We start from the raw sequence: 57,671 nt of genomic DNA, 5'->3' as shown, positions 1-57,671 counted from the left end.
AAGCTTAGTGAAAGAAGTGCAGCTTATAAGGAACAGGGGCTAGACGTCCCTGCGCTCAGCCGCGAGAGCCCTAGGTAAAGCTTCCTGCTCGCATGATGTCGAAACGGAAACGCTTTCTGGCGAAATAAGCAGAAATATCGATAAAAAAACTGGATTTTCTGCGCTAAACAAGCTACTATTTAGGAGGAAGCATTAGACGACAACAAGCTTTGTTGCTTGGATACGTTGATGAGTTAAAGTGTGCAAGATTGTAAGCCGAAATCTTTGAGAAAACTGGTCATACGTGGTAAAATAGTCGTGTAAGCGCTTGACAAAAAATACATTTCACACCCAGTGAAACAATAGCCTGTAGGAGGTTTCTATCACATGTCCAGCAAGGAGCACAGCCCGGAAAAACCTTGGCAGGGATTTTATGGCCCTAACCTCGGTGCCGTCATAGAGCTGTACGATCAATTTGTGGAAGACCCAAATTCAGTTGATGAAGAGACGCGTGAGCACTTTAGGAAATGGGGACCACCGGTCGCTTCCACGAACCTAGAGGAAACTAGCTCGACGTACTCTAGAACAGAGGGAACTGTTGGGGCGGACATGATGAATTCGGTCGTAGGGGCGGTGAAGCTGGCTGAGTATATTCGAGCCAAAGGTCATCTAGCCTCAGATCTTCATCCAATTGCAAAACAACAAAACGATTCACTGCTTGACCTTAGTCGCTTCGATATTACGGAGGAGGAGTTGAAAAAAGTTCCAGTAAAACTCCTCTGCAAAGATGCGCCTGAAAGTGTAAAAAATGGGCTAGAGGCGATCAATCATCTGAAAGCTGTCTACACAAAGACTGTTGCCTTTGAGTTTGGACATGTTCAAGATGAAGAAGAACGAAATTGGTTACGTGAACAAGTAGAGTCAGAAAATCATGCAGAACCCTTATCGGAAAAAAGACAGAAAAGCTTACTTGATCGGCTCACATCGATTGAGGGATTTGAGAAATTTGTCCATCGTACGTTTGTTGGGCAAAAACGGTTTTCGATTGAAGGACTCGATGCGCTTGTGCCAATGCTAGATGAAGCGATTGCCAGATCCACTGCTGGCGGTGCAGAGCAGGTCATGATTGGAATGGCTCACCGCGGACGATTAAATGTTCTGGCTCATAATTTAGGAAAACCTTACAAAATGATTTTCTCAGAATTTCTGCAAGCGCCCAACAAAAATCTCGCCCCCTCAGAAGGATCCGGAGAAATGTACACGGGCTGGACGGGCGACGTGAAGTATCACCTTGGAGCCGATCGGCATATTGAGAATGATAAAGTAGAAATTGCGACGGTTTCGCTTGCCAATAACCCGAGCCACTTGGAATTTGTTTCACCGATTGTTGAAGGTTATGCTCGTGCCTCCCAAGAAAATCGCACACAAAAAGGAGTGCCCACGCAAGACACGTCCAAGGCCTATTCTATTTTGATTCACGGGGATGCTGCTTTTCCGGGGCAGGGTGTTGTAACGGAAACGTTAAACCTTAGCCGTCTGAGAGGGTATCAAGTTGGTGGTTCCTTACATATCATCTCAAACAACAATATTGGCTACACAACCGAAACCTATGATTCCCGTTCCACAACGTACGCAAGTGATCCCGCCAAAGGGTTTGAGATTCCAATTTTGCACGTCAATGCCGATGACCCAGAAGCGTGCGTAAAAGCGGTTGAATTTGCAGTTAAATACCGTCAGAAATTCCAGAAGGACTTCTTGATAGATTTGATCGGCTACCGTCGTTTCGGTCATAATGAAGGGGATGAGCCTGCGGTGACACAACCGGATCTTTACGAGAAGATCCGTAAGCACCCGACGGTTCGAGCAATCTATGCGGAGCAGCTAGCCGAGCAAAACGTCGTGAGCCAAGAGGAAGCGAAAAAACTTGATGATGCGATGTATGATCACTTGCTGGAAGAATACAATCAAGTTTCTGGCAATAAGTCCGAGAATGACTATGAGCTTTCTCCACCTGATTTTATCGTTGATGGATTGCCTAAAGTCAAAACGAATGTTGAACGTGAAAATCTTGAGTCTATCAATGCACAGCTTCTCGACTGGCCTGAATCATTTAAGCCGAACCAGAAGCTAGAGCGAATCCTTAAACGCCGGGAGAAGGCTTTCGATGGAGAGGGAGCCCTTGATTGGGGGCTTGGCGAAATTCTTGCCTTTGCCACGATCATCCAGGATGGAACACCGATTCGTTTAACGGGCCAGGACACTGAGCGTGGAACGTTTGCGCACCGTCATTTTGTGCTTCACGATCGCGAAACCAACGAGATGCATGTCCCGCTTGAATCGTTTGAGGACGCAAATGCTTCGTTTTCTGTGTATAACAGTCCGCTTACAGAGCAAGCCGCTGTTGGTTTTGAATATGGCTATAACGTTTTTGCTCCTGAGACACTTGTCCTCTGGGAAGCGCAGTTCGGTGATTTTGTCAATGGCGCACAGGTGGTGATTGATCAGTGGGTCTCTGCCGGTCGAGCGAAGTGGGGCCAGAAGTCAGGTCTTGTTATGTTGCTCCCACATGGCTATGAGGGCGCCGGACCGGAACATTCAAGTGGCCGAGTGGAGCGTTTCTTAAACTCTGCCGCTGAGAACAACTGGACGATTGCCAACTGTACGTCAGCAGCTCAGTACTTCCACATCCTCCGCAGACAAGCGAAGATTTTGCAAAAAAATACCGTTCGCCCGCTTATTATTATGACACCTAAGAGCTTGCTCAGAAACCAGGCGATCGCGTCAAAAACCGAAGTCTTTACGGATGGAAAATTCAATTCCATTCTGGAAGAACCGCTTCTTGGCCAAGACCGGGATAAGGTGAAACGCATTCTTCTTTGTAGCGGAAAACTTGCGATTGATCTGCAAGATTACGTGAAAAAAAATGAAGAAGACTGGAGCTGGGTTCACATTATCCGCATCGAGGAGCTCTATCCGTTCCCACGTCGTGCCATTCGTGAATTGTTCAAAGAATTCCCGAACCTCGAAGAAGTGAAATGGGTGCAAGAAGAGCCGAAAAACATGGGTGCATGGAGCTTTATGGAACCGCGCATTCTTGAAATTTTGCCTGAAGGGGTCCCGCTCAGCTATATTGGGCGCACGTACCGTTCGAGCCCAGCAGAAGGCGTTTCAAATGCTCATAAATTGGAACAAAAACGGATTGTCAATGAGTCGTTGACTCGCAAAAACTAAGGAGGCCGTGTTCGTGATTGAAATTAAAGTACCCGAGCTTGGAGAGTCGATTACAGAAGGAACTATCTCTCAGTGGTTAAAGGAAGTCGGTGATCATGTTGAGCAAGGGGAGTACATTGCTGAACTGGAAACGGATAAGGTTAACGCTGAAATCACGGCGGAGCACGCAGGCGTGATTAAGGAATTTAAGCGGGAGCCAGGGGACAACGTCGAAGTAGGCGAGGTCATTGCCCTTATTGATGAGAACGCTTCTGCTGGCGGTGACGACTCGGGTAGCTCAAGTGATAACAGCAAGAGCGAGGAGCCAAAAGCAAAAGAAGAAGGCGTTGTAAAAGAGGAGAAGAAAGAAGAACCGGCGGCAAAAGAAGAGTCTTCAAGCGAGTCTGAAAACCGCCCACTTGCCTCTCCATCGGCGCGTAAACTAGCAAGGGAAAAAGGAATTCCAATAGACTCGATCACACCAACTGATCCAACGGGTCGTATTCGTCGACAAGATGTTGAAGCGCATCAAGAAAAGCCAAAGAAAAGGGAAGAGCCGAAGCAGCCGAAGGCCTCTGCTTCCCCTGAAGGCGAAGCGGGCAAACCGGTGGAGCGCGAGAAAATGTCTCGTCGTCGTCAGACCATTGCCAAACGGCTAGTGGAAGTGCAACAAACATCCGCCATGCTTACCACTTTCAATGAAGTCGACATGACCGCGGTGATGGATTTGCGTAAACGACGCAAAGACGCGTTTGTTGATAAGCACGGCGTTAAGCTTGGTTTCATGTCCTTCTTTACAAAAGCAGTCGTTGGTGCTTTGAAAGAATTCCCGCTCCTCAACGCGGAAATTCAAGGCGATGAGCTGTTGATTAAAAAGTATTATGATATTGGAATTGCTGTATCTACGGACAGCGGATTAGTTGTGCCGGTGCTTCGGGATGCTGATCGTCTTGGGTTCGCAGGCATTGAGAGTGGGATCGGCGAACTTGGCAAAAAAGCCAAAGACAATAAGCTTCAGCTTGGTGACATGCAAGGGGGCACGTTTACGATCACGAACGGCGGTGTCTTCGGATCCCTTTGGTCCACGCCGATCTTGAACGCCCCTCAGGTCGGAATCCTTGGGATGCACAAAATCCAAATGCGCCCCGTAGCCATCGACAACGAACACTTTGAAAATCGGCCAATGATGTATCTTGCGCTTTCTTACGATCATCGCATTGTCGACGGAAAAGAAGCGGTTAGCTTCCTCGTGAAAGTCAAGGAGCTTATCGAAGATCCAGAGCAACTGCTTCTTGAAGGATAAAAAAGGAAAGAGACTGGTGTGCCAGTCTCTTTTCTTGTAAAATGGAGACGTAGGGAGGAATGAAAGTGATTCACGAACACTGGACTGAGAGTCCGACGATTCGCACGCTGACATGTGTGCATACGAATGCGAAGAAGTATATGGTGGACCGCGTCTTAACCCCAGGAAAAGAGTACCCGCTAAAAAATGAAACGAACGAGTTTTACTTTGTGATTGATAACACGGGGAAAATAGGCGGATACTATAAAGAGTATTTTGAAGGATAATGCCAGGACTCTCCTTTCTGAAAAGGGGGTCTCTTATTATTTAGCTCCGGCGGGAAGAAGCTTGAAATTTTTCAGTCCTACACCGAAATCCAAAATTAGGATTTCTAGTATAAGCCTTCCGAATCACAGGACGTGGCGGTTTGGACGACCAAAATTCTCGCTCCTGATCGACCCGTCTGCGCTTTTCGGATTAGGAGGAAGATTCATGGAGCTTGTGTGCGGAAAGGACTTGGAGTTGACGTTGTTGTCCGCATTTTTGGCAAAAGTGAATAAGCAGAGCGAGCATCATATTGGCTATTGCGGCGATGAAGAGGGAGAAATTCTGCAAACGCTTGAGGAAGACTTCGCGAAGGGTGAGAACTTCGTTGTCGCTACGAAAAACGGAACAATTATCGCTGGCCTCGGTTTTGATATGAATACAGAAGGAGGACAAATAGAAGTCTGGGGCCCCTTTGTCGATGACCCGAACTGGGAGGGAGTTGCTCTTTCTTTGTGGGAACAGCTAGTAAGTCGACAGCCGATCAGTGGCTACGTGGTTCACGGTTTTTGCAACAAAGAGAATGAAAAAGCCCAGCGTTTTCTCTTGAATCGGGGAGCCAAGAAAGAGGGGGAACATCACGTACTTGAGAAAAATCAAGAGGGCGTTTCTTTTTTAGCGATGAACAAGAAGATCGCGGAGCCCGACGCAGTAGATGTGAAAGCATTTGCCGCGCTTCACGACTTCGAGTTTCCGGATACATACTACGGCAGTGATGAAATTTTGAAAAGATGTGGCGAGGACCGTAGGCTGTTTGTCTCAGCAGAAGAGGGAGAAGTCACGGGCTACATTTACGTCGAAGCTCAACCCGCATTCAAGGAAGGAAGCATTGAGTACGTGGCTGTTGCTCCCCACCACAGGGGCAAAGGCGTAGGGCGAGCGCTTCTTGCCTATGCGCTCCGCTTTCTATTTGAAGAGAAGAATATAGCGGCCACCTCAATCACCGTCAGCGAAAAAGACGTGGCTGCATATCGGCTATATAGCAGCTGCGGGTTCTCGCTAAAGCACAAGCTGGTAAGTTATCGGATTGGGTAACGTAACGGAAGGCGTGTTGCTTTAAGATTCATGCCCGGAGAAGGCCAGCAATCAGCGGATGCTTATAACTTTAAAAAGCACTTGAGACACCTCGTCTCAAGTGCTTTTTGTCTTACTTCGTTGCTACGGCAAGATATTCATCATACGTATCTTTGTCAATGATCCCGTTGTTCGTCAGCTCAATGATGCGGGTAGAGACTGTACGAATGAACTGCTGGTCATGGGAACTGAAAATCATGGATCCTTTAAAATTAATCAGGCCGTTGTTGAGGGCTGTGATGGATTCAAGGTCTAAGTGATTCGTCGGTTCATCAAGAAGGAGCACGTTCGCGCCGCTAAGCATCATTTTCGAAAGCATGCAGCGAACTTTCTCACCTCCTGAGAGGACGCTCGCTTCTTTTAAGACTTCTTCGCCTGAGAAGAGCATGCGGCCAAGGAAGCCTCGAAGGAAGGTTTCGCTATCATCCTCAGGGGAGAACTGACGAAGCCAGTCAACGAGGTTCAGGTCACACCCTTCAAAGTACTGCGCATTGTCTTTCGGGAAGTACGATTGAGATGTCGTGATACCCCATTTATAGGTTCCAGCATCAGGTTCTAGTTCGCCCATTAAGATCTTAAAAAGCGTGGTTTTCGCGATTTCATTTGCACCCACAAGAGCAATTTTATCGTCTTTTTCCATCGTAAAGGAGACGTTGTTGAGCACTTGAACGCCGTCCACCGTCTTCGACAAATTTTCTACACGCAAGAGGTCGTTTCCGATTTCCCGCTCAGGCGTGAAATGAATGTAAGGGTACTTACGGGAAGATGGCTTAATGTCCTCGAGCGTAATTTTCTCGAGCTGCTTTTTACGCGATGTCGCCTGCTTGGATTTTGAGGCATTGGCGCTAAAGCGAGCCACAAAGCTCTCAAGCTCCTTGATTTGCTCTTCCTTCTTTTTGTTCTGGTCCTGAGCAAGTTTCAAGGCAAGCTGGCTGGACTCATACCAGAAATCATAGTTCCCAACGTAGATCTGGATTTTCCCGAAATCGAGGTCGGCGATATGCGTGCAGACGTTGTTCAAAAAGTGGCGGTCATGGGATACAACAATGACGGTGTTTTCAAAGTTGATCAGGAAGTCCTCAAGCCATTGAATGGCTTTAATGTCCAAACCGTTTGTCGGCTCATCAAGAAGGAGGACATCGGGCTGACCAAATAGAGCTTGCGCGAGAAGTACTTTTACCTTTTCTCCTTCTGTTAATTCGGAGAGCGTCTTCTCATGATGGTCTTCGCCAATGCCAAGCCCCCTTAGAAGAAGGGCAGCATCCGACTCGGCCTCCCAGCCGTTTAACTCTGCGAATTCCCCCTCAAGCTCAGCTGCTTTCATTCCATCTTCGTCAGAGAAATCCTCCTTCATATAAATGGCGTCTTTTTCTTTCATGACTTCAAAAAGGCGAGCATGGCCCATAATCACCGTTTGAAGCACTTGTTCCTGTTCATATTCGTAGTGGTTCTGTTTTAAAACAGCCATTCGTTCACCGGGCTTCATAGAGACATGGCCCGCTTGCGATTCAATTTCACCGGATAGAATTTTAAGAAAGGTAGATTTGCCAGCGCCGTTTGCGCCAATTAAGCCGTAGCAGTTGCCCGGCGTAAATTTAATATTCACGTCTTCAAACAGTTTGCGTCCTCCAAACTGCAAACCAACGTTCGATACCGTAATCATAAAAAAAGCCTCCCATGCTGTGTTCTCTGGGATGACGCGTGATCCCTGCGATTTTTCATCCACTTAGTAGTTTACCGTCTCAAATGTCCAGTGTAAACGGAAAAGGTTGATTTTATACGAAAAAGCTGCAAAGAAAAGCTGAGAGTCAAAAATAAAACCCACGACGTTTGAATGCGAATTAATTTAAAAATTTGTAAAGAACTATTGCCATTGGCGATTGGATACGATATACTATCTAACAAGATAGGAGAATGGATATGGAGAATTTTCAATTAGAGAATAAAGATTCAATTCAAATAAAGGCGAGCAATGCGATTCGCAAGGCAATTCTCAGGGGAGATTTCGCTCCTGGATCGAAGCTAGTGCAGGACCAGTTAGCGAAACAGTTGGGAATCAGCCGAATGCCCATTCGCGAAGCGTTAAAACAATTAGAAATTGAAGGACTCGTTCGAATTGAACCATACCGAGGAGCCTTTGTAAGTGAAATAGATATGGGGGCAATCGAAGAAAATTATGTACTTCGTTCAGAGTTAGAAAAGCTTGCCCTCACAAAGTCGTATCCTTCTATGACTAAAGAAGATATAGCAGCGTTAGAGACACTTGTTCAAGAAATGGACAGTACGAGGGACACTGAAAAGTTTGTCCAACATAACGTCCAGTTCCACAAAGAACTGATGAAACATTGCGAATGGAAACGGCTTGCCACATTCATTCAAGTACTGTGGAATGGGTACTCGCAGCAAACGCCTGATTTTTTACAGGGACAAATGGAAAAATCAAATGACGATCATCGAAAAATCGTACAGGCATTAAAAGCAGATGATCCAGATGGAGCAGCCATCTTACTCTGTGATCATATTGCAGAAACAGGAAAACGTTTGATCTTGTATATCAAATCCAACAGCAATTCCAAATAGGAGGTGGGGGAGCTCTTGTTTTTTGTAGTGAGTGACTGACAAAAGTCGGAAATTCACAATATTTTTTAACAGAGAATTGAAAGGGCTTACAAAAGAATGACTAAGGTAAACATGCCTGGTTAGGCAGAACCAGAAAGGAAAAGGTTGGTTAAATCAGAGAAAGGCGGTGACTACCTTGAGCAACAGCAACGAACATCAAAGTGATCACAAGATAAATACTACCGTTGAGGAAGATACGACCGAAGCGAGTTCATCCACTCGTCATTTAACAGGATGGACACGGTACTTATTTGCGACTATCGCCGTTTTTGGTGCATTGTTTCATATCTATATTCTAAATTTTAATCCGATCGATCCGTGGGTTTTTAGGACGACACACGTCGTCTTTGGGATTGTGCTTGGGCTCATGCTTTATCCAGGTTGGAGGACGAAGAAAAACAGTATTCCAATAATTGACTGGATTTTAATGATTGCCGCTATTTTCATAGGTTGGTATATTTATGCGAACCTTGACCAATTAATTTTCCGCTTTGGGGTAAGTCCAACGGGGCTTGATTTTATCGTTTCACTTATCGGGTTATTACTCGTGTTCGAATTAACACGTCGGACAAGCGGATGGACGTTGCCATTATTGGCGTTGGTATTTGTATTTTACGTTTTTGCAGGTCCTTATCTTCCGGGGATTCTCAATCATGGCGGCTACTCACTAGAGCGCTTTGTTACATATGTGTTTAGTTTAGACGGTGTGTTCGGTCTCACCACAGATGTTTCGTCTCGCTACATTATCCTGTTCATTATATTTGGTGCTTTCTTGCAAAGGTCTGGTGTTGGCCAGTACTTTATGGATGTAGCCTTCGCCGCGGCGGGTAGTCGACGTGGCGGGCCGGCGAAAGTCTCTATCTTTGGTTCTGCGCTTATGGGTACGATTAACGGAACTTCAGCTGGGAATGTTGTTGCAACAGGGTCGTTGACCATCCCGCTCATGAAAAGGACTGGATACCATCCGCGCTTTTCAGCGGCGGTAGAAGCCACCGCTTCCTCTGGAGGTCAAATTCTACCTCCGATTATGGGTGCAGGCGCCTTTCTAATGGCAGAGATTACGGGGATCCCCTACGCAGAAATCATTGTCGCAGCGATTATTCCTGCTGTCCTCTATTTTGTAAGCGTTTATTTTATGGTTGACTTTGAAGCGAGTAAACAGGGGTTAAGCGGAGTGCCCCGCAAACAATTGCCTAGTATAAAGGAACTTGCGAAAAAAGCCTACCTCTTTCTACCTGTTGTCATCCTCATTTACTTGTTGATGAGCGGTTTCTCCATTATTCGAGCTGGGACAATTGGGATTGTGACTTGCTTCCTTATCAGTCTCTTCTTAAAAGAAACGCGGATGGGCCTGAAGCATGTGATTCAAGCGTTGGAGCTTGGGATGAAAAATGCGATTCAATTAATCGCAATCGTTGCGAGTGCAGGAATCATCGTTGGCGTTATCGCCTTAACCGGTGTTGGCCAGCGTTTCAGTTCAATGCTTCTTTCCGTTGCGGACAGCAATATTATGATCGCCTTATTCTTCGCGATGGGGATCTCTATATTACTAGGCATGGGGATGCCGACAACGGCCGCTTATGCGGTCGCCGCTTCAGTCATTGCGCCGGGGCTTGTCAATCTAGGGATTGAACCACTAGTCGCTCATATGTTTGTGTTCTATTACGCAGTGATGTCCGCCATTACGCCGCCGGTCGCACTCGCTGCCTTTGCGGCGGCTGGGGTAGCTGGCACCAATCCGATGAAAACAGGCGTCACTGCCTTCAAACTAGGGTTGGCGGCTTATATCGTTCCTTTCATGTTTTTCATCAGTCCGGAGTTGTTATTGTTAGAAGGAACAACAGGAACGGTCACAATAGCGATTGTTAGTGCGATCATTGGCGTTTATTTTCTGGCAGCCGCTGTCGAAGGATGGTTCTTTAAACACCAAGCAGCCTGGTATACAAGGATGATTTTGTTCATTTCAGCCTTATTGTTCATGCTTTCCGGTTGGCAGACAGATTTTGCAGCGGTGGGGCTAGTGGTCATTTGCATCTTGATTCAGAAATCGAAAAACAGAACACCGAGTCAGCCGTTGCCACATAACGACTACAGTCAATAGATGGAGAACTTTGAAGAGAGGAGAATGTTTAGATGAAACCTTTAGAAGGAGTGACTGTCCTCTCCGTCGAGCAGGCAGTGGCGGTGCCCTTTACAACACGTCAATTAGCCGACCTAGGTGCGCGAGTCATCAAAGTGGAGCGTCCGAAGACCGGGGACTTTGCTAGGCATTATGATAGTACCGTCAATGGAATGTCGAGTCATTTTGTCTGGGCGAACCGTTCGAAAGAGTCGTTGACGCTTGATTTGAAATCAGAAAAAGTAAAACCGGTTTTCGAACAGCTATTAGCTGAGGCGGATGTCTTTATTCAAAATTTAGCACCAGGAGCGATGGAACGGTTAGGTTATGGATCAGAGGTGTTGAGAGAACGTTATCCTGAATTAATCGTTTGTAACTTAACCGGGTACGGAGACACGGGTCCATATAAAGATAAGAAAGCCTACGATCTGCTCGTACAGTGTGAAGCCGGGCTCGTTTCCATCACCGGCAGTGAAGAGACACCTTCAAAGGCTGGAATATCGATTGCTGACATTGCGGCCGGAATGTATATGTATTCAGGTATCTTGACAGCACTTCTCGTTCGCTCGCGTACGGGTGAAGGCCAGGTGGTGAATGTATCGATGCTGGAGGCATTAGGAGAATGGATGGGGTACCCAGCCTACTATGCAGCCTACGGGGGAAGAGAACCGCAACGGAAAGGAGCGAGCCATTCCACCATTTACCCGTACGGGCCGTTTCGGTGTGGGGATGAAAAAACGGTTTTTGTCGGTCTTCAAAATGAACGGGAGTGGCTCAGGTTTTGCAAGTTGGTGCTCAAGCGTCTTGAAGTCGCCGAGGACCAGCGATTTAATAGCAATGCGAAACGCTCGGAAAACCGTGAGTCATTAACCAATCTAATCGAAGAAATCTTCTCAGGGTTAGAGGCGGAGACTGTGATTGAACGCTTGGAAAAGGCGCAAATTGCCAATGCAAGATTAAATACGATGAACGAATTTTTTGAGCATCCGCAGTTGCGAGCACGGGAGCGATGGCGGGAAGTCGATACGCCTGTGGGCTCGATTCAAGCCTTGATCCCGCCCGTGTCGATCAGTGGGGTGGAAAGTGTCATGGGCGCTGTACCTGATATTGGCGAGCACACAAATGTGATCTTAGAACAGTGTGGGTTAGGAGAAAGTGAAATCCAGGCATTGAAAAAAACCGGTGTCATTTAAAAAAAGGGGGAAGTCGTATGACTAGAAAAGAAGGATGGAATGGGCGCTTTTACGAAGATTTTGAAGTAGGGGATGTCTACCCACATCCACTTGGTCGAACGGTCACGAAGACGGATAACAGCTGGTTTACGATGCTTACTCAAAATACAAATCCTGTTCATTTCGATGATCATTACGCCAAGGAAACGGAATTTGGACGCACAATTGTTAATTCAACCTTTACACTTGCGCTTGTCACCGGGCAGTCGGTGAGCGATTTGTCGCAAAATGTGATGGCGAATCTTGGATGGACAGATATTCGCCTGCCCCATCCTGTGTTCGAAGGGGACACGATTTATTCCTACTCCGAAGTGCTCGATAAAAGAGAATCAAAATCTCGAGATAATGTAGGCATCGTCACCGTAAAGACATATGGCTATAACCAAGAAGGCCAAATCGTGATTGATTACAAGCGGACCGTTATGGTCTATAAAGAAGAACATGCACCTACAGCGAAAGCAGATGTATTTGAAAAAGTTCGATCAAAGCAAGAGCAAACTCAATAATTTCAGGAGGTTTTTCATATGCCGCAAACTGCATTAGACCACGATATGATTCGAAAGAGTGTCCAAGCGCTATGTACTCGTCGTTTTCCAGAAGAGTATTGGAGAGAGATAGACGAAAAGCAGGCGTATCCCGAGGAATTCATCCAGGCGCTAACCGACGAAGGCTGGCTGTCCGTTTTAATTCCGGAAGAATATGGCGGAGCAGGATTAGGGATGAAAGAGGCTTGCATTATTTTGGAAGAAATTAATCGATCAGGGGGGAACGCTGGGGCCGGCCACGCGCAAATGTATACAATGGGTGCATTACTCCGTCATGGATCGGAAGAGCAAAAAAAACGGTTGCTTCCACCCATTGCCTCCGGTGCGTCGCGATTACAAGCGTTCGGAATAACAGAGCCTACGGCAGGGAGCGACACGACAAGCATTTCGACAACTGCAGAGAGACAAGGAGACCATTACGTTGTTCACGGACAAAAAATCTGGACCTCACGCGCTGAATATTCGGACTTGATGCTTCTGCTTGCAAGGACGACGCCGAAAGATCAAGTGAAGAAAAAGACAGATGGGCTGAGCTTATTTGTATTGAATATGAAAGAGCAAGCCGAACATTTGGATATTCGCCCGATTGATACGATGATCAATCATGCCACGACCGAAGTATTCATCGAAGGGGCGAAAATCCCTGTGGAAAATCTAATTGGTGAAGAAGGAAAAGGCTTTAAGTATGTCCTTGGAGGCATGAACGCGGAGCGTATTCTCATCGCTTCAGAGAGTGTCGGAGACGGGCTCTATTTCATTGATAAAGCTGTAAACTACGCCAATGAACGCGTCGTATTTAACCGTCCCATTGGTCAAAATCAAGGCGTACAGTTTCCACTTGCTGAGGACTATATGAATATTCAAGCAGCGGCACTGATGCGAGATAAAGCAGCGGAGCTATTTGATCAGGAAGAGAACTGTGGGGAAGAAGCGAATATGGCGAAATACCTTGCTTCAGAGGCCACCTGGAAAGCGGCAAATAGTGCAATGAACACGTATGGCGGCTACGGTTTCGCGGCTGAATACCATATTGAGCGTAAGTTTAGGGAAGCTCGTCTCTTTATCGTCGCTCCCATCACGAATAATTTAATCCGCAGTTATGTCGGCCAGCATGTGCTAGGCATGCCACGATCATTTTAAGCAAGGGAGTCTCTGTGGGGAATCTATTTCTAATTACCGACAGTGCATCTTATATTAAGGGAAAAAAGGGGAGGATGAAAATGAAAAAGGGATTGGTTAGGAAGGACGTTGCAGCAACCATGTTGGTGTCTTTGACGATTCTCGCTGCTTGTGGGGATGATGCAGCGAGTGGTAATGGGAACGGAGATAGTGAGAACGGTGGAGACTTCGAAGAGCTCGATTATCCATCGACAGTGACGATCGGCACCGCTTCACAAGGAGGAACGTATTATATATGGGGGGGAGCTCTCTCGAATCTGTTAGAAGAGCATCTGGATGTTACCTCTAATGTGGAAGTAACTGGCGGACCTGTGCATAACATCCAATTACTTGGAGCCGGTGACGCCCATTTAGGAATGACAACGGAAGGACCATTGTTCGAGGGATATTATGGGGAAGGAGATTGGGCGGATGACCCCTATGAAGATATCCGGGTGATTTTCCCGATGTATACCACGCCCTTCCACTGGTGGTCTCTAGAAAATACAGGTGTAACTAGCATTGCTGAACATGAGGGAGAGCGAGTTGGTGTAGGTCCAGCAGGTGGAACACCAGGGGAGTATAACCCTCAGATCTACGAGGCACTTGGCATTGAAACGGCGGATCAAGTACAGGCTGGTGCCAATGATATGACATCGCAAATGCTCGACGGTCAATTGGACCACATCGGATTTTCAGCCGGAATCCCAATCGCGGCCGTGACTGAAATCGAGGCGCAAGCATCCATTAACATTTATGGAATCGATGGTGAAGAGCGAGAACAAGTAAAGGAAACGTTGCCGTACTTTAATGATTTTGTGATCCCGGAGGATACGTACGATCAATTAGAGGGAGATCTGGAGACGATCGGGATGTACAACTTTGGAGTGGTCCAGAAGGAAACAAACGAGGAGTTCGTTTATGACCTCGTCAAAGCATACCATGAGAATATCGATCAAATGATTTCTGCGCATGTTTCAGCTGAGGAAGCAGAAGATCCAGAAGCAATATTGTTAAATAAGGAATACCCGATGCACGCGGGGGCTATTCGCTATTATGAAGAAATAGGGGTCGATCTTCCGGAAGAACTCTATCCAGAAGAATATGAAAGGGAGTAAGGTCAAGTGAAACGCAGCCATGCTGGATCAGACAAACGGAACCTCATGTTTCACGGGTAAAGCGAACGTTTTGTCGGCGCTTACACCGGGAATGAATACCGAAGCAAACGGTTCTAGATGTTCTTTTTCTAGAACCGCTATGCTTTTATCCGTTTCAGCGTATTTGGGAAACGAAGGTGTGTAATTGGATCCAATATACAACTCATAGTCATCTCGCCCAAAATACAACGAAACAAGTGAGTAGAAATTTACTTAATAAAAAAGTGAGACTTTGATATGGAACCTGAAGCTCGTCCTCGTAAACAAGAAAAGCGGCGCGTCCTTCCTGCACGTATCGTTTTTTCTTTCGGCGTCGCTACACTTTTTTTCATTGGGTTGTTATTGCTAATGCCAGAAGGAATCCCTTGGGCAGCAAGGGCGACGATTTCGGTGATGGTCTTTGGTGTTATTCTCTGGGCGCTCGAGCCAATTCCTTTAGGGATGACTTCTGTCTTAACCTTAGTGATCCTTCTCTTATCAAATGCAGTGCCCATTGATATTGTATTAAGTGGGTTTGCTTCTCCGGCTGTTTTCCTTATTATTGCCGGAATGATGATGGCTCAAGGTATCAGTCATACGCCGCTAATGAACCGAGTCACCTATGCTTTGTTAGCGAGGTGGGGCAACTCTGCGAAGGGAACATTTCTGGGACTATTTTTTCTCATGCAAATGCAAGCCTTTTTCATCCCAGCCACCGCTGTGCGTGTGACGTTAGTCATGCCGATTGTGCTTGCAGTGATAGCGGCTGTTCAAGCCAAAAAAGAAAGCAACTTCAGTAAGCTTATGTTAATTGGAACCGCTTTTGCAGGAAATATTAGCGGGACAGCGATTTTAACGGCTGCAATCGGCAATATTTTAGCGATCGAGATTTTGCAACTATATGTTGGGGAGACACTTTCTTACTTTGACTGGTTTTTGTATGCATTCCCAATATGGTTCTTACTGATGATTGTCACTCCGTTTATTCTCTGGCGCTGCTTCCCACCTGAAAACTATTCGTTTGAAACGTTCCGACAGCAAATGGAAGCAAAGAACGCTGATCTTGGGGCGTTCAGTCGTTCAGAAAAGAAATGTGTGGGGATTTTAAGCCTGACGGTGCTGTTATGGGTTACTCAACCGCTACACGGTTATCATCCAACCCTGCCGGCATTGCTTGCCGTCGTGTTGATGGCTTTTCCAGGCGTAGGTTTTGTCGATTGGAAGAAACTTGTCAAGGTAAACTTCGATTTGGTCTTGCTAGTAGGCGCTACATTATCACTGGGGTACGCATTAATTGAATCGGGAGCGATTGATCTTTTAGCGGTTCTATTCTCTCATGAGTGGGTTCTCCAAGCGTTTCGTGAACCATGGCTCGCCATTTTACTTGTCATTCTTATCTCCCAAATCTATCACTTAGGTGTAACGAACGTATCGACTGCCGTTGTAACGTTGTTGCCCGTTCTGATTGGTCTATCCACAGAGGTCGGCTTGGATCCTGTTGTTATCTCGTATGCTGCGGCGGTAACGCTTTTGTTTGGCAACATCTTAGTTGTCGAGACGATGCCGAACGTGATCGCTCACGGAACGGGTTTGATTGAGCAAAAGGAATTCTATCGCCCGGGGATATGGGCAACGGCGGCGACAACCATCATTACATTGCTCGTTGCGTATACGTGGTGGAAATGGTTAGGGTTTTGGCCTTAGATGGCTTTTGAAAAGGCGAAGGCAGAAAGGGGACGTAATGTTGAAAAAACATCGAACATGGCTTTTTGCTCCAGGCAGTAATGCGCGCGTCATGGAGAAGGCTACCAAATTAGACGCGGATGTCATTATTTATGATCTAGAGGATGCCGTACGCTTGGAGGAAAAAGAACAGGCTCGTGAACGTGTTGAGCAACATTTACAACAGAACCATGGAAACGAATCTCCTTATAAAGTACTTAGGGTGAATGAAAGCAACTCTCCTTTTTTTTTAGAAGATGTGAAGGCAGGTGTCCGAGCTGGCGTCGATGGATTGATACTGCCAAAATCAGAGAATCACAGTGATATGAAAATAGTAGACGAACGGATCGCATCAATTGAACAGGAAGAAGGGCTAGAAACTGGAAGTGTTGACTTGTATCCCTTAATCGAAACCGCGCGTGGCGTACATAACAGTTACGAGCTCGCCAGCGCTTGCTCAAGAATTAAGAGGCTCTTTTTTGGAGCAGTGGATTATACCGTGGATATTCAAACAACCTTCAGCGAGCATGGCCTTGAATTGCGATATGCGCAGTCACAGCTGGTGAATAGTAGCTATGCGGCCGGGATCGAAGGACCCATTGATACCGTGTATACCGATATTCAAAACGAACGGGGGTTGAAGAAAGGAACGGAAATAGGTCAGCAACTGGGCTTTAAAGGAAAGATGGTGATTCACCCTAAGCAGATTGAAATCGTCAATTACATCTACACCCCGTCTGAGTACGAAGTGCAGGAAGCTACAGAAATTGTCAATGCCTATGAGCACGCAAAAGAACAGGGAAAGGGGGCGATTCAACTGCATGGAAAAATGATTGATCTTCCTGTGGTCGAAAGCGCGGAGCGAACACTGGCGTTAATAAAAATGCTGAAAAAAACTAAAATGTGAGGCGGAGCCATACGTTTCCGCTTGCGAGAGAAAAAAGATGTACCTGTCATGAAAAAATCGGCTAGAAAGGTGGAGATTGAATGTTATCAGAAAAACTCGCTCGTTTTATTGTCGACACGCACTACGAGGCTATCCCCGAAGACGTGATTGCTTTTACAAAAGGTTGTTTCTTAGACTGGCTTGGTTCTTGCGTAGCTGGGGCTAGTCAACCACCGGTGCAAATGTTGAAAGAGTTTGTGGAAGAGATGGGGGGGAACCCGCAGGCAAGCACAGTCACTGGTGGGAAAACGTCAGTGTATCAGGCTGCTTTTTTAAATGGAGCCAGCTCTCATATCGTTGAATTGGATGACATTCACCGCGGGTCGATCGTTCATGCAGCAACGGTCGTCATCCCAGCAGCATTAGCAGCAGCTGAGTATAAAGGAAAATCAGGAACAGATCTACTAACAGCGATCATCGTTGGCTATGATGTCGCTTTTCGCATTGGGGAAGCTGTCAGTCCATCTCATTATCGTCACTGGCACAACACCGCAACATGCGGGACGTTTGGGGCGGCTGCGGCTGCTGCCAAATTACTAGATTTAACCGTCGATCAAACGGTCCATGCATTAGGAAGCGCAGGTACACAGGCAGCCGGGTTATGGGAGTTTATTGAAGACGGCGCGATGAGCAAGCAGCTTCACCCTGCGAAAGCAGGAATGGATGGTCTGATAGCTGCGCTCACCGCCAAAAAGGGGTTCACGGCAGCGATACAGATTTTAGAAGGAGGCCGTGGGTTTTTCGAGGCGATGAGTGATGAGGCAGACGCAACGAAAATCACGGCAGGACTTGGAGACGAGTTCAAGATTACGGAAAACTCTTTTAAGATCCATGCTTCTTGTCGGCATACGCATCAGCCAGTGGATCTCTCGTTACAGTTCGTTAAGTCAGCGCACTTGAATGTGAAGGATATTAAGCAATTGACGGTAAAAACCTATCAGTCGGCCAAGGAAATCGCTGGTTACACAGCACCAAAGACGATCTATGCAGCCAAGTTCAGCATCGCTTTTTGCACGGCACTTGCTTTGACGAAGGGGAAAGCAGGGTTGGAAGACTTTAACGAAGCAAACCTTTGGGATGAAGAAATCCGTTCGCTTATGAACAAAATCAACGTTATCGTTGACCCCGAAATTGAAGGGGCCTATCCAGAGCAGTGGGGCACCGAAATCGAACTCACACTTGCAGGTGGGCAAGTAAAAAAGGCAAATGTCCATTTTCCGAAGGGAGATCCAGAGAATCCCGTCTCTTTACGAGATTTGAAAGAAAAATTTGCTGGATTGGCTGGCTATGCAGGCATGGACGAAAAACTCATCAACGATTGGAGTCAGCAGGTTTTACGATTCGAAGAGACTGAGAGGATAACGGACTGGTTTGCACCTATCCAAGCGAATGCCTCGAGTCCGGTATCTCCCACTTAGGAGAAGGACTGTCCCAGAGATCGTGTCATGTCAAAACGAGTGGTCTAGTTTATTGGAAATGTCCTAGATGGTGAGGTCGTCAACAAATACCCATTGTGCAGAGAGTTCACGAGGAGGAGATAAGGTGGCAATCAAACAAGGTTGGACAGGAAGATTCTATGAAGATATGGAAGTCGAGGATGTGTATCCGCATACGCTCGGTCGTACGGTTACTCAAACGGACAACATTTGGCTAACGCTATTAACGCAAAACACCAACCCCATTCATTTCGATGAGGTGTATGCGTCGCAAACGGCATTCAAGAAGCCACTGGTCGATTCAACCTTCACATTGGCATTGGTGACGGGACAGTCTGTTTCAGACCTTTCGCAAAATGTGATGGCGAATTTAGGATGGGACGACATTCGGCTGCCGAACCCTGTTTTTGAAGGCGATACCATTTATTCGTACAGTGAGGTTCTTGAAAAGCGTGAATCGAAGTCACGTCCAAATGTTGGCATCGTGAAAGTGAAAACCGTCGGCTATAATCAAGAGGATCAAGTCGTCATCCAGTTTTATCGAACGGTGATGGTTTACAAACGAGACCATGCCCCCAAAAAAATGAAGCGGGAACTTCCGGTGTTAGGGTAATTTCGCGTGTACCGCCTATCACTGGTGGCAAAACCCTTACCTTAAGATTTTGGGTACAGCTTAGTAACGTAGTGGGGGTAACTGCGAATGAGGCTTCACTTCATGACTCCGGACGATTTTGTCATGAGAGGTCTGGGTTTTAGATTTATCTAAAGAAGAGGTGTGATTTTAATGAGAGAAATTCATATTCAGCAGATCACTGAAAACGTGGCGACCATGTGCCAGGAAGCAAGCTTTGACCTTGGTGATGACATGATTCAAGCGTTTCAATCCTCATTAAAAACCGAACAATCCGAAGTCGGTCAAGATGTGCTGACTCAGTTGCTCGATAATGCTGAAATTGCCAAACAAGAACGGATTCCAATGTGCCAGGATACGGGGGTGGCCGTCTTCTATGCCGAACTAGGCTATAATTGTAAAATAACAGGTGGAGACTTGTATGAAGCGATCAACGAAGGGGTGCGTCAAGGATATGGAGACGGCTTTTTGCGCCATTCAATCGTAAGTGATCCACTCGATCGAAAAAATACGGGGGATAACACACCGGGGGTCACGTATGTAGAAATGGTCGAAGGCGATCAATTGAAAATTAAATTAACCGCAAAAGGCGGAGGAAGTGAAAACATGAGTCGTCTGCAAATGTTAAAACCTTCTGACGGCCTGGAGGGCGTTGAAGACTTTGTCCTAGAGACTGTACGTGTAGCAGGTCCCAATGCATGCCCACCGATGATTGTTGGTGTAGGGATTGGCGGTAGTTTTGAAAAATCAGCCTATATTGCCAAAAAGTCTTTATTCCGACAGGTCGGGGAGCGTCATCACGATGAACGAATCGCGGTACTTGAGGAAAACTGGATGAAAAAATGTAACCATCTTGGCATCGGACCACAAGGGATGGGTGGGACGACAACCGCACTTGATGTCAAAATTGAAGTCCATCCCTGCCATATTGCTTCTTTACCTGTCGCGGTGAATATTCAGTGTCATGCAAGTCGACATAAAGAGGTGGTTTTATAAAGCGCATGCAAAAAAAAAACGAAGGGTAGCTGCAGGACCTTTTTCGAGACACAGGATAGGGAAAGGAGCGGAGCACAGTGGCAGTGAAAAAAATCATCTTGCCTTTAACAGAGGAAAACATCCAGGATTTGGAGGCCGGAGACCGGGTTTTACTAACGGGAGACGTATACGCAGCCCGAGATGCCGCTCACAAACGATTGATGGAATTGATCGAGAAAAAAGAAGAATTGTTAATCGAGTTGCAAGGGGAAGTGATCTACTATGTAGGCCCAACGCCTGCAAAGCCCGGTCAAGTTGTCGGCTCAGCGGGCCCAACAACGAGCGGACGTATGGATAAATATACACCTACACTGCTCTCCTTAGGGCTCAAAGGAATGATTGGCAAAGGATACCGAAACGAACCAGTGAAAAAAGCCATTCAAGAGTACAACGCCGTGTATTTTGCCGCAGTCGGAGGATCAGGGGCTTTGTTATCAAAGACAATCCAGGCCGATGAAGTTGTTGCCTATGAAGACCTTGGACCAGAAGCCATTCGCCGCCTTACGATCAAAGACTTTCCAGTAACGGTGATCAACGACTGCCAGGGGAATGATTGGTATGAGCAAGGGACGGAAGCTTATCGGCAGGGCGGGAAGTAGGAAGTATAATAAAAATACAGAGGGAAGCAACATTCGCTTCCCTCAACCGGTGTAAAACTATCTCACATTCATTTCAGTCGGTTTCGCCCCTTTGCGAGCGTTTTGATCAAGCCCATCAATGATCTTCATTTCCTCAGCCGTCAGCTCAAAGTCAAAGACATCGAAGTTCTCTTCAATACGAGAAGGCGTCACGGATTTTGGAATAACGATCGTGTTGTTTTGCAAGTGCCAGCGCAGGACGACTTGAGCGTTGGTTTTGCCGTGAGCCTCCGCGATGGTTTTAACGTCCTCGTCTTTAAGCACGTCTCCGCCTTGGTCAAGCGGGCTCCACGCTTCTACAAAAATATCGTGCTTGGCACAAAAATCTTTAAGTTCGTTTTGCGCAAAGTACGGGTGACATTCCACCTGATTCAACACAGGCTTCACCTCACACTCATCCAGAAGACGCTGTAAGTGCTCGATTTCAAAATTACAAACACCAATCGCTTTCACGCGGCCGTCATTGTAAAGTCTTTCAAGCGCTTTGTACGTATCTACATAGTCATCAAACTCTGGCGTCGGCCAGTGGATTAAGTATAGGTCAACATAGTCCGTTCCAAGTCGTTTCAGACTTTCGTCAAATGCTTTCAACGTATTCTCATAGCCTTGATCTGCGTTCCACACCTTTGTTGTGACAAAAAGCTTCTCGCGCGGCATCCCAGAGTCTTTGATTGCCTTGCCTACGCCTGCTTCATTGCGGTAAATCATGGCCGTATCAATGGATGTGTAGCCAACTTCGAGAGCTTTGGCCACTGCTGGAGTTGCTTTTTCGTCTTCCACTTGCCATACGCCAAAGCCAAGCTGAGGCATGTTTACGCCGTTGTTTAGTGTAACAACATTCATCTCAAATCGCTCCTTTGCAAGATAAAGTTGATTTCTTCAATAACCAGTATACAGTAAGCAGCAGCAATCTGTCCCAGGAAGTGCCTACTAGTGTCGTCACATCCCGGTTTTAAGTATTGCCGGGCAAAAAAGTGTTTATCGGTGGTGGTTTTCGTATATACAAATAATATGAAACGTGGAGGTGAATTGGGTGAGGAAATGGGTAGTAATGGGAAGTGTTCTCGTGCTCGCTGCTTGTACGGACGTGGAAGAAGGTGAGCGAGATGAAGTCGCGGGTAATGCTAATGGAGAGGATGCCATGATGGAGGAAGGCGAGAGCGCAGGGAATACGCAAGTGCTTGCCTCAAACCTGGAGGCACCGTGGGCGATTGAAGAGGAGGACGGCGTTTTTTATTTGCCTCAGAGAGAAGGCAGTCTTCTCCGTCTAGAGGACGGAGAAGTGACGGAGGAAACACTTGACTTGACGGAAGAGGTTGTCCAAGAAAGCGAATCCGGTCTTCTTGGCTTTCTCTTGGATGAAGAGTTCACCGAAAACAAACGAGCGTATGTCTATCATACGTATGAGGTAAATGGAGAGATGAACAATCGGATCGTGGCACTTACACACGAGGACGGGACGTGGACAGAAGAGGAAGTCCTTCTAGAGGAAATTCCCGGAGCAGCGACTCATAATGGAGGGCGGTTAGCGAATGGGCCCGACGGCATGCTTTATGCAACGACGGGGGACGCTGAGCTTCCGGAGGCGGCACAGAATACGGACAGCCTGGCTGGGAAGATCCTACGCATGGATGATGAGGGAGGGGTACCGAACGACAACCCAATAGAGGATTCCTACGTGTATTCGTACGGGCACCGAAACCCTCAAGGACTTGCATGGCTTCAAGACGAGACGATGTACGCTTCTGAGCACGGTCCTAGCGCTCAAGATGAAATCAATCTCATTGAAGCGGGCAATAATTATGGCTGGCCAGAGGTGGAGGGCGATGAAACAGCGGAGGGCATGGAGGAGCCTGTCATTCACTCGGGCGATGAGACGTGGGCGCCTTCAGGAATTGCCGTTCACAATGACTTCATTTATATGGCAGGGCTTGCTGGGGCGGCTGTGTATCAGGTTGATCCAAACGAAGGGTCCATTGATGAGTTAACGGAAGACTGTGGACGAATTCGCGATGTTCATGTTGACGGCAACTCCCTCTATTTTTTAACGAATAATACAGACGGAAGGGGCAGCCCTGGGGAAGACGATGATCGCCTCATTGAATGGTCACTGAATGGTTCGGAATAGGTAGAGACAGGCTAGGGTGCAGTTGTTGCGCCCTTTTTTTATATGTGAAGGAAATCGCTCCGGGTTTAGAAGAGAGATGAAAGAGTTTGGATGAGGATAGAGCAAGGTGTTAAGCTCATGCGACTTTTTCTATGTTTTGCGCAGAGCAACCATGGTAAGATGGAAAAAAACGCGTGAAAAGGAGTACGATCAGCTCATGGCCAGTGTAATGCTAAAGCGAGCGGAAGAAGTATTGAACGAACAGTACGGGTATGCGTCGTTTCGAGATGGGCAAAAGCAGGTGATCGATCAGGTTTTGCGGGGGATGGACACGCTGGCGGTGATGCCGACTGGGGGAGGAAAATCGTTATGCTATCAAATCCCCGCTGTGCTACTGGAAGGGATCACCCTTGTGATTTCGCCACTGATCTCGTTGATGAAGGATCAGGTAGATGCGGTGAATGAACTGGGCGTGGCTGCGACGTTTATCAATAGCTCGCTGACAAGGGCTGAGGAGAATGAGCGCCTTCAGCAAGTCGCTTCAGGCGAGGTGAAGCTGCTATATGTTGCCCCAGAGCGACTTCGTGAGCCTCGGTTTGTTCAAGCTGTGTTTTCACAGCCGCTTTCGCTGATTGCCATAGATGAAGCGCACTGCATGTCGCAGTGGGGGCATGATTTTAGACCGAGCTATTTAACGATGGCGGACTGGATCCATTCGCTTGAGCAGAAGCCGCCTGTACTTGCGCTGACAGCAACGGCGACTCCAGAAGTAGCCGCTGATATCAGTGAACGTTTCCAAATTGAAAAACCGCAGCAAATGATCACTGGTTTCGCCCGAAACAACCTTGCCTTTCGCGTTGTCAAAGGGGTACGGAAAAAAGAGTATGTTGCTCGGTACGTCCAGGCCCGTTCTGGCCTCCCTGGAATTGTGTATGCGTCCACACGAAAGGAGACAGAAGCGGTTTTTCACCATCTCAAGGAGAAAGGGATCAGTGTTGAACTGTATCATGGAGGTCTCTCGGAAGAAGAACGCCGTGACAGTCAGGAGGCGTTCATTTACGACCGCTGCGACGTCATGGTTGCGACAAACGCCTTTGGTATGGGCATTAACAAGGCGAATGTGCGCTATGTGATTCATGCCAACATGCCAGGTACGGTGGAGGCTTATTATCAGGAAGCAGGACGAGCCGGGCGTGACGGGGAGATGAGCGAGTGCGTGCTATTGTTTTCAGCCCAAGACGTGCGGACGCAGCGTTTTTTTATTGAACAATCCGAAGGCACGGAGCAGAGGCAATCTCATGATTACGAGAAACTTCAGCAAATAAATGCTTACTGTCACACCGATCGCTGTCTTGAGGAGTTTGTGTTGCATTATTTTGGGGAGCAGCAGACGGAAGAGTGTGGGCGTTGCGGCAATTGTCTCCGAGAGGGGGAGCGGGTGGATCGAACGAAGGATGCGCAAATGGTACTTTCCTGTATTGTACGAATGCGCGAACATTTTGGAAAAACGATGGTCGCCCAGGTGCTCACGGGTTCTAAGAACCAAAAGATCCAGCAGTTTCAGCTGGATAAGCTTCCCACATATGGCTTAATGAAAGAGCGCTCGGCGAAAGATGTTCAGGCTTTTATCGATTTTCTTCTAGCGGAACTCTATACAGGGCTGACAAACACCTCCTACCCAACGCTTGAACTTTTACCAAGAGGGGCGGCTGTCTTGAAGGGGGAGGAGAAGGTGTTGCAATATGTGGAGGCGGTGCCAGAGCAAGAAGAACAAGACGATATTTTTGAAGCGCTGCGTGCGCGCCGCAAAGACCTGGCAGGCGAGCAAGGTCTTCCTCCGTATATGGTCTTCTCCGATAAAACATTAAGAGAAATGAGCCGTATCATTCCGCTAAACAAGGAGGAGTTTGCGATGATCTCAGGGGTTGGCGCAAAAAAGCAGGAAACGTATGGAGAAGCTCTTCTAGACGTTTTGCGGTCGTTCGCGGACCGAAAATCTATGGATCTTTCCGTAGAGCAGCCTCTTCAGAAGCAAAGTCATACCGCGAAGCGTGGCAGTCATCTTGAAACGATTTCTTTTTTCAAGGAGGGGATGTCAGTTGAGAAAATCGCACATGCACGTCAGCTTTCAGAGCAAACGATTGTGAAGCATTTGTTAAAGGGAGAGGAAGAGGAAGGCGATCTTGAACTTAAAGAGCTTGTAGACGAAGACAAGCGCCAGCAAATCGAAGAAGTGGCCAAAGAGGTGGGTACAGAATTTTTGCGTCCAATTAAAGAGAAACTGCCCGATACAATTAGTTATGCAGAGATTTCGTTTACCCTAGGGCGCTAGCAGATGCTTTCCCTTCCTGCTCATGCCGCGTGGGAAATGAAGCAGAAGTCTTTGTGATACAAAGCACGACCGACTAACGCGCCTCTTGATCCTAAAGGTAGTCGAAGTTGCATGGGATACCGCCAGAGGTGTATTCTTATGAGGAATGAACGATTGAATATAGGAGGAAGTTTATTATGGCTGATATTAAAGAAATCACATCCGAACAAGAATGGCACGAGTTGTTCTCAGGATCAGAGAACCAACCGGTTGTCTTACTCAAACATAGCACGCAGTGTCCGATTAGTGCTGATGCGCACAAGGAATTCGAGGCTTTTGCAGAAGAGAACAGCGAAGCACGCTTTGGCCTTGTTAAGGTGATTGAATCGCGTCCCGTTTCCAATCTAATTGCCGAAGAACTTGAGACGCCACACAAGTCACCTCAGCTGTTTGTGATCGATAACAAGGCTGTAAAGTGGACAGACTCTCACTGGAACATTAAAAAAAAGGCGATCAGAGAGGCTCTTCAATCCTAACAGAATCACGGTGCAAAAAAAGCGAGCTAAGGCAGCTCGCTTTTTTCTAACTCCGGTGGGTAGAAGTTCGAGATTTTTCAGTCCTGACATCGAAATCCAAGGTAAGGATTTCTTATGTCAGGCCTTCCAAAACTCTCGCTATTGATCGATCCGCCTGCGCTTTTCGGATTTCTTTGCTTTTTTGTCCTGCTTGGCAATGCATATATAGGTAAAGACTAGTAGGCCTATGACAGACAATGAGCAAAGACGTTGGATAACTGGAAACCATTCGATGCGAATCACCTCATGTGTTAAGGTGTTCGAGATCTGTTATTTTCATGCACAGGTTTTGGGTGAAGTAGGAGACAGAAAAGGAAAGGGGTATTACTAAGCACAGGGGGTTTCTTGTGGACATATTCCAATTTTAGTTAGAAAAATCAATGCCGAGAATAAATGAAGAGGCGATGAACAGAGCTAGCTTTCATGATGTGCAAGATCCATCACATGCGTCTATGTAATTTTTTCTAGTGGGTCAATAAAATCTTCTTCCAGTTGATTTTCAATGGCTTTTGTAACCTTCCTTGAGGGATGAGTCTGGGAGCAGAGCGAGCATAGATTGTAAAGCGAAGGTAAACATCTTTGTCGTTTACATTTAGCCATTAAAGCAGCATTTTTGCAAAAAAATGCCTGGAGGTACCGCAGAAAGTGTAAGAGCGACCGGGCATGGGGGACTATCCCCATACGACGGCTCCCGACTGCTCCTTCTCATTGATCGTCACTCTGAACTTATGTTTCTTGTAAAAATAAGTGAGTCTATCAAGATGGTCCCAGTCCCGTTTGGCTAGGTTGCCTGTAATTTGCTGGTTGTTCTTTCTCGCTTCATCCTTTAAATACTGCATGCAAATCGAGCCAAAGCCTTTATCTGGTTCGCCTTTGATGTCGCCGATAAAAAGGCTGTGATCGTTGGCAAACTGGGCCCGGAGCGCAAAATCCCATTTCCCGCGGTAAGGCTTGTCGCATGTGTTTAACATAAGCTGAACGATAAGGCCATCCTCCATCTTGGACACAATCACCCATTCTTACTCTTTCGTTTGTTCAATCCCTACGACTTCCTTGTTCGACTCTCGAGCAATGTCTTTCACATTTTGCTGCATGCGAACCATCTGAAGTGTTAATTCTTCTTCTGACGATCGCACCAACACCTCTTGCATGTTACCCCTCCTAGCTATTTTTGCGCTCAAAGGTTTTATTTTATAGGTGTCGGGCATAAAATGCAATATTTGTGCTAGATCAAAAAGGTGTATACAATGAAAAGAAATGGAAGATGAATTTAAAGGAGGAGACACATGAAAAAACTGGTAGTAAAACCGTTTACTGATGATAATGTTCCAGCGCTCTGGAAGCTCCTCTACGGGGAAGAGGAGCCGGAGTGGAAGAAATGGGATGCGCCTTATTTCAGGCATGAACACATTCCTTATAAAGTGTTTAAAGAAACAAGTGGAAATTGGGTAGGACGGGAAGACCGCCATGGGTTATTCGTGGATGGAATGTTGATTGGGTTTGTTTCCTACTACTGGGAGTCAGAAGCAACGCGTTGGTTGGAAGTCGGGATCATCATTTTTGATCCTACGTATTGGAGTGGGGGCTTTGGTTCAAGCGCAATGAACGAATGGATCGACTACGTTTTCCGGCTCAAGCCAGAGATTGAGCGAGTCGGCTTTACCACTTGGTCTGGAAACAATAGAATGATGGGCGTTGGCGAGAAGCTTGGGATGAAGTTAGAGGGACGAATGAGAAAATGCCGCTATTACGATGGAGTGTACTATGACTCCGTTCGCTACGGCGTGCTGCGAGAGGAGTGGGAAGTGCTGCGAGGCGGGGAAGATTCCAGTGAAACACCTGCGAGTGAATAGAAGGCGGTGCGTACACGAATAGCTAACCGCCAGGCGCGTACGCAGGGGGGGACGAAGAGAAATGTAGGCTTACCTTAAGGAACGCAGGTTAAAAACGCTTCGCCTTGTGGCACCCCTGCGCTAGCGCGTCCAGTGCCTCGCGTTCAGCGGGTGTTCCCCTAATCTATGTTTCTAGCTTGTTTCATGCGTGATAAAGCTCGTGGTCTCTTGTGGTGGGAGGGTGAGCCGGATGTTCAGTGCGCTCGTCTCGGTGAGCACCTGTTCGCCCTTCATGGCAAGGATGAGCGCTTCAAACGAAACTTTTGAGAGCTCCGGAATTTTGCGAATGATCAAGGCGAGCTCCTTGCTTTGGACCACAGACTCATAGCCATGTACCAATTTTTTATGGACGCGTTTAAAGGCAGGCTCAAGCGCGTTAATGTCCTCATAAAGCTCCTCGATTGATCCGTGGGCGATAATGAGGGGAAGCGCCGTCTTTGCGCCGACGCCCGCACAGCCGGGGATATTGTCGCTGGGATCGCCGAGAAGGGCCTTGACATCTGGCCACTGCGTCGGCTCAATCTTGTACTCGCTGCGAAAATCTTCGATGCCATAGAGGCGTTCGCCCGTTTTAAAGGCAATGATTTGACTGGTTTGCCGAGACAGCAGTTGCAACAAGTCTCGATCATTGCTGTACATATAGCAAGGCCCGCTCATTTGCTGTTCCCACTGAAAGGCGAGAGCGCCAATAATGTCATCGGCTTCATAGGGAGGAAGGACAAACTGGGGAACCCCAATCGTTTTCATCAGTTCCATACATGTTTCATACTGCTGAATCAAAGGCGATGGGAGCTCACTCCTCGTTTGTTTATAGTCTGCGAAATAAGAGCGGCGGATGGACTCCTCTCGCTTCACGTCCCAGGCGATGGCCGCATGCGTAATGTTGTAGTCCGCAAAAAGGCGAAACAGCTTTTGCGTGAAGACGCGAAGACCGTTCACATAGCGCCCGTCCGCGGATTTGGACAACGTCTCCTCGGTCCGTTTATAGGCGGTCGCAAAATAACCGCGGCTTAGTAAGTTAAAACCGTCAATGAGTAAAAAAGCTTGGTTCGTCACGAAATGAACTCCTCTATTACTTGATTAACCTAGTTTACCATAGCAAAGGGAGAGAGCACAGATGGGGATTACAAGAAAAACAATAGGCCGATTCAAAGGAAAAAGTGTGGTTGCCTATACACTGACATGTCCGAGTGGTTTTTCGTTAACGGCCCTCAATTACGGTTGCATTGTTACCGAGCTCTTAGCCGCCGATTCCACCGGCGAGTTCAGCAATGTTGTCCTTGCTTTTGATCGGCTTGAGGATTACGAGTCCAACCCGTTTTATTTGGGCGCAGTGATTGGGAGAATCGCCGGGCGCACGAGAGCAGAGGGGTTGCCTTTGAATGAAGGAGCTAATCATCTGCACGGGGGTGCTGCCGGCTTTCATAGTCAGTTTTTTGAGACGGCGATGGTTGAAGGGGAGCGGGAGCAGGAAATCACGTTTAGACGTATAAGCGAGGCGGGCGAAGAGGGCTATCCGGGAACACTCGACGTCGCGGTAACTTACACGATTAGGGATGAAGGCGTATGGTCAATTACATACGAGGCGATGTCGGACACAGACACGCCGTTTAATCCAACGAACCACTCCTACTTTAACCTCAACGGCTATAAAACGTCGATTCTCGGGCACCGCCTAACGGTCGCAAGCGATCAAGTGCTACAACTGGATCAAGACTCGATGCCGACAGGAGGAACGTTGTCTGTTGCGGGAAGTGATTTTGATTTGCGTAAAGGAGCGACGCTTGCAAAAGCGAAGGAAAGCACTGATCCTCAGCTTTCGCGTACGGGCGGCTTTGATCATCCGTTCATCCTTTCAAGGAAAGAGGGCGTGGCAGCCGTATTGCAAGATGAGATATGTGGACGTGTACTAGAAATGACGACGGACGCCAAGGCCGTTGTCGTCTACATGGGCAGCGGCCTGGAAGAAGGGTATCAAGTGAACGGTAAGCAGCTTCATCCTTATGCAGGCGTCTGTCTTGAAGCGCAAGGGTATCCGAACGCTTATAGAGAGCCGCGCTTTCCGTCGATTGTTCTTAAAGCGGGCGAGACTTTCAAGCAACAGACGAGCTACACGTTTTCTTTAGCAAAGCCAACAGATGGAGGGACCCTATGAAGACGAAAGAATTGCAGATAAACGTCGTTGCAGGCCATCACCCTGATTTTCATCAACTCACGAAAGAATTGGATGGTTATCTATGTAACCTTTATAACACCGACGAAACGTTTGGTATAGACCCAAACCATCCTGGCATTGAGAACGTACATTTTGTGGTCGCCTATATGCAGGAAACGCCTGGCGGCTGTGGGGCGATACGCCCTATTGAAGAGAACGCCGTGGAGCTGAAACGCTTCTATGTGAACGAAGAGTATCGTGGGCAAGGGATTGGACGTAAGTTGCTGGCGTTTCTTGAAGCAAGGGGGCGTGAGCGTGGAGCGAGCGCTTGCAAGTTAGAAACTGGGGAAATTCAAATTGAGGCGGTCTCTCTGTTTAAAAAGTGTGGCTATCAGTCGATTGACCAATTCGGTCCTTACGCAGATTTAGAGTGGAGTAGCTGCTACGCGAAACGACTGTAAGGCATAGCAAAGAGGACGTCCTCAATCATGGGAGGCCGTCCTCTTTTTTTCTAGCTTCGACGAGTAAAATCTCGAGCTTTTGAGTGACCCGCCTGTGCTTTTCGGATTTCCTTAATCAAACCGATACGTAAAAAAACGTTCATTCTCCAATCGTTCCACTGCTTCCGGGAGGCCTTCGTGGTAGCTTTTTTCAAGCTCAGGGAGCGTCCAGGCAAGCTGCGAGGCGTGAGCACGGAGCGTGTCAAGCTTGGTTAAGGCGTATGCTCTGACCGAATGGTGCACATCCGGTTTCCCGATCTCTTCCTCGTGATTGTTGGAAAACGCAAGGGCGTAAAACGTCGGACGTGAAGATGGGGGCATATCAGCAAGTGCTGCAACAACCGCTTCCCCGGTTGCATCATGGTCAGGGTGAACCGCATAGCCTGGATAAAAAGAGATGATGAGTGATGGGTTCAGCTCGGCGACAAGCTCTTCCACCATCGTTTTTAATGCTCCTGGTGTTTCAAACTCAAGCGTCTTGTCACGGTAGCCCATCATGCGTAAGTCGGTGAGGCCCATGGTTTCGGCAGCTTCTTGCAGCTCTCGCTTGCGTATGCGCGGCAACGACTCCCGCGTCGCGAATGGAGGGTTCCCAAGATTGCGCCCCATTTCGCCGAGTGTTAAGCAGGCGTATGTGACGGGCGTACCGTTATCAATATGTCCGGCGATGGTTCCAGAAACGCCGAACGCTTCATCATCCGGGTGGGGAAATACAACGAGCACGTGGCGTTCTTTCTTCATGATGCTCAACTCCTTCAACAAGCGTTAATTATAAAAAGGGGTACGTCCGATTTGCAGAGCGACGGCGAGCTTTCCATCAAAGCCATGGCCGGCAAGAAGCAAGCGTCCCTCCTCGTCCTCCTCAAAATGCGTCAGACCTTCACCGTACACCCAGCCAATGTCGAGTTTGAGACCCACACGGTACGGGCCAGGACCAGTAATTTTTCCAGTTTCATACGTAATTTGAGCGTTACGAATATAGGCGCTTGCGGAAAAAAATGATTGATCAAAGTGAGAGGCATAGGCGCCGTTTGTTGTCTCCAAATGCAGGTACACGGGTTCACCGGCAAAGGAATCAATAGATGTTTGCACGCGATTGGTATTAATAATCTCCACGTTGCGACCTCCAATAACAAATAAGTATTCCGGCTTTCTAATTTTAGTAAAGGATAAAATCTATTATAATCCAGCGTACAAAGATTAAGCAAAGTATACGATTGGCAAAAAAGCGTGCAAGGGTGAGGGAACCCTCTGATGATGGTACAATAAAGCTAGAGAGGAAGAAGCCAAGTGGATGAACAGTTTCCAAGGCAAGCGCTCGAATTATAGTCCGGCTATTCGTACGACTTCGATCCTAAAAGAAGTCTTGGAGTTGCGGGAAAGAGAGGCACAAAAGCGAAATGTCAAACGATAAAAAAAGAGAAGATAGCTCCTCCTTTGATTCCGAGGAGTGGGTGGACGGAGAACCACCAATCGAAGCCTTTAAGGAGGAAGAGGGAGAGAAACCTTCTTCCAAACGCAAGAGAGTTCTTTTCGGGGTGATTGCTGTTATCGTGGCAGGAGCGATGCTTGTAAACGTAGGATCCTTCTTTTTTCAACACTTTAGTCTCGACGCGCTTGACTTCATGCGTGAGAGTGAGGAGTTGACCGCAGACGGGGGTTTTGAAGAGTATGAGCAAGCGGTTGTGCGCATTCAGAGTTCCGCTGGTCACGGAACAGGCTTTGCGGTTTCTGAGGATGGATTTGTCGTCACAAATGATCACGTCATTGGCGAAAGCCTTAGCCCTGTCATCACTTTTCCTTCAGGGGAGTCCTATGCGTCAGAATTGGTCAAGCGAGATGAAAACAAGGACCTAGCACTTCTTTCAATTGAAGAAGCGGAAAACGTCCCGCACTTAGCGCTCGGTGAGGAGCAACCAGAAGAGGGGGCGGAGATTTTCGTGATTGGTCATCCGCTGACGCATTCCTATATCGTTAATTCCGGCCATATCAAAGAAACAACGGCGCAATTCGAGGTACTGACGATTTCCAATGAGATATTTCCTGGCCATAGCGGTTCCCCTGTGTTATCGACGGAGGGCGAAGTGGTCGGCGTGGTCTACGCGAGACGAACAGAAGGAACCGAAGCCGGGTCCGGACTTGCCGTTCCCATTGATGAGGTGCAGGCGTTTCTTGACTCGAACGAACCGGACGTTTAAGAAAAGAGGTGTAAACACGATTCGGTTCGGGTATACGTAAGATGGAAGGGGTGTGATTGTCGTGGCAAACGAACAAGACAAGCGCGAAGAAAAGGAAGAATCCGGTGACGAAGAGACGAAGCGTCTCTTTGATGATTCCCTTGAAAAAGGGACGGCCGAAGATGATAAAGAGCGCCAAAAGAAAAAGTAATCCATCAGAGACATGCGCCCAAGGCGCATGTCTCTTCTTGAGCGATCAACCCATGGTATAATCAAGCGGAGAACGATAGAATGAAGGTGATCATGATGAATTTTCTGGAACTTGACACGTTTGCTGCACGTAAACAAGCCGTCCAAGAACTAGCGGCTTCTTTCTACGAAAGTGGGCGCATTCACGATCAAGAGCAAACACTTCCCGTCGAAAACATCGAAGCACTAAAGCAGGCGAAGTATACCGCTCTGGCAATACCAAGGGAATACGGCGGGCGGGAGATTTCTTTAACCGAACTGGTAACCCATCAGCAAACGCTCGCTGAAGCCCACGGGGCAACAGCGCTAGCGATTGGCTGGCACATGGGAACGACCTATCAGCTAGCGCACGAGCGGATCTGGCCAGAGGAAATCTTTGAACGAGTCAGTCGAGAAATGGTACGGGGAGCTGGCGTGCTTAATGCCGCTGCGACGGAGAAAGGGACAGGAAGCCCCACAAGAGGGGGGAAGTTTTCCACCACTGTCACAGATGGCGGAGATCACTTCATCGTGAACGGCACCAAAACGTTTACGACCATGGTGGAGAAGCTTGACTATGTGATTGTGACCTCTGTGCTTGAGGAAACGAATGATGTCGTGAACGTGCTTGTCCCATGTGATGCTAAAGGCATTGAAATCGAGCCAACATGGAATATGATGGCGATGGGAGCAACCGGCAGTCATGACCTCCATCTTCGCAACGTGAAGATTCCAAAGACAGCCCTTGTCGAAACGAAGACGTCCAAAGAAAGCAAGCCTTTAGCATGGCTCCTACATATCCCCGCTTGCTATCTGGGGATCGCCAAAGCAGCGATTAATGAAGCCGCACGCTTTGCTAAAAGCTATTCCCCAAGCAGCATCAAGGGCACGATTGCTGATCTTCCGAACGTCAAGCAAAAACTTGGGGAAGCGACGATTCTTTATGAGCAAAACCGTCATTTTCTCTACAGCGTCGCCACCAAGTGGGACCAAGGCGAAGAGCAGGAGCGTAAGACGATGGGCACGGAGCTGGCGATCGTAAAATATACTACCGTGAATGCCGCAAATGAGATCGTCGACCTTGCTATGCGCGTGGCAGGAGCACATAGTCTTTCCAACGATTCCCCGCTCTCTCACTATTATAAGGATGTTCGCGCTGGTCTGCATAATCCGCCGATGGACGACCGAACGGTGATTTTAGCAGCTGAACAGACGTTAAATGAATAAAGGGCTCGTTCGCTTTATCAGAATGAAGAAGAATCGTAAATCGGAGAGGGGAAGAGAGCAATGAGTGATACTAAGGACAGAAAAGAATGGCGCGACAATGAATTAAAAATTTTTGCGCGTCACCTCCTCAGTCAGATAACGATGATTGAAGATGAACAAAAAGCCACCGAAGAATACATTGAACGTATCCTTGTACGTAAAGAGGCGGTGGAAGCTGCAATTGAAAAATATGCACAAGAAACAGAAGGCTTAGCAGATGCGTTAAGGCAAGAATACCTGAATGAGTACGAGCAAGAACTTGCTGAACGGCGGGAAGAACAAAGGGATCAAAGAGATCGCTCGCACCGCTTGCGCTGTGTTTTAAGTGGGATTGATAAGGAGTATAAATGAGTGTTATCGGAAAAAAGCTGCCAAATCGGCAGCTTTTTGTCTTTAAAAGATGAGGAGAGCAATCATGGTGGAAAGGACGAGCCCGGAAACCACAGGGATGAAGCATGCCCGAACAATATCCTGCACATCGACCCTTGCTACCCCAGCTACAGCAACGAGAGAAGACCAGGCAATCAATGTACCGCCGCCGACCCAGATGGCACCCATTTGCCCAATGGCCGCAAGCGTCGCCGGGTCCACACCGGCAACCGGTCCAAGCGCTCCCGAAAGCGCACCGGTGAGCGGCAGTCCTGAAAAGCCGGAACCGTCAAGCCCGGTGATCATACCAATGCCCAGGATGCCAAACGCCGTCCACGCCGCATGCTCAGGAATCAAGTGCTGACCGGCCTCCACCAGCCCAAATAAGAACCCCGGTGCTTCGTCCGTTTGCAGAATCGAACCAGAAAAATCATCACTTCCAAGAAAAAAGAATCCCGCAATCGGAATGACTGGACCCATTGCTTTGAACGCGAACAGAAACCCATCGATAATGCAGTCACTCACATTTTCAAAGACCTGCTTTGGTCGGTAGAAGCTGCTCGCCAGAATTAGCAAGAGTAGCGCCACCCCGCCTACCAGAGCTGCTCCTGATCCCCCTTCAAGGGTAGTCTCGGTAAAGAACGTCATATACAGCATATACCCAATCACAACGGCAAAGGAAACGGGTACAATAAAAGCAAACAGGCGCGATTTCCAAGTGATAGTCGCTGTTTTTTCAATTTTGTGGCCCTGCATCCACGTGCGTAAGTGCCGTTCATCTCTTTTCTTGATTTTCCCGCGCAACATGAAATACGCAACTGTTACAGCAACCACACCAGCGATAAGAGAGAGGACAAGGGCACGGTCTGCCACCTCTCCTGCTGTGACCCCGGCAGCCGTCGCACTAAGCGTTGGCGCAATTTGAATCATGTAATCCGAGGAAAGCGCCATGCCTTGCCCTGCAAGCGCAATCGCGACCGCGCCTGCAATTGGCGGCAGTCCGGCGCGAATGGCTACCGGGAGGAGGAGGGCGCCGACGAGGGGAACCGCCGGTGTCGGCCAAAAGAAGAGCGAAATCACATACGTGACAACAATAATCACCAAGTAGGAGGTATGCCCGTTCGTCATCACCTTCCCAAACGGCTTAATCATCTGCTGATTCGCTCCAATGACCTCGAGCCCCTGCAACAGCGCCGTCATAATCGCGATGATGAGGAAAATGCTAAACAGCTCCCCAGCGGCTACCAGACTCGCGGAGAAAATCGTCTGCACGCCCGTCGCAAGAGAACCAGTGAACGCGACACCAATGACAAACGTCATCACAATCGCCGGTACGACAACATTCTTCCGCACAAGCATTGTGGCAATAATAAGCAACACGCCGATAAGGTAGAGCCAGTGTGAGAGGAGTAGATCCATGTGTACCCCTTCCTTCATAGTAAGATGAGGTATCCTATGAAGAAAATTGGGCATGGGTGATAGCCTGGGTGAGAAATTGGGCGGGGGGTGGTGCTTCTTGTGTTTGGTTGTAGGGGGCCTGATTCCTACAGGAGCACCGATATTTTCGCACGAGCTCGATCCCTAAGGAACAAGACGGCAACGGAGTCCAATGAATGCGAGTGGCAATGAGGGGGACTGATTGTCCAAAGCCCCGTCTTTGCCATTGACTAATGATTTGACATCGAACGTTATTGCGGATAGTACCGGGAAAAAAGTGCCAATTAGCAGCGATCAGGCAATATGAGTAACTTATGAAGAGTATAGTTCATTAGATAAAGGGACTAGCTCGTGTGGAGCGGGGGGAAGCGGGAGGTAACTTCACGCTTACCTATTGCTGATTCTTGTTGAATAAGAAAAGCCTGACGGGGAATGTAACCCACAGAATATGTTACGATCACTATAGAATGTTTTGTTGCAATTGGGAAAGCATACATGAACGTTATATAGGGTAATAAAAAATACCCAACATGTTGGGAAGGTGCTACGGCAATTTAACTAGCAGTGTGGAAGTGAGATAAGAAATATAGAGCGCCGCATGGAGGTAAAATCGAATGTTTGAACAAATAGATAGAAAAAAGGCCACTTTAGACACCTTACGACCATTGCCAAAATATACATTGAAGAGTTTACGTGAAAAGCTACTGATTGAGTGGACATATAATACCAACGCTATTGAGGGTAATACATTAACAATGAACGAAACAAAAGTGGTATTAGAAGGAGTTACTATCGGCGGTAAAACGATGCGAGAGCATTTAGAAGTCATCAATCATCGAGATGCGATTGCGTACGTTGAAGAAATCGTGCAAAAAGGAGATCCACTAACAGAATGGCAGGTAAAAAATCTCCATCGACTAGTTTTAAAAGGCATTGTTGATGAGTACGCAGGTGTGTATCGCGACCAACAAGTGTTTATTGCTGGGGCGAAGCATATACCTCCGGAGCCTTATTTAATCAAAGAGAAAATGGAACAGTTGATAAAGTGGCATAACAACGAGGCGCAAATGTTACATCCAGTGGAGCGAGGAGCTATGTTGCATGCAATGTTTGTTGGCACCCACCCGTTCATAGACGGGAATGGACGTACCTCCCGCCTTCTTTTAAATTTGGAATTGATGAAGTCAGGGTTTCCTGCAGTTGTTATTAAAATGGAAAACCGACTAGCTTATTATGAAGCGTTAGATAAATCCCGTACCACAAAAGATTATCGTGATTTCATTCAGTTAATTGCAAAAGAAGTAGAAAATTCGCTAGATCTTTATTTAAGTGCTGTTTCCTAAGATATTCTAAAGAGGTTTGAGACTCTTGGATGTCTGTGAGTAATATGGAACTTAGGTAAAAGCTTTTGCAAGAAGAACGTTTCAAAATGGAAACGCTGAAGTTAAGCGTTTTGTGTGTAGATGATGGCTGGAGAGTTGGTGCGAATCCCAAGCGCACTTAAAATTCCTAGGGGATCCGCACTAAAAAATCAATTAATTGTGTAATAACGTGTAATAAAAGACGAGGGTTGAGCGCTTTATTTTATGAAATAGCCGTAGTATTCTATAATTGGTAATTTAACAGGTGATATCTGAGAGGTAATCGCTATCGCACTCCATGTGAGTGCGTGGATTGAAATTAAGGTCGCCGTTATGGACGCGCGGCGGTTTGTAATCGCACTCCATGTGAGTGCGTGGATTGAAATCGTTGCAAAGACACCCCTCCTTTGTAACACACAAATCGCACTCCATGTGAGTGCGTGGATTGAAATGCGTACATCGCCCGCTCTTTGGTTTTGTCTAAAAATCCATCTCCATGTGAGTGCGTGGATTGAAATGCGTACTCTATCCGCTAACCTCGCGTCATACACCGATCGCACTCCATGTGAGTGCGTGGATTGAAATCCTTTTCGTTATATCCAGTTCTGCCGCTTTCATCCATCGCACTCCATGTGAGTGCGTGGATTGAAATATTACGAGGTTAAGGCAGAATCGTTTAGATGGTTATCGCACTCCATGTGAGTGCGTGGATTGAAATAATCCTAGACAGTGCCAGCTCGTACACGTTTTCGTATCGCACTCCATGTGAGTGCGTGGATTGAAATTCGACGTAGAGTGGGGCTGGTTGTGTGGAAGACACGATCGCACTCCATGTGAGTGCGTGGATTGAAATCGACTAAGATCCACCGAGCCACCGATAGAAATTTATCGCACTCCATGTGAGTGCGTGGATTGAAATAAGAAACCAATTATGCGAAAATTATCTAATTCCGCATCGCACTCCATGTGAGTGCGTGGATTGAAATACGCCAGAAGTACCCCTCGACTTTCTTTGCCGATATCGCACTCCATGTGAGTGCGTGGATTGAAATAGCATGAAGGTGGCGAGGTGACGATCACACCGCAATCGCACTCCATGTGAGTGCGTGGATTGAAATGCGCATGCGTTGCTCTTCGGATTGTTCCTGTAGGATCGCACTCCATGTGAGTGCGTGGATTGAAATAGGCGCCGCCGGTCACCTTATCGTCACAGTCGGTATCGCACTCCATGTGAGTGCGTGGATTGAAATTTTCCGATCGGTCTCGTCGTGGGTATCGTCGTCAATCGCACTCCATGTGAGTGCGTGGATTGAAATTTTGATGACAACTTTTTAACGCAGATTAATAGTTATCGCACTCCATGTGAGTGCGTGGATTGAAATGAGCTATGACTTTATAGACTGACTGCAATACGGTATCGCACTCCATGTGAGTGCGTGGATTGAAATTTCGATCTCCTCATCCGTGAGCTCTTCCTCTTCAATCGCACTCCATGTGAGTGCGTGGATTGAAATTGCCTTACACGAGGCTTCAGAGGAGGACGTAGAATCGCACTCCATGTGAGTGCGTGGATTGAAATACGTATTGCATTCACGACGACATTACGCAACTACCATCGCACTCCATGTGAGTGCGTGGATTGAAATATTTGTGCCGCTGCCCGCATAATCATCGGCCGCCATCGCACTCCATGTGAGTGCGTGGATTGAAATTTCCTTCGTTTCTGTAAATGGTAAATCTGGCTCAATCGCACTCCATGTGAGTGCGTGGATTGAAATCCTTCCGCATCGTACATAATGATGGTTCCTTGTAATCGCACTCCATGTGAGTGCGTGGATTGAAATGTTGATGGCATCAAAGGACGGGCGGGCCACTTCATCGCACTCCATGTGAGTGCGTGGATTGAAATTTCGCCGTCCCGTGTGAGTTGGCCCTCGCCTTGAATCGCACTCCATGTGAGTGCGTGGATTGAAATTCTGGACCAGGTATCTTCTGCTACTCGTTTTGGTATCGCACTCCATGTGAGTGCGTGGATTGAAATACGATACAGGAGCGGTTGTGCATGAAGACTGCCATCGCACTCCATGTGAGTGCGTGGGTTGAAATACCATTTTTCCTCTGTAAAGCTCATAGAACGCCAATCGCACTCCATGTGAGTGCGTGGATTGAAATGAGTAAAGGTGGTTTTGCTGCTATTTACTACGGTGTCGCACTCCATGTAAGTGCGTGGAAAGAAATTTACGCAAATGTTGAGCTCGAATTCTGCTCCTCGTTTAATGAACGGCGTTTAATTCACCTTCAAGTACAACGATGAAAAAAGCCGATGATTACGCTAATGATCATCGGCTCTGCTGTGCCTTAAAATTAAGGAGCGTCTCTTATGTTAGCCGTGGCATCGGCCCCGCCTTCGCCGACTACCCTAACAACCACTTTTGTTGTTCTACCTACTTTTATTATAATTGAAAACGCTTACAATATCAACCTTTGAAACAGAATGTTTTTCATGTCGAGATTTCTCTATTATTAGGAGCCTTTGACGGTTAAAAGGAATTTAAAAGCGGTATCGCTAATAAGTTTATGAACGATAGATTATGCCTGAACGAAAGTGGGGATGGTCATGAATGAGAAGCAACTTGAACGAGAATTAGTGAAAGATTTTGAAAGGAAACTGGAACGGAGTTTAAAGGAAGAAGAACTGAAGCTACTGGCAGAGATATCCCGAATGGCTGCAGAATATGAGCGGAAAAGAATATTCGCTTAGAAATGGGGCATGTTTTGTAATGTTTTAAAGCGGGTAGAGGAAATAAGGGACATAAAAGGAGGAATCATTAATGCCAACAGTTACTGCTGGACTTCAACTTTTACCGAATGGAAAAGATATGGACACAAACGGTATTATCACGAAAGTCGTAGATTTCATCAATGATTCCGGCATGAAGCATGAGATTGGTGCCATGGAAACCGTCATTGAAGGAGAAATGGACGATGTCCTTAAAATAATTAAGGAGGCACAACGCATTGCTTCTGATTCTGGAGCGAATGAAGTGATTTCCAATGTGAAGATTCACTACCGCCCTGAAGGTGTTCAAATCAAGGATAAGAACGTTCATTTAGATTAGAATAACAGACCCTATTGGGTGACAAACTCACGAGTTTATGCAAGGAAGCGGACTACTTGAAAAGGTGTTTGGCCCACCTCTTGGAGGCGGGTCAAGCATTTTTTTAGTGGTAAATTCTAAACCAGCAAATAAGGAGCGGTTCAATGATTCTAGCTGAGCAATTGCTGGGAAGAACGGTTATTTCTGTGATCATTCCTGCGCTGTCCCAGCCAAGTGTATCTTTCAAAAACCCTTCCCTTAATGATGCCACTAACACGGATCAAAATTTTCACTTCTGTGGGGCCAAGGGGGGGTTCTAATTCGATCACCGTTAACTGATTTTCATTTCCGTACTGATTGATTCCAATGCCTTTCATAAGTTCGCACTCCTTTCGTGGTCTATATCTATACGTTGGGTTTACAGGCTAGATAATTTTACGATATACCAAAGGTTTCACACTCCGTTATAAAATGGTCGTCTACACATTATGAATACAAAGCCTTTGGTGATACACTAGTAGGAGGAGGGTTGCTTAAAGAGCAACCTAGATTTTAACAGTTTACCGGGGGAATGAAGACATTGACTAACCAACTAGAACTCGTCATCTTTGATATGGATGGACTTATGTTTAATACCGAATGGATCGGGCATCTCGCCTGGGAACGAGTGGCAGAGGAGCTCGGTTTTTCTTATTCCATCGATGTTCATAAAAGTTTATTAGGAAAAAATCACGGGGGGATTGTTCGCACACTGAAAGACAGATATGGGGAAGAGGCATCTGTAGAACAGTGGCTTGAGGCGAATCACCGGATGCGGGAGACGATCATTCAAGAGAATGGAACCGTTGAGAAGAAGCCAGGGCTTGATGAGCTCCTTGCGTATTTGCTCAACAGAAACCTGAAAATAGCCGTTGCTTCTTCTAGCAATCGCGACCATGTTATCAAAAACTTGGAGATGGAGGGCATCCGCGATTATTTCGATGTCATTGTGGGTGGTGACCAAGTGATAGAAAGCAAACCGAATCCAGAGATTTTCCTGCTAGCCTGCGAGAAGGCTGGTACAGGAGCGAAAGAGGCGATTGTGCTTGAGGACTCGTATAACGGGTTCCTTGCGGCTAAAGAGGCAGGCATCCCTCTCTTCTTTGTGCCGGACTTGCTTGAGGCGACGGACGAAGTGAACAACCTCTCCGCTGGGGTGTTTGAAAGCTTACACGATGTTAAGACCTATATTGAGTCCAATTATCCTCCAGTTAAAACGCCAATTTCTTAGGAAAGTGGCGTTTTGAAATAGGTGCAGGAAGTGTCCTCGATCGTTCAAAACCGTTGGTCGCAACGCAGTGAGGAACCCATCAACCTAATAAGCGCGAACAATTCAGCACTCAATGTACGGAAGAGGTTCAGTTTTTTTCAAAAGGTTTCCAACCGGCGTCTTGACCTTAACGCAACGTGAAGGTGTACCCTCATTCAAGGGAGGGAAGTAAGATGAAAATTCATTTGGAAGATACGTTCGCCCAATACGAAACGCTGTTCGCCTTGCCAATTAAAAAGAGGGAGGATTTTTTCAGATACACGATGATGAAGCCGTTGGAGGGGATGTGGAAGGCGATTGGCGTTCCCCTAAAAGCGAAAGAGCCAAACGGCTACGACGTGATAATGGCAACAAAGATACTGGGCTACCTGGACATTATAGAAACGGAGAAAGGCACACAGGCTTTGAAAAAACTACAGGCCAACCATGCGCTGGCTGTGGCAAGAGAAGCCCTGCAGGCGTGCGTTGCCCAGGCAAAAGACGCGGGGCTGCACGTTAATGCTGACGACATCAGGCTTGGCCTTTATATTGCCGATCAGGAGAAGCTACGTCTTCAGAAAGGCTACTCGGGGTTTGGCGGGATCCCGGGCTATGTGATGATCACGATTGATCCCAACGGTTACAATCTCCCGAGGTTGCCAGCAGTGATTGCTCATGAATTTCATCACAACCTCAGGTTTTCCTATTTTAACTGGAACCATGGCGATGTGACGGTAGGGGATTATATTGTCATTGAAGGCCTAGCGGATTCTTTTGCCCGGGAGCTGTACGGGGAGGAATCCCTCGGCCCGTGGGTAACCGCTTTGGACGAGGAGGACCTGTGTTATTCGATTGAGGTCATTAAGCAGGCGCTTGACATCAAGGGGTTTGCGGAAGTGAGCAGCTACATGTTTGGCGATGAAGTTTCTCGCGAGCAAGGCTACCAGCCTGTAGGTCTTTCATTTGGCGCAGGTTATGCGGTCGGCTACCATGTCGTTCAGTCTTTCTTGCGAAAAGCCGGCGTTAGTATCGAAGAAGCCACGCTCCTTGGGGCGAACGAAATTTTGCGGCGAAGCGAGGTTTTTTAAATTCGCCTGCTCCTAGCCGGCCGAATGTTGTCTGAGAGCCGTTCAGGATACCGCCCCCTCCGCTTTACCAACGGAGGGGGCTCTGCTGCTTTTTCATCCTTGTTGTAACCTGCGAACTTCGTATACTTTCAAATTTTGATACACGGCGTGCAGAAGAGGAGCATCGACATTCCCCTTTCTAGCCAACTCCAGCAAATACCCTTGCAAATGATCGCCTTCCACCGAGTCATGCTTTTCCATGTCCCGTAACAGCGACGACTTCATCTCATAGGTCATCGCATCCATCGTCTCCATATGCTTATCAACAATGTTATCTGCGAGCTTCGCCCCGTGCTCTCGCATAATCGAAGCCGTTTCCTCAAACAAGCCGCGAGTAAATTCGCGTCCATTCTCACTTTCGCGAACCGGGCCGATCGGCGAACGGAAGAGAGTGGTGATGCCAGAGGCGACGGTAATAAATAAGTATTTATGCCACATTTCTTGTTCAATCTTCTCGCTCAAGACGATCGACGCTTTGGTATCTTCAAAGGCCTCTTCCAAACGAGTTGTCCGCTCCGTTTTCGTCCCATCGAGCTCTCCAAACATAAGTCGGTGCGTTGGGCTTGTCTGCCGAATCGCGCCATCCTTGTCAACAGTTGTTTCAATGAAGCACAGTCCGCCGATGACCTGATCTTCCCCAAATGCTTTTTGTAGCACGGGAATATGAGCAATCCCATTTAGGAGGGGCAGGATCACCGTATGTTCACAGATGAATGGACGGACATCTCCAATCGCCTGCTCCAAGTGGTAGGCCTTTGTTGAGAGGAGAATAACATCAAAAGGCAGTGCCTGGCTGTTTTTCGTTATGAGTTTCGGCTCCATCGTGAGGTCGCCGTGAATACTGCGAACCGCAAGACCTTTCTCCTCTAAAAGGTGTTTTCGCTTTTCGCGCACGAGAAAGGTTACGTCTTCTCCTTTTTCTGCAAGACGAGCACCAAAATACCCGCCAACACCGCCCGCGCCAACGCTCAGTATGCGCATAAGTTTCGCCCCTTTCTGATCTATTACGCTTTCATTGTAGCATAGGGGAGTGGGATAGAAGCCTTCGCATGAAAGAAATTGTGCCAAGGGAGATGGAAATGCGATGAATTTAGTTTTGTTAAGCCAATGTTAAGATCTTGTGTGAAATCGTGGGGATCTATTGACGTCGACAGGCTTAGCTCTTATAGTAAGCACAAGAACTTATAATTCAATCCCAAAGGGGAGTAGCTGTTCAGCAGTCGTCGTCATTACAGGACAAACGTCCTCGGCGTTGCTGGCAACATACCTGTTGTTAGCGAGACCTTTGCCATCATTGTACGGGCAAAGGTCTCTTTTATTTTTTATCGGAGACTTTGCCACTGGGTGAAGTCTCTTTTTCTTTGGGTTAACAAGGGAGGGCCTTAAGTGTCCAAGATATCGAAGTTGCTAAAGAGCAGGGCCGTGAAACAAGGGTTACGTGAGGCTAAGAAGCATGTATGGCCAGTCATTCAAAAAGAAATCGCAAAGCGGAAAGGGCAGAACAAGAGGTAGGTGGACGAGGATGAAGGAAGTTGCTGCTGTGGTTGAACATCAAGAATACAAAGCTTTTGCTGATAGTGTGAAGTTTTCATTCAGCAAAGGAAAAAGAGAGCTTAAAGCCTTCGATCACCGCTTGCAACTGATTGGCAGCGGAAGAAGTGCCTATGTCTTTAAGCTTCCGCATGCGAACAAGGCGATCAAAATATTTTATTCTCCTTTTGAGCATCTGGCCAAGCTTGAGGCTGAGATCTACGACAGGCTTGACGGATGCTCCTATTTTCCAAAGCTTTTCGAAGTCGGCACTACCTATCTTGTGATGGATTATATAGAGGGAAAGACGCTCTTTCAGTGCATGCTGGAAGGACGGCGCGTCCATCACAGGCACATTAAGGAAGTGGATGAGGCCATTGCGTTCGCACGCAAAAAAGGCTTAAACCCTTCAGACATTCATTTGCATAATCTGCTTTTGACGAAGGATGGCACGATGAAGGTCATCGACGTGGCTCGTTTTAAACAAACGAAAAATTGCACGCAGTGGAGGGATTTGAAACAGGCCTTTGACCGCTATTATTCAAGGAGGTTATTTCCGAAAAAGCTTCCGGCGTTTTGCTTGAATGCAATATCAAAGATTTATAAAAAAAGAGAAGCCCAACACTTAAAAATGCGTGTAAATCAGGGACATAGGGTAGAATAGAGAAAGGGTGAGGGCATAAGGGTTGATATCACCTGTAATAAAGGAGGGGACCATGAGAACAGAGGAGGAAATGTTAAGGCTGATTGTGTTGGCGGCGGAAAAGGATGAGCGGGTCCGCGCTGTTATGATGAATGGTTCGCGAGTCAACCCGAACGTGCAGAAGGATCGCTTTCAGGACTACGATATTGTGTATTATGTTCAAGACCTTGAATCGTTTACGGCTGATCACTCTTGGGTGGATGTGTTCGGCCAGCGAGTCATCATGCAGATGCCTGAAGCGACGGCGCTGTTTCCGGCAGAAGAAGAAGGCTTTAGTTATCTGATGCAGTTTGAAGACGGCAATCGCATTGATTTGACGCTGCTTGCAGCAGAAGACATGAGCGAAGCTTCAGAGTTTGATAGCTTAAGCGTGATTTTACTAGACAAAGACGAGCGCTTCCCGGTTCTACCTGATCCGAATGACTCTGATTACATCACGCGAAAGCCCACGACAGAGGAATTTTCGGATTGTCAGAACGAGTTTTGGTGGGTGACGACTTATGTAGCCAAGGGGGTGAAGCGGAGAGAGCTGCCTTACGCCAAGGCGACGATGGAAGGCCCGGTTAGGAAGATGCTTGTGCTGATGCTACAGTGGGAGGTTGGAAGCAAGAATGAGTTCGCAGTTAATACGGGGAAAGATGGGAGGTGGCTGGAGTCGTACCTTGAGAAGGATGTTTGGGAGAAGCTTGTGGCTACATATGCAGGTGGAACCTATGCGGAGATCTGGGAGGCGCTTTTTGCCATGTGTGAACTGTTCGAGGACGTGAGCGCTTCCGTCGCAAGAGCTTTGGATTACGAGCTGTTTTCAGATCGGAGGAAGGTGTTTCGGTATCTGAAGCGGCAAGCGAATCAGTAACGCTGGAAGGAGGGGGCGAAACGCTAGAGTAAGAAGGACAGAGGGCTAAATACAAAGCCGAAACATACCTCTTAAAAAAACCCATTCGTAAAAGGTATGTTTGGCCTATTTAGGGAGTCCGATTTCTACCTCTTCACCACATTGAAATTATTCTCAATCAACAACCAGTTTTGTGGAAACGGCAACCCTAGCTTCCAATAGCTAATCCCCCGGAGCTCCAATCGTTTAATCAAATCAAACTTTGCTTGAATCGAGCGAGCGTCTTCAAACCAAACTTTATGACTGCTCCCTTGTTCGTCAACATAGTCAAAATGCGGGGCTTGTGCCTCCTCGTCGTATTGAATCGCTACATTATACTGTTTTGCTACTTCGATGGCTCGCTGAGGACTGATGGCTTCCGCAAATTCTCCACCGGGTTCGTAGGGCAATGTCCAGTCATAGCCATAGAGGTTTTGCCCCATCATAATTTTTGAAGCGGGCATTTCTGAGAGCGCGTACTGAATGACTTCCTCCACATTTTGAATCGGGGATACAGGCATCGGCGGACCGCCAGAGTAGCCCCATTCATACGTCATCAGCACAACGAAATCGACGATCTCTCCGTGGGCCGCATAATCATGGGCTTCGTACCATTGACCAGTTTGCTCGGCGCTTGTTTTTGGGGCGAGAGCCGTAGAGATCAACAAGCCCTCGGCACGAAGTCTATCGGCTGCTTTTCGTAAAAAATTGTTGTAGGCCTCACGTTGATCCCCTGGAAGATACTCAAAGTCAAAATGGACATCCGTATAGCGCCCGACCCGTCTCGTTTCCTCTATGATGTTATCAAGCAGCGTATCTTGAACGGCTGAACTCTGAAGGATCTCGCGTCCAAGCTCTCCGCTGAATTCGCCCTCTTCAAGATTGGTCACGACCATCATTAACGAAGCCCCGGTGTCGCTGGCAACTTCAGGTATCCCCTCAAGTGGCAGTCTCTCCATCGTGCCGTTTCTTCTGGCCTCATAGCTGAAGGGGGCGAGATAAGTGAGATGTGGGCCTGCTTCTCTCGCGTCAGCTAAAAGAGACTCACTCACCGTCTGCCCCGTCGGCTCGATATAGGCGTTGGTCTCAGCTTCCACTTTGTCTCTAGGTGGAAGGTAAAGCCTTAGCCCGGCAGAAAGCGGCTGGTCAACGTTTAAGCCATTAATCTGAGCAATTCTTCCCGCATCCACCCCCGTTCGCTGGGCGATGCCGGAGAGGGTATCACCCTGTTGAACCCAGTAGTAACGCCCATTGACAGGGATGACCAACGCTTGACCGGTGACTAGCCTCCCTGGGTCGGGGATTTGGTTCGCCTGAACGATGGAATCAGGAGAGACTCTGTACCCTTGGGAAATGCTCCAAATGGTTTGTTCTGCTTGCACGACGTGAATTTGCATCGTCTTTCTCCTTTCCGACGCCCTTTAATCAAATCTTGAAGTATATGTATGTAGGCGAAGAGCAATTCATGAGAATTTCGAGATTGTGCGATTAAAAAAGACCAATGAGAACAAAGGTCTCATTGGGCAACATAAAAGAAAGAGTTACTTGCTAATTTAGCTATTCATTAATAGTGAGTGGCCGCATCTGCATTAACCAGACCACTTCCGTAGTAGAGGGCGTCGCCAATTGGCGTTGCCGTTTCTTTGAGCCGTTCCCGGATCTCATCATTTGAAAGCCACGGGTGTTGCCCTTTTAGAAGAGCAGCAACTCCAGCAACATGAGGGCTTGCCATAGACGTACCGCTAAGAGAATGATAGCTGTTTCCTAAATACGTACTGCCTATTTCAACCCCAGGGGCAACAATGTCCAGGCCTTCCCCGTACTGGGAAAAGTTTGCTTTCTGATTGCTAGAATCAACAGCACCGACCGCTAGAACGGAGTCATAGCGCGCTGGGTAACTAACCGAACCAGCACCTGAATTTCCTGTTGCAGCGACGAGAAGTACGCCACTATTATCTGCGCGATTGACTGCATCTTCTAACGCTTGCGAAGGCGTAGGTCCTCCCAAACTTAAATTGGCAATGTCAATGTCATTCTCAATCGCCCAGTCAATGCCCCTAATAATATCACTGTTTTGCCCCATGCCATCGGAACCTAGTACTTTCACGGCATAAAGATTCGCTGCAGGGGAAACGCCAAGGACGCCATGGTTGTTGTCAAGAGCGGCTACCGTTCCCGCTACATGCGTACCGTGACCGTTATTGTCTTCATAAGAGGGCTCTGAATCGACAAAGCTTACGCCGCCAACTACATTTAGGTCCTCATGGGCGGCAATTCCACTATCAATGATGGCGACGTCAGCCCCTGCACCAAGTTCGCCACGATAATGAGACACCAGTGCGCCTACATTCTCAACCCCGGGTGGAATAGCTTGCTCGAAGGCCTGCACTTGATAATCCGGCTCCACAAACTCAACCTCTTCCAGAGCTTCAACGGAGTCGACTTCTTCTGACTCCAGTTCAACAGAAAGATACGGAACGTGCTCATATTCCTCTTCTACTTGTATATTCATCTCGTTCGCTTGAGCGCTCATCTCGTTTGATCCACTAGAGAATGCTTTGGCTTCATCTGTTTCCCCAAAGCCTATGATGTAATTCCCCGTGTGATCTTCAGCTTGCGCCACAAGCGTCGAGCTTCCAACGACCGTTAGCAATAGTGCTGAACTCGCGATCCATTTGCTCAATACGCGCTTCTTCATCTAAGTCATCCCTCCTATTCTCCAGCTCACTCGCTGGTTATGTCTATTAGACTAGCGAATATATGGGTAATTAGCAACAGTAAAAAGAAGATTAATGTAAGTTTACGACTGGTAAATAAGGGTAAAGTAGGGTTTTTGAGCTTATTATGGCATAGAGAGCGTTGTGTGCAATGTGAGTGGTAATTGCTTGTCTGTTAAAAAAAGAAAATCCATTCCTGGTTTGTTAACAGGAATGGGTTTTCTTAATGGTTATTGACATTATATCCACATTTTGGACAAAGAATATACTCTTCTGGTAGATGAAAACCAACGTAGGCATGAGTCATCTCTTGAAGCTCAAAAATCTCTACCAATCCATTTCAATGTCTTCTCGCAGTAGAAGGAAGCAGTGCCAAGATCGGGCTTGTATGGACGTTTTTGCCGTTTCTTTGATTTTTTGACCTACTCATTATTCGAGGAGGTTTCTTTTACGTGCAAGACTCATAAGCAGTCCCTTTTACAAGCTCGGTATGGTACAATTTTAACCAAAATGTAGAGGGAAAAAGCGGGGTGTGGAAAGAAGAGCGAAGTGAACACATCAGAAGCCGAGCGAAAACGAAATCGCGAAATCCTCGTCTGTATCATAAAAAATTAACAGAGGATGAGCTAGAAGTAATGGCAGAAAATTTTGCTCAGTGAAAAAAGTGAAGCATGCCCTATGATGGATGAACCGATCATATTCATAAAAAAAACAAAAAATATGGCCCTATTTCATACGTTTGATGTGAATGACCAGTGGTTTGTTTTAAAAGCGGGGAACGAGTCAGGCTTATTAACGGATCAAGAAAAAGATTTGTACGAGGACTGGTTCTGAGGGCATGGGGACAAGCACTAAAAATCATCAGCCGTAGAAGGAGTGACGAGAGTGAAGAAGCAAGAATCCTCGATTTGGGAGCAAGTATTAGTAAAGATTCGTGCTGAAATCAGTGAACCATCTTTTCAAACGTGGTTTACGCATACTCAGTTAGAGATCAACGATTCAAATTGGACGATTCAGACACCGAATGTGTTTGCGTCCGATTGGTTAACAAATCAATACCACAATTTGATTAAAGAGACGATTTACGCCGTCAGCGGAGAAACTCCTGAAATTAAGATCGTCCATGCAGGGAGCAAGGAGGCAATATCTGATTCGGAAGCAGACATATACGTCATCCTTCGGCAAATTGATCGTCTGCCGGAACAAAAGCGTGAAGCGTTGTATGGAATGATTCAAGAGAGAAGGGCAGCGGAGAGAGGACAGCCACCAAAGGAGGAGCGCATGCCTTTTGCCAAGTATGACGTGTTTTTGTTTGATTTAGACGGGGTTATTTACGTAGGCAATCGGGCTCTTCCCGGTTCGGTGGAATCGCTGGCCCGGTTAAGAGAACAAGGCAAAACCATTCGATTCATTACAAACAATCCGTGCACAACGCGAGAACGAGTGGCTAAAAAGTTGAAGAGGCTTGGCGTGGAGGCAACAGAAACAGAAGTCGTGACCTCAGCGTGGGCGACGGCGCGGTATTTGCAGCAGGAGGGGTATGCGAATGTTTTCTTGCTTAGCGATGAACACTTAGAGTGGGAATGTGAGCAGGTAGGCGTGGGAACCGACGAAAATGGAGAAATTGAGGCAGTGGTCGTTGGATGGGACGGAAGCATCACGTTTGCAGACATTCAACGAGCAGCCGGGTTTATTTACCGTGGAGCCAGACTTATCGCGACAAATGCTGATGTTACTTTCCCAGGTGCTGACGGTCCACTGCCTGCTGTGGGTGTGATGCTTGAAACGCTGCGAATGTCGACGAAGGTGGAGCCGATTATTATTGGCAAGCCCTATCCGCAGATGGTTGAAAAAGCGCTTGAAGGAATTTCCCCAGATGTTAGAACTGTGATGATCGGCGACAATCCAGATACAGATATTGCAGGGGCGTTCAATGCAGGCTTGCCAGCGATTCTAATTTCCGACAAGCCAGCGGATTTGGGTTTGAATGAGGAAGAGGTATACAAACCAACGGCACGGATGGTGAATTTGTTAGAGCTGTTTCGTTGACACTACAGCTCCCGCTCTTGCTTCCTCAAACATGGAGGGTTAGAAAAAATTGATGTACGCATTCGCCCACTAATTTTTTACCCTGTATAGGTATTTATATGTTTGAAGAATAAAGAAAGGAATTACACAAAACTCCATTGCTTCTGGTATTTACCGTAGTGTAAAAGCATAACAGAAATACGAGTATTTGAAAATTGATGCTTGAAATACATATAGGGGGTATTATATACTGATCTTATAAAGGAAGCATTACAATTTACTCTGTGTATACACATGGAAGGTATGCGTATATCTTTTTCCGGGTGCGAAATTCAAAAGCTGCAAGCACAAGGCAAAAAGGTGGTGACGGCATCAACGACACCCCAGTCGTGGCTGCCATTGGCTTGACGGTCGGAACAGGCACCGATATTGTGATTGAGGCAGCCGGTGTGACGCTGATGCGCGGCAACTTGCACAGCGTGGCCGAGGGCATCATGATCAGCCGCAAGACGATGGCCAACTTCAAGCAGAATCTGTTCTTTGCCTTCGATTACAATACAACGGCGACTCCATTTGTGGCAGCTGGATTTCTCGCCCCGTGGATTGCAGGAGCGGCGATGACGTTCAGCTCGGTCGTTGAATGCTTTGCACTATGTCTTAGAATAAAATATCGAACAAACTACGAGGAGGAAGGAATAGGTATGTCTAATCATGAAAAAGGCACCGTCCAGCCCAATAAGCAGCAGCTGTTAAATCGCTTGAAACGAATTGAGGGTCAAGTGCGAGGGGTGCATAAGATGATCGATGAGGATAAATATTGCGTGGACATCTTGCACCAGATTACAGCGATTCAGTCCGCCATGAACAAAGTGAGTCTCGCCTTGATGGAGGACCACACCCATCATTGTGTGGCCAACGCCATCAAGGAAGGCAATAAAGATGAAGCGATTCAAGAACTGATGGATGTCATGAAGCGAATGGTTAAATGAATCGGAGGGTAAACAGACGCGTGTTCTTTTTTAGAGGGTGCAGGAAATATACGTTCCCGAACTTAGGGTCTCTTTTGCCATTCAAGAATCCCACAAGCTGGCCGAGAGGGCAACAATTCCATTCGAGGAGAGTCCATTTTGATCACAGACGCATTAGCAACAAAAATCATATCAGAAGTTGAAAAGCTGCTCGATGAAGACATGATCATCGTAAACGTCGACGGCGAGATTATTGCCAGCACGGAAAAGGAACGAATTGGAACCTTCCATGAAGGGGCGTTGCTGTGCGTGGCTCAAAAGCAACAGCGTCTGATCACGCGGGAAGAGGAGCACCGTCTAGCAGGCGTGAAGCCGGGGCTCAATTTGCCTGTATTCTTTTTGAATCAAGTTATTGCCGTCATCGGAATTACAGGCGAGCCTGAGCAAACTCTTCCTTACGGCGAATTGCTCCGAAAAATGACCGAGCTGCTCATTCGGGAAAGCTACTACTCCGAACAAATGCAGTGGCGTTCCAGAATGCTTGAGGCATTTGTGTTTGATTGGTTGTATGCAGACTGGGAGGACGGGACGCTTGCAGAACGGGCCGATGTCCTGAATATTGATCTTCACCCCCTGAGGCGAGTGATACTACTTGCTGTTTCCAAGCAGCAGGATCTCGCGTTTCAGGGGGTTTGGCCATGGACGCATCTCTGGAACGATGCATATGAAGAGGACATTTTCATTCCTTGGGGCGACGGGCGGCTGCTTCTTGTGCATTGCGTGTCGGACGAGGAAAGCCGGGGAGCGATTGAACGAAAACTTGCTCGGCTCCAATCATACACGAAAGAGTCATGGGAATCGACGTTCACGGCCGGGGTTGGCCAAGTGGTAGAAAGTGCAGAGATACAGAAGGGATATGAACAGGCCGAATTGGCGCTAGCCCTCGCGCGAAAAGAGGGAGGCATCGTCTTTGAGGAAGATTTGCGGCTAGATTTATGCCTCGAAGAAGTGAACGCTGCAACCAAGAGGGAGTTTGTTAGGCGAATTCTTGGCAACGTTTCAGAGAACGATGAGCTCGTACGAACATTTGCCGAGTATTTCCGTCAAAACCAGTCTTTGAAATCCACGGCTGCCAGTCTGCACATCCATATCAATACACTTCATTACCGCATCAAAAAGTTGGAGAAGCTAACGCGCCTCGATATGAAGCATTTCCCCGATGTGATGAATCTCTATCTTGCGCTTTCGTTTTTGGAGGATCCTCCAATTCTAACGGTAGAAAAAACGTGAATTTTGCATCTTCATCTATAGAAATTGGACGTTTCATCCAGTATTCTTACTATAGAAAAAAGAAGAAGGTGAATAGCGATGCTAACAGCGTCCAGTAAAAAGAAACTCGCACGCGTAGTTGGAGCCGAGAACGTCGACGACTCTTCAGCGGGCCGACTCGTCTATTCGTACGACGCGACCCCGAACTTCCAGTCAATGCCGGACGCGGTCGTTGCACCACGCACGACAGAAGAAGTGGCTGAGGTTGTAAGCGTTTGCCGAGAAGAGCGCGTCCCCATCGTCCCGCGGGGCTCTGGCACGAATTTATGCGCAGGCACTGTGCCGACAGAAGGGGGCATCGTGCTGCTTTTCAAACACATGAACCGTATCCTTGATATCGACCAAGAGAATTTAACCGTAACTGTACAGCCGGGTGTCGTGACACTCGATATGATTCATGCTGTAGAGGCACACGGGCTTTTTTATCCACCTGATCCGAGCTCGATGAAGATCTCCACAATTGGCGGCAATATTAATGAAAACTCGGGAGGACTTCGCGGCCTGAAATATGGCGTCACTCGGGATTATGTGCTGGGGCTTGAGGCCGTCCTCCCCGGTGGCGAGATCATTCGCACCGGGGGCAAGCTCGCAAAGGACGTTGCTGGCTACGATCTCACTCGTTTACTCACCGGCTCCGAGGGAACGCTTGCTGTCATCACGGAAGCAACGCTTAAGCTCGTTCCGATGCCGGAAGCGAAGCAGACCATGCTAGCGCTCTATGAAGATATGGACGCCGCCGCTCGCTCCGTGTCTAAAATCATTGCAGCGAAAATGATCCCTGTTACCCTTGAATTCCTTGATAGGCCGACGATTGCTGCGGTAGAGGATTTTGCCAGGGTGGGATTGCCGACCGACGTTGAGGCCGTGCTCTTGATTGAGCAAGACGGGCCTGCAGAGATTGTTGAGCGTGATATGAAACGAATTGCGGAGATTTGCCTGCAAGAGAACGCCCTTTCCGCTCAAATTGCATCATCAGCACAAGAAGCCGAGGCATTGACGGCGGCCCGTCGCTCTGCTCTCTCCGCACTCGCCCGCCTGAAGCCGACGACCATTCTTGAAGACGCCACAGTGCCACGCTCGGAAATCGCGAGTATGGTCAAAGCCATCAATGAAATTGCGAGGACGTATGAGGTTACGATCTGTACCTTTGGGCACGCAGGGGACGGCAACCTCCATCCAACCTGCCTGACTGACGTGCGCGACGAAGAAGAAATGCATCGCGTCGAGGAAGCGCTTGCGGCGATTTTTGACAAGGCGATTGAACTCGGCGGAACAATCACGGGCGAACATGGCGTCGGCGTCATGAAAGCTCCGTACCTCGAATGGAAGCTAGGCGAGGAGGGAGTCGCGATCATGAAAGCGATCAAGGAAGCCTTCGACCCGCATAACATCATGAACCCGGGCAAGATCTTTGCCAAGGAATCGCGAAAACGAGTGGTGGTGACGAAATGACAAAAGCGACAATGACCAAAAGGGAGGAAGCTATCCAGACGTCCTTCGCTGAGCGCATGGATGAAACCGAGCTCCTCAACTGCATGCAGTGTGGTTTTTGCCTGCCCCACTGCCCGACGTATATTGAAACCGGCTTCGATGAATCTCAGTCGCCAAGAGGAAGGATTGCCCTCATGAAAGCAGTACACGACGGGCTCATTTCTCCTGATGATGATGTGGAACGCTCGCTCGATCTCTGCCTCGGTTGCCGTGCCTGCGAGCCCGTCTGTCCGGCAGGTGTACAGTATGGGCATCTACTGGAAGAAGCGCGAGCCATTTTCAACGACCACAACGAGCACTCCTTGCCAATCAAAGCGATGCGCAAAACGGTGTTCAATGGTCTCTTTCCGCATCAAGGACGCATGGAAGGAGCCGTCAACCTCCTAGGTCTATATCAGAGAAGCGGTCTGCAGAACGTCGCACGGAAGATTGGATTTATGAAACTCTTCCCAGAAAGCATGCAGGCGATGGAGCGGGCGTTGCCGATCGTGCCAACGCGCAAAGAGCGAAAAGCGCGTGCGAGGAGCGAGACCTTCCTTGCAGAAGAGAAAGCGGCAACTGTCGCCTTTTTCTCCGGTTGCTTAATGGATACGATGTTTCTTGAGACGAACAATGCCACCCTCGCATTGCTACAAAAAGCGGGCTGCGACGTCGTCATCCCTGATAATCAGAATTGCTGCGGTGCGCTCCACGGGCATAGCGGCGAGAAGGGCGGCGCCACCAAGCTAGCCAAACGGAATATCGACGCCTTTGAAGCCACCGGGGCTGAGTACATCATTACAAACGCTGGCGGCTGCGGGGCATTTCTGATGGACTACGATCATCTTCTTAAAGATGACCCCGAATACGCGGAACGCGCCAAAGCATTCACAGCAAGAATTAAGGACATTACGCAAATTTTGTTCGAGCTCGATTTTCACACGCGCGTTCGATTAAATGTTGAGCCGCAGACGATTACGTACCAGGATTCCTGCCACCTTAAGAACGCTATGCACACGAATGACGCGCCACGAACGCTTATGGCTGCAATTGCAGGTGCAACGCTTCAAGAAATGGAGAACGCGGAAGGGTGCTGCGGCTCGGCGGGCATCTACAACATCGTCGAATCCGAGATGTCGATGAGAATTCTTGATACAAAGATGGAAAAAGTGAAAGCGACCAACGCGCATACGGTTGTGACGGCCAATCCCGGCTGCCTGCTGCAAATGAAGCTGGGCATTGAGCGAGAAGGCTTGACAGAGAACGTGCGTGCGGTGCATATTGTCGATCTGTTGATGGAAGCGATGGAGGAGTGATAGGGAAAGCAACCAAGCCGAAGGGGCTTGGTTGCTTTAGGTGCGGGGTTGCAGTTTTTGTATGCTCGTTGAAATGGCTGTCCAAAAAAACTAGTGAAAAAGCATTCGGAAGAAAGAAATAGCCACTCTCGGAAGAAAGAGCAAACTTTCTCCAATAGTAAATACCCAATCCGTGATGTGACCATATGTTCTTCGCTTTCTTTCTTCTCTTGTTGTCATTAGTCCTCCTTATTTTTAAGTTGTTGTCATAATGTTACATCTATGCTCTCATGAAGCAAAGCACCCCCCTTTTTCTCTAGTGAAGCTTTCTAGCGTACCTCCTTAAAGCAAATAATCTAAAAGCAACTCAATATTTCTACTTGGCTTGGTTCCTTTCGTTAACACATAAGAGAAAGCACGTTTTTCGTACAACCCCTCGACGGGGACGATTTCGAGCGTCCCGTGATGCAGTTCTTCCTGAATCGCTGCCTCTGAAAGCAAGGCGAGCCCCATTCCACTGCTGACGCTTCCCTTTATGCCTTGTGTGGAACTAAATGTAAATCTAGAGCCTACACGAATCGCGTTAGCTGCAATTAAGTGGTCAAACGATTGCCGTGTACCTGATCCTTCTTCACGGATAACCCACATCTGATCGTGCAGATCCTCCAACGTATCAATAGGTTTTTTAAACAAAGGAGAGCGGACAATGACCAGACGATCTTGCTGAAACGATGTCTGAATCACGTCTCTGGAGTGACTATGCCCTTCAACTAGACTGATGTCAACGTCTAAGCGGCGTACAGCCTCAATCATCGCATCTGTATTGCCAATTGTAATATGGAAATCCAACTGCTCATGAGAGGCATGCAGATTTGCGATAATCTTTGGCAGCAAGTATTCGCCGATCGTAAAGCTTGCTCCAATGCGAATGAGTCCAGATGCTTGCTGCTTTTTCTGATAAAGGGTTTCTTGAAGGTTCTTATATAAGGCCCTCATTTGCAAGGCTTGGTCATAAAAAAGTTCTCCCTCGGGTGTCAGACTAACATGCTTTGTTGTCCGTTTAATGAAGGCGGTTGAAAATTCCCTTTCTAGGTTTTTGATATGTACGCTTACTGTGGGCTGAGACAATGCTCGTTTCGCAGCGGTTCTTGTAAAATTCTTCTCACGCACCAAAGTCACAAACGTCTCTAGTTCTTCCATATGCATCTCTTACACCTCAATTATTAATTTTTTATATAAATATCATTATATATATTTATTTAACAAATAGAAACAGAAGGCGTATGCTTAAAGCGCTAGGAGGAAATACCATGAATCGCTCATTTTATATCGGGATATTGATTACGCTTATCATCGCTAGTGTTGCTGCTTTACTAGCCCAACTCCCGTATTTTGATGTTGTGGGGCAGCTTGTGTTGGCGATCGTTCTCGGCGTTATATGGAACCATACAATGAATGTGAAAGCCGAGTATAGAAGCGGCATTGAGTTTTCCAGCAAGAAGGTATTACGCCTTGGCATCATCTTATTAGGGTTGAGGTTAAACTTGGCCGATATTTATGCTGCAGGGTTGAATGTCTTTTTGTATGCGGGCCTTCTGCTTGCCATGACGCTAGCGGTCGTATATGCGCTGGCAAGGTGGTTGAACGTGGGTAAGACATTGAGCCTCCTAACAGCATGCGGGACAGCCATTTGTGGAGCAGCGGCCATTGTCGCGATTGCCCCTCTTGTCAAAGCAAAGGAAACGATAACGGCTGTCAGCGTTGCAGTCATCGCTGTTCT

55 protein-coding genes, 1 pseudogene and 1 CRISPR repeat array (2 of these 57 cut by a window edge) are annotated in these 57,671 nt (G+C 47.6%); of the genes and pseudogenes, 43 read left to right on the top strand and 13 right to left on the bottom strand.

Features of this window, described 5'->3' with window-relative positions:
• From AVZ68_RS12240 to AVZ68_RS12220, 5 genes are all read left to right on the top strand, one after another.
• Nucleotides 1-43, top strand: the 3' end of a protein-coding gene (locus tag AVZ68_RS12240) for a hypothetical protein (RefSeq protein ID WP_059104846.1). The gene continues 245 nt to the left of window position 1, outside the view; the window shows 43 of its 288 coding nt (coding positions 246-288); its start codon lies beyond the left edge, outside the window; its stop codon occupies nt 41-43.
• Between the two features lie 323 nt (nt 44-366).
• A complete protein-coding gene (locus AVZ68_RS12235) occupies nt 367-3,210 on the top strand; it encodes a 2-oxoglutarate dehydrogenase E1 component (RefSeq protein WP_059104845.1) in 2,844 nt (947 codons plus the stop codon).
• A gap of 13 nt (nt 3,211-3,223) precedes the next feature.
• Complete coding sequence (gene odhB / locus AVZ68_RS12230; protein WP_059104844.1) at nt 3,224-4,492, top strand: 2-oxoglutarate dehydrogenase complex dihydrolipoyllysine-residue succinyltransferase; 1,269 nt, start codon at nt 3,224-3,226, stop codon at nt 4,490-4,492.
• A gap of 65 nt (nt 4,493-4,557) precedes the next feature.
• Nucleotides 4,558-4,758, top strand: coding sequence for a DUF6501 family protein (locus tag AVZ68_RS12225; RefSeq protein ID WP_059104843.1), 201 nt, complete (start codon nt 4,558-4,560; stop codon nt 4,756-4,758).
• 205 nt (nt 4,759-4,963) lie between these two features.
• Nucleotides 4,964-5,830 carry a GNAT family N-acetyltransferase gene (locus AVZ68_RS12220; RefSeq protein ID WP_059104842.1) on the top strand — a complete coding sequence of 289 codons (867 nt, stop codon included), beginning with the start codon at nt 4,964-4,966 and terminating at the stop codon, nt 5,828-5,830.
• A 112-nt stretch (nt 5,831-5,942) separates the two neighbouring features.
• Here the strand turns inward: AVZ68_RS12220 and AVZ68_RS12215 are convergent, their stop codons facing one another.
• Nucleotides 5,943-7,532, bottom strand: coding sequence for an ABC-F family ATP-binding cassette domain-containing protein (locus tag AVZ68_RS12215; protein WP_059104841.1), 1,590 nt, complete (start codon nt 7,530-7,532; stop codon nt 5,943-5,945).
• Nucleotides 7,533-7,789: 257 nt separating this feature from the next.
• Between AVZ68_RS12215 and AVZ68_RS12210 the strand changes: the two genes are divergently transcribed.
• The 12 genes from AVZ68_RS12210 (at nt 7,790) to AVZ68_RS12155 (ending at nt 21,047) form a co-directional block, all read left to right on the top strand.
• Nucleotides 7,790-8,449: a GntR family transcriptional regulator gene (locus AVZ68_RS12210; protein ID WP_245628128.1), complete on the top strand. Its 660-nt coding sequence runs from the start codon at nt 7,790-7,792 to the stop codon at nt 8,447-8,449.
• 175 nt (nt 8,450-8,624) lie between these two features.
• A complete protein-coding gene (locus tag AVZ68_RS12205) occupies nt 8,625-10,589 on the top strand; it encodes a TRAP transporter permease (protein ID WP_157404649.1) in 1,965 nt (654 codons plus the stop codon).
• A gap of 32 nt (nt 10,590-10,621) precedes the next feature.
• On the top strand, nt 10,622-11,800 hold the full coding sequence (locus tag AVZ68_RS12200) for a CaiB/BaiF CoA transferase family protein (RefSeq protein ID WP_059104838.1): 1,179 nt from the start codon (nt 10,622-10,624) through the stop codon (nt 11,798-11,800).
• Nucleotides 11,801-11,817: 17 nt separating this feature from the next.
• The gene (locus AVZ68_RS12195; RefSeq protein ID WP_059104837.1) at nt 11,818-12,345 is read left to right on the top strand and encodes a MaoC family dehydratase; all 528 of its coding nucleotides are present in this window, start codon (nt 11,818-11,820) and stop codon (nt 12,343-12,345) included.
• 18 nt (nt 12,346-12,363) lie between these two features.
• Complete coding sequence (locus tag AVZ68_RS12190; RefSeq protein ID WP_059104836.1) at nt 12,364-13,524, top strand: acyl-CoA dehydrogenase family protein; 1,161 nt, start codon at nt 12,364-12,366, stop codon at nt 13,522-13,524.
• 80 nt (nt 13,525-13,604) lie between these two features.
• Nucleotides 13,605-14,660: a TAXI family TRAP transporter solute-binding subunit gene (locus AVZ68_RS12185; protein WP_059104835.1), complete on the top strand. Its 1,056-nt coding sequence runs from the start codon at nt 13,605-13,607 to the stop codon at nt 14,658-14,660.
• 276 nt (nt 14,661-14,936) lie between these two features.
• Nucleotides 14,937-16,382: an SLC13 family permease gene (locus tag AVZ68_RS12180; RefSeq protein ID WP_059104834.1), complete on the top strand. Its 1,446-nt coding sequence runs from the start codon at nt 14,937-14,939 to the stop codon at nt 16,380-16,382.
• A gap of 40 nt (nt 16,383-16,422) precedes the next feature.
• Complete coding sequence (locus AVZ68_RS12175) at nt 16,423-17,307, top strand: HpcH/HpaI aldolase/citrate lyase family protein (protein ID WP_180316703.1); 885 nt, start codon at nt 16,423-16,425, stop codon at nt 17,305-17,307.
• 80 nt (nt 17,308-17,387) lie between these two features.
• Complete coding sequence (locus tag AVZ68_RS12170; protein WP_059104832.1) at nt 17,388-18,764, top strand: MmgE/PrpD family protein; 1,377 nt, start codon at nt 17,388-17,390, stop codon at nt 18,762-18,764.
• 124 nt (nt 18,765-18,888) lie between these two features.
• Nucleotides 18,889-19,395: a MaoC family dehydratase gene (locus tag AVZ68_RS12165; protein WP_218970844.1), complete on the top strand. Its 507-nt coding sequence runs from the start codon at nt 18,889-18,891 to the stop codon at nt 19,393-19,395.
• Nucleotides 19,396-19,566: 171 nt separating this feature from the next.
• Complete coding sequence (locus tag AVZ68_RS12160) at nt 19,567-20,409, top strand: fumarate hydratase (RefSeq protein ID WP_059104830.1); 843 nt, start codon at nt 19,567-19,569, stop codon at nt 20,407-20,409.
• Between the two features lie 77 nt (nt 20,410-20,486).
• Nucleotides 20,487-21,047, top strand: a complete 561-nt coding sequence (locus tag AVZ68_RS12155; RefSeq protein ID WP_245628127.1) for a Fe-S-containing hydro-lyase — start codon at nt 20,487-20,489, stop codon at nt 21,045-21,047.
• 57 nt (nt 21,048-21,104) lie between these two features.
• Here the strand turns inward: AVZ68_RS12155 and AVZ68_RS12150 are convergent, their stop codons facing one another.
• Nucleotides 21,105-21,929 (bottom strand): aldo/keto reductase, encoded by an 825-nt coding sequence (locus tag AVZ68_RS12150; RefSeq protein ID WP_059104829.1) that lies wholly within the window; start codon nt 21,927-21,929, stop codon nt 21,105-21,107.
• A 190-nt stretch (nt 21,930-22,119) separates the two neighbouring features.
• Here AVZ68_RS12150 and AVZ68_RS12145 point away from each other — a divergent pair, with 190 nt between their 5' ends.
• The 3 genes from AVZ68_RS12145 to ytxJ all read left to right on the top strand — a co-directional run bounded on the left by AVZ68_RS12145 (nt 22,120) and on the right by ytxJ (nt 26,040).
• Nucleotides 22,120-23,214 carry a PQQ-dependent sugar dehydrogenase gene (locus tag AVZ68_RS12145; protein WP_157404648.1) on the top strand — a complete coding sequence of 365 codons (1,095 nt, stop codon included), beginning with the start codon at nt 22,120-22,122 and terminating at the stop codon, nt 23,212-23,214.
• A 196-nt stretch (nt 23,215-23,410) separates the two neighbouring features.
• Entirely contained in the window at nt 23,411-25,525 is a 2,115-nt protein-coding gene (gene recQ, locus AVZ68_RS12140; RefSeq protein ID WP_059104893.1) for a DNA helicase RecQ, read from the top strand.
• Between the two features lie 176 nt (nt 25,526-25,701).
• Nucleotides 25,702-26,040: a bacillithiol system redox-active protein YtxJ gene (gene ytxJ, locus AVZ68_RS12135; RefSeq protein ID WP_059104827.1), complete on the top strand. Its 339-nt coding sequence runs from the start codon at nt 25,702-25,704 to the stop codon at nt 26,038-26,040.
• Between the two features lie 710 nt (nt 26,041-26,750).
• Here the strand turns inward: ytxJ and AVZ68_RS12130 are convergent.
• Together AVZ68_RS12130 and AVZ68_RS20915 are read right to left on the bottom strand one after the other, a co-directional pair.
• On the bottom strand, nt 26,751-27,092 hold the full coding sequence (locus AVZ68_RS12130; RefSeq protein ID WP_245628126.1) for a hypothetical protein: 342 nt from the start codon (nt 27,090-27,092) through the stop codon (nt 26,751-26,753).
• A 6-nt stretch (nt 27,093-27,098) separates the two neighbouring features.
• Nucleotides 27,099-27,230 carry a hypothetical protein gene (locus tag AVZ68_RS20915; protein ID WP_281176622.1) on the bottom strand — a complete coding sequence of 44 codons (132 nt, stop codon included), beginning with the start codon at nt 27,228-27,230 and terminating at the stop codon, nt 27,099-27,101.
• Nucleotides 27,231-27,365: 135 nt separating this feature from the next.
• On the opposite strand from AVZ68_RS20915, the gene AVZ68_RS12125 reads away from it, so the two are divergent.
• Entirely contained in the window at nt 27,366-27,932 is a 567-nt protein-coding gene (locus AVZ68_RS12125; RefSeq protein ID WP_059104826.1) for a GNAT family N-acetyltransferase, read from the top strand.
• Between the two features lie 171 nt (nt 27,933-28,103).
• Here AVZ68_RS12125 and AVZ68_RS12120 read toward each other — a convergent pair whose 3' ends face one another.
• On the bottom strand, nt 28,104-29,027 hold the full coding sequence (locus AVZ68_RS12120; protein WP_059104825.1) for a 5'-3' exonuclease: 924 nt from the start codon (nt 29,025-29,027) through the stop codon (nt 28,104-28,106).
• A 61-nt stretch (nt 29,028-29,088) separates the two neighbouring features.
• Between AVZ68_RS12120 and AVZ68_RS12115 the strand changes: the two genes are divergently transcribed.
• Together AVZ68_RS12115 and AVZ68_RS12110 are read left to right on the top strand one after the other, a co-directional pair.
• Nucleotides 29,089-30,126 (top strand): aldose epimerase family protein, encoded by a 1,038-nt coding sequence (locus AVZ68_RS12115; RefSeq protein WP_059104824.1) that lies wholly within the window; start codon nt 29,089-29,091, stop codon nt 30,124-30,126.
• Nucleotides 30,123-30,587: a GNAT family N-acetyltransferase gene (locus AVZ68_RS12110; protein ID WP_059104823.1), complete on the top strand. Its 465-nt coding sequence runs from the start codon at nt 30,123-30,125 to the stop codon at nt 30,585-30,587. The genes AVZ68_RS12115 and AVZ68_RS12110 overlap by 4 nt, the downstream gene beginning before the upstream one ends.
• Nucleotides 30,588-30,698: 111 nt before the next feature.
• Here AVZ68_RS12110 and bshB2 read toward each other — a convergent pair whose 3' ends face one another.
• Together bshB2 and AVZ68_RS12100 are read right to left on the bottom strand one after the other, a co-directional pair.
• Nucleotides 30,699-31,367 carry a bacillithiol biosynthesis deacetylase BshB2 gene (gene bshB2 / locus AVZ68_RS12105; protein ID WP_059104822.1) on the bottom strand — a complete coding sequence of 223 codons (669 nt, stop codon included), beginning with the start codon at nt 31,365-31,367 and terminating at the stop codon, nt 30,699-30,701.
• Between the two features lie 24 nt (nt 31,368-31,391).
• Entirely contained in the window at nt 31,392-31,742 is a 351-nt protein-coding gene (locus AVZ68_RS12100; RefSeq protein ID WP_059104821.1) for a YojF family protein, read from the bottom strand.
• A 284-nt stretch (nt 31,743-32,026) separates the two neighbouring features.
• Between AVZ68_RS12100 and AVZ68_RS12095 the strand changes: the two genes are divergently transcribed.
• The 4 genes from AVZ68_RS12095 to AVZ68_RS12085 all read left to right on the top strand — a co-directional run bounded on the left by AVZ68_RS12095 (nt 32,027) and on the right by AVZ68_RS12085 (nt 34,648).
• Nucleotides 32,027-32,824 carry a S1 family peptidase gene (locus AVZ68_RS12095; RefSeq protein WP_059104820.1) on the top strand — a complete coding sequence of 266 codons (798 nt, stop codon included), beginning with the start codon at nt 32,027-32,029 and terminating at the stop codon, nt 32,822-32,824.
• Nucleotides 32,825-32,885: 61 nt separating this feature from the next.
• Complete coding sequence (locus AVZ68_RS20910) at nt 32,886-33,014, top strand: hypothetical protein (RefSeq protein ID WP_281176621.1); 129 nt, start codon at nt 32,886-32,888, stop codon at nt 33,012-33,014.
• An 80-nt stretch (nt 33,015-33,094) separates the two neighbouring features.
• Nucleotides 33,095-34,258 carry an acyl-CoA dehydrogenase family protein gene (locus AVZ68_RS12090; protein ID WP_245628125.1) on the top strand — a complete coding sequence of 388 codons (1,164 nt, stop codon included), beginning with the start codon at nt 33,095-33,097 and terminating at the stop codon, nt 34,256-34,258.
• A 60-nt stretch (nt 34,259-34,318) separates the two neighbouring features.
• Nucleotides 34,319-34,648 carry a hypothetical protein gene (locus AVZ68_RS12085; protein ID WP_059104819.1) on the top strand — a complete coding sequence of 110 codons (330 nt, stop codon included), beginning with the start codon at nt 34,319-34,321 and terminating at the stop codon, nt 34,646-34,648.
• Between the two features lie 42 nt (nt 34,649-34,690).
• On the opposite strand, the gene AVZ68_RS12080 is transcribed toward AVZ68_RS12085, so the two are convergent.
• Nucleotides 34,691-36,085, bottom strand: a complete 1,395-nt coding sequence (locus AVZ68_RS12080; RefSeq protein WP_059104818.1) for a hypothetical protein — start codon at nt 36,083-36,085, stop codon at nt 34,691-34,693.
• A 632-nt stretch (nt 36,086-36,717) separates the two neighbouring features.
• Here AVZ68_RS12080 and AVZ68_RS12075 point away from each other — a divergent pair.
• The 3 genes from AVZ68_RS12075 (at nt 36,718) to AVZ68_RS12070 (ending at nt 40,583) form a co-directional block, all read left to right on the top strand.
• Entirely contained in the window at nt 36,718-37,446 is a 729-nt protein-coding gene (locus tag AVZ68_RS12075) for a Fic family protein (protein ID WP_059104817.1), read from the top strand.
• A gap of 306 nt (nt 37,447-37,752) precedes the next feature.
• Nucleotides 37,753-39,702: a CRISPR direct-repeat array (repeat unit 32 nt; unit sequence ATCGCACTCCATGTGAGTGCGTGGATTGAAAT).
• Nucleotides 39,703-40,081: 379 nt separating this feature from the next.
• Nucleotides 40,082-40,225: a hypothetical protein gene (locus tag AVZ68_RS20270; RefSeq protein ID WP_157404647.1), complete on the top strand. Its 144-nt coding sequence runs from the start codon at nt 40,082-40,084 to the stop codon at nt 40,223-40,225.
• A gap of 70 nt (nt 40,226-40,295) precedes the next feature.
• The gene (locus AVZ68_RS12070; RefSeq protein ID WP_059104816.1) at nt 40,296-40,583 is read left to right on the top strand and encodes a thiamine-binding protein; all 288 of its coding nucleotides are present in this window, start codon (nt 40,296-40,298) and stop codon (nt 40,581-40,583) included.
• Nucleotides 40,584-40,732: 149 nt separating this feature from the next.
• Here AVZ68_RS12070 and AVZ68_RS12065 read toward each other — a convergent pair whose 3' ends face one another.
• Nucleotides 40,733-40,939: a hypothetical protein gene (locus tag AVZ68_RS12065; protein ID WP_059104815.1), complete on the bottom strand. Its 207-nt coding sequence runs from the start codon at nt 40,937-40,939 to the stop codon at nt 40,733-40,735.
• 203 nt (nt 40,940-41,142) lie between these two features.
• Here AVZ68_RS12065 and AVZ68_RS12060 point away from each other — a divergent pair, with 203 nt between their 5' ends.
• Both AVZ68_RS12060 and AVZ68_RS12055 read left to right on the top strand, forming a co-directional pair.
• A complete protein-coding gene (locus AVZ68_RS12060) occupies nt 41,143-41,832 on the top strand; it encodes an HAD family hydrolase (protein WP_059104814.1) in 690 nt (229 codons plus the stop codon).
• A 212-nt stretch (nt 41,833-42,044) separates the two neighbouring features.
• Nucleotides 42,045-42,938 (top strand): DUF2268 domain-containing putative Zn-dependent protease, encoded by an 894-nt coding sequence (locus AVZ68_RS12055; RefSeq protein WP_059104813.1) that lies wholly within the window; start codon nt 42,045-42,047, stop codon nt 42,936-42,938.
• Nucleotides 42,939-43,031: 93 nt separating this feature from the next.
• On the opposite strand, the gene AVZ68_RS12050 is transcribed toward AVZ68_RS12055, so the two are convergent.
• Nucleotides 43,032-43,958, bottom strand: coding sequence for a ketopantoate reductase family protein (locus tag AVZ68_RS12050; protein WP_059104812.1), 927 nt, complete (start codon nt 43,956-43,958; stop codon nt 43,032-43,034).
• 405 nt (nt 43,959-44,363) lie between these two features.
• On the opposite strand from AVZ68_RS12050, the gene AVZ68_RS20905 reads away from it, so the two are divergent.
• Genes AVZ68_RS20905 through AVZ68_RS12040 form a run of 3 tightly spaced genes read left to right on the top strand, consistent with a single transcriptional unit; the run spans nt 44,364 to nt 46,066 of the window.
• Entirely contained in the window at nt 44,364-44,489 is a 126-nt protein-coding gene (locus tag AVZ68_RS20905) for a hypothetical protein (protein ID WP_281176620.1), read from the top strand.
• A gap of 10 nt (nt 44,490-44,499) precedes the next feature.
• A complete protein-coding gene (locus AVZ68_RS12045; RefSeq protein WP_059104811.1) occupies nt 44,500-45,171 on the top strand; it encodes a hypothetical protein in 672 nt (223 codons plus the stop codon).
• 52 nt (nt 45,172-45,223) lie between these two features.
• The gene (locus tag AVZ68_RS12040; RefSeq protein WP_059104810.1) at nt 45,224-46,066 is read left to right on the top strand and encodes an aminoglycoside 6-adenylyltransferase; all 843 of its coding nucleotides are present in this window, start codon (nt 45,224-45,226) and stop codon (nt 46,064-46,066) included.
• Between the two features lie 125 nt (nt 46,067-46,191).
• Here AVZ68_RS12040 and AVZ68_RS12035 read toward each other — a convergent pair whose 3' ends face one another.
• Nucleotides 46,192-47,481 (bottom strand): glycosyl hydrolase family 18 protein, encoded by a 1,290-nt coding sequence (locus AVZ68_RS12035; RefSeq protein ID WP_059104809.1) that lies wholly within the window; start codon nt 47,479-47,481, stop codon nt 46,192-46,194.
• 167 nt (nt 47,482-47,648) lie between these two features.
• Nucleotides 47,649-48,782, bottom strand: coding sequence for a S8 family peptidase (locus AVZ68_RS12030; protein WP_059104808.1), 1,134 nt, complete (start codon nt 48,780-48,782; stop codon nt 47,649-47,651).
• 700 nt (nt 48,783-49,482) lie between these two features.
• On the opposite strand from AVZ68_RS12030, the gene AVZ68_RS20265 reads away from it, so the two are divergent.
• The 7 genes and pseudogenes from AVZ68_RS20265 (at nt 49,483) to AVZ68_RS12005 (ending at nt 55,912) form a co-directional block, all read left to right on the top strand.
• The gene (locus AVZ68_RS20265; RefSeq protein ID WP_218970843.1) at nt 49,483-49,635 is read left to right on the top strand and encodes a hypothetical protein; all 153 of its coding nucleotides are present in this window, start codon (nt 49,483-49,485) and stop codon (nt 49,633-49,635) included.
• A 51-nt stretch (nt 49,636-49,686) separates the two neighbouring features.
• Entirely contained in the window at nt 49,687-50,850 is a 1,164-nt protein-coding gene (locus AVZ68_RS12025) for an HAD-IIA family hydrolase (protein ID WP_059104807.1), read from the top strand.
• A 306-nt stretch (nt 50,851-51,156) separates the two neighbouring features.
• Nucleotides 51,157-51,464, top strand: a pseudogene (locus AVZ68_RS21150) (heavy metal translocating P-type ATPase); the annotation flags it as partial.
• 66 nt (nt 51,465-51,530) lie between these two features.
• Nucleotides 51,531-51,818, top strand: a complete 288-nt coding sequence (locus AVZ68_RS12020) for a metal-sensitive transcriptional regulator (protein ID WP_059104891.1) — start codon at nt 51,531-51,533, stop codon at nt 51,816-51,818.
• A 138-nt stretch (nt 51,819-51,956) separates the two neighbouring features.
• Complete coding sequence (locus AVZ68_RS12015; RefSeq protein WP_059104806.1) at nt 51,957-53,087, top strand: CdaR family transcriptional regulator; 1,131 nt, start codon at nt 51,957-51,959, stop codon at nt 53,085-53,087.
• Nucleotides 53,088-53,165: 78 nt separating this feature from the next.
• Nucleotides 53,166-54,578 carry a glycolate oxidase subunit GlcD gene (gene glcD, locus AVZ68_RS12010; RefSeq protein WP_059104805.1) on the top strand — a complete coding sequence of 471 codons (1,413 nt, stop codon included), beginning with the start codon at nt 53,166-53,168 and terminating at the stop codon, nt 54,576-54,578.
• The gene (locus AVZ68_RS12005; RefSeq protein ID WP_437182692.1) at nt 54,575-55,912 is read left to right on the top strand and encodes a (Fe-S)-binding protein; all 1,338 of its coding nucleotides are present in this window, start codon (nt 54,575-54,577) and stop codon (nt 55,910-55,912) included. The genes glcD and AVZ68_RS12005 overlap by 4 nt, the downstream gene beginning before the upstream one ends.
• 321 nt (nt 55,913-56,233) lie before the next feature.
• On the opposite strand, the gene AVZ68_RS12000 is transcribed toward AVZ68_RS12005, so the two are convergent.
• A complete protein-coding gene (locus tag AVZ68_RS12000; protein ID WP_245628124.1) occupies nt 56,234-57,091 on the bottom strand; it encodes a LysR family transcriptional regulator in 858 nt (285 codons plus the stop codon).
• Nucleotides 57,092-57,201: 110 nt separating this feature from the next.
• Between AVZ68_RS12000 and AVZ68_RS11995 the strand changes: the two genes are divergently transcribed.
• On the top strand, nt 57,202-57,671 hold the beginning of the coding sequence (locus AVZ68_RS11995; protein WP_245628123.1) for a YeiH family protein. It continues 532 nt past the right edge of the window; 470 of the gene's 1,002 nt are visible here — the first part of the coding sequence; it begins with the start codon at nt 57,202-57,204; its stop codon lies off the right edge, out of view.

The organism is Shouchella shacheensis (genome assembly GCF_001484965.1).
Lineage (GTDB): Bacteria > Bacillota > Bacilli > Bacillales > Bacillaceae_D > Shouchella > Shouchella shacheensis.
The sequence above is the reverse complement of the archived record's forward strand: the minus strand, read 5'-3'. Positions and strand labels throughout refer to the sequence as shown.

Coding starts and splice junctions, on each gene's coding strand:
- AVZ68_RS12040 (WP_059104810.1), top strand. CDS start 45,224: ATGAGAACAGAGGAGGAAATGTTAAGGCTGATTGTGTTGGCGGCGGAA.
- AVZ68_RS12095 (WP_059104820.1), top strand. CDS start 32,027: ATGTCAAACGATAAAAAAAGAGAAGATAGCTCCTCCTTTGATTCCGAG.
- AVZ68_RS12180 (WP_059104834.1), top strand. CDS start 14,937: ATGGAACCTGAAGCTCGTCCTCGTAAACAAGAAAAGCGGCGCGTCCTT.
- AVZ68_RS12170 (WP_059104832.1), top strand. CDS start 17,388: ATGTTATCAGAAAAACTCGCTCGTTTTATTGTCGACACGCACTACGAG.
- AVZ68_RS12085 (WP_059104819.1), top strand. CDS start 34,319: ATGAGTGATACTAAGGACAGAAAAGAATGGCGCGACAATGAATTAAAA.
- AVZ68_RS12150 (WP_059104829.1), bottom strand. CDS start 21,929: ATGAATGTTGTTACACTAAACAACGGCGTAAACATGCCTCAGCTTGGC.
- AVZ68_RS12190 (WP_059104836.1), top strand. CDS start 12,364: ATGCCGCAAACTGCATTAGACCACGATATGATTCGAAAGAGTGTCCAA.
- AVZ68_RS12055 (WP_059104813.1), top strand. CDS start 42,045: ATGAAAATTCATTTGGAAGATACGTTCGCCCAATACGAAACGCTGTTC.
- AVZ68_RS12115 (WP_059104824.1), top strand. CDS start 29,089: ATGGGGATTACAAGAAAAACAATAGGCCGATTCAAAGGAAAAAGTGTG.
- AVZ68_RS12020 (WP_059104891.1), top strand. CDS start 51,531: ATGTCTAATCATGAAAAAGGCACCGTCCAGCCCAATAAGCAGCAGCTG.
- glcD (WP_059104805.1), top strand. CDS start 53,166: ATGCTAACAGCGTCCAGTAAAAAGAAACTCGCACGCGTAGTTGGAGCC.
- AVZ68_RS12235 (WP_059104845.1), top strand. CDS start 367: ATGTCCAGCAAGGAGCACAGCCCGGAAAAACCTTGGCAGGGATTTTAT.
- AVZ68_RS12125 (WP_059104826.1), top strand. CDS start 27,366: ATGAAAAAACTGGTAGTAAAACCGTTTACTGATGATAATGTTCCAGCG.
- AVZ68_RS20270 (WP_157404647.1), top strand. CDS start 40,082: ATGAATGAGAAGCAACTTGAACGAGAATTAGTGAAAGATTTTGAAAGG.
- AVZ68_RS12000 (WP_245628124.1), bottom strand. CDS start 57,091: ATGGAAGAACTAGAGACGTTTGTGACTTTGGTGCGTGAGAAGAATTTT.
- bshB2 (WP_059104822.1), bottom strand. CDS start 31,367: ATGAAGAAAGAACGCCACGTGCTCGTTGTATTTCCCCACCCGGATGAT.
- AVZ68_RS12185 (WP_059104835.1), top strand. CDS start 13,605: ATGAAAAAGGGATTGGTTAGGAAGGACGTTGCAGCAACCATGTTGGTG.
- AVZ68_RS20265 (WP_218970843.1), top strand. CDS start 49,483: ATGGATGAACCGATCATATTCATAAAAAAAACAAAAAATATGGCCCTA.
- AVZ68_RS12210 (WP_245628128.1), top strand. CDS start 7,790: ATGGAGAATTTTCAATTAGAGAATAAAGATTCAATTCAAATAAAGGCG.
- AVZ68_RS12090 (WP_245628125.1), top strand. CDS start 33,095: ATGAAGGTGATCATGATGAATTTTCTGGAACTTGACACGTTTGCTGCA.
- AVZ68_RS12030 (WP_059104808.1), bottom strand. CDS start 48,782: ATGAAGAAGCGCGTATTGAGCAAATGGATCGCGAGTTCAGCACTATTG.
- AVZ68_RS12215 (WP_059104841.1), bottom strand. CDS start 7,532: ATGATTACGGTATCGAACGTTGGTTTGCAGTTTGGAGGACGCAAACTG.
- AVZ68_RS12110 (WP_059104823.1), top strand. CDS start 30,123: ATGAAGACGAAAGAATTGCAGATAAACGTCGTTGCAGGCCATCACCCT.
- AVZ68_RS12200 (WP_059104838.1), top strand. CDS start 10,622: ATGAAACCTTTAGAAGGAGTGACTGTCCTCTCCGTCGAGCAGGCAGTG.
- AVZ68_RS12050 (WP_059104812.1), bottom strand. CDS start 43,958: ATGCGCATACTGAGCGTTGGCGCGGGCGGTGTTGGCGGGTATTTTGGT.
- AVZ68_RS12035 (WP_059104809.1), bottom strand. CDS start 47,481: ATGCAAATTCACGTCGTGCAAGCAGAACAAACCATTTGGAGCATTTCC.
- AVZ68_RS12160 (WP_059104830.1), top strand. CDS start 19,567: ATGAGAGAAATTCATATTCAGCAGATCACTGAAAACGTGGCGACCATG.
- AVZ68_RS12065 (WP_059104815.1), bottom strand. CDS start 40,939: ATGAAAGGCATTGGAATCAATCAGTACGGAAATGAAAATCAGTTAACG.
- AVZ68_RS12195 (WP_059104837.1), top strand. CDS start 11,818: ATGACTAGAAAAGAAGGATGGAATGGGCGCTTTTACGAAGATTTTGAA.
- AVZ68_RS12075 (WP_059104817.1), top strand. CDS start 36,718: ATGTTTGAACAAATAGATAGAAAAAAGGCCACTTTAGACACCTTACGA.
- AVZ68_RS12005 (WP_437182692.1), top strand. CDS start 54,575: ATGACAAAAGCGACAATGACCAAAAGGGAGGAAGCTATCCAGACGTCC.
- AVZ68_RS12080 (WP_059104818.1), bottom strand. CDS start 36,085: ATGGATCTACTCCTCTCACACTGGCTCTACCTTATCGGCGTGTTGCTT.
- AVZ68_RS12220 (WP_059104842.1), top strand. CDS start 4,964: ATGGAGCTTGTGTGCGGAAAGGACTTGGAGTTGACGTTGTTGTCCGCA.
- ytxJ (WP_059104827.1), top strand. CDS start 25,702: ATGGCTGATATTAAAGAAATCACATCCGAACAAGAATGGCACGAGTTG.
- AVZ68_RS12070 (WP_059104816.1), top strand. CDS start 40,296: ATGCCAACAGTTACTGCTGGACTTCAACTTTTACCGAATGGAAAAGAT.
- AVZ68_RS20915 (WP_281176622.1), bottom strand. CDS start 27,230: ATGCAAGAGGTGTTGGTGCGATCGTCAGAAGAAGAATTAACACTTCAG.
- AVZ68_RS12045 (WP_059104811.1), top strand. CDS start 44,500: ATGAAGGAAGTTGCTGCTGTGGTTGAACATCAAGAATACAAAGCTTTT.
- recQ (WP_059104893.1), top strand. CDS start 23,411: ATGGCCAGTGTAATGCTAAAGCGAGCGGAAGAAGTATTGAACGAACAG.